At 65.0% G+C, this 53,931-nt stretch carries 58 protein-coding genes and 1 tRNA gene (2 of these 59 cut by a window edge); 28 read left to right on the top strand and 31 right to left on the bottom strand.

What is annotated here, in order from left to right; genetic code table 11:
- A protein-coding gene (locus XH81_RS15905) for an L-idonate 5-dehydrogenase (RefSeq protein ID WP_028140916.1) crosses the window boundary here: on the top strand, positions 1-223 show its final stretch. 809 nt of this gene lie to the left of the window's left edge; 223 of the gene's 1,032 nt are visible here — the last part of the coding sequence; the start codon falls outside the window, past its left edge; the stop codon is at positions 221-223.
- On the opposite strand, the gene XH81_RS15900 is transcribed toward XH81_RS15905, so the two are convergent.
- Entirely contained in the window at positions 213-1,127 is a 915-nt protein-coding gene (locus XH81_RS15900; RefSeq protein ID WP_049801992.1) for a DUF3280 domain-containing protein, read from the bottom strand. The two genes, XH81_RS15905 and XH81_RS15900, sit on opposite strands and share 11 nt — an antisense overlap.
- A gap of 191 nt (positions 1,128-1,318) precedes the next feature.
- Between XH81_RS15900 and XH81_RS15895 the strand changes: the two genes are divergently transcribed.
- Together XH81_RS15895 and XH81_RS15890 are read left to right on the top strand one after the other, a co-directional pair.
- Positions 1,319-2,701, top strand: coding sequence for a sensor histidine kinase (locus XH81_RS15895; RefSeq protein ID WP_028140918.1), 1,383 nt, complete (start codon positions 1,319-1,321; stop codon positions 2,699-2,701).
- Positions 2,698-3,360 carry a response regulator gene (locus XH81_RS15890; protein WP_028140919.1) on the top strand — a complete coding sequence of 221 codons (663 nt, stop codon included), beginning with the start codon at positions 2,698-2,700 and terminating at the stop codon, positions 3,358-3,360. Before XH81_RS15895 ends, XH81_RS15890 begins: the two co-directional genes overlap by 4 nt.
- Before the next feature lie 21 nt (positions 3,361-3,381).
- Here the strand turns inward: XH81_RS15890 and XH81_RS15885 are convergent, their stop codons facing one another.
- Positions 3,382-4,365: a VOC family protein gene (locus XH81_RS15885; protein ID WP_028140920.1), complete on the bottom strand. Its 984-nt coding sequence runs from the start codon at positions 4,363-4,365 to the stop codon at positions 3,382-3,384.
- 144 nt (positions 4,366-4,509) lie between these two features.
- Here XH81_RS15885 and XH81_RS15880 point away from each other — a divergent pair, with 144 nt between their 5' ends.
- The 4 genes from XH81_RS15880 (at position 4,510) to XH81_RS15865 (ending at position 9,026) form a co-directional block, all read left to right on the top strand.
- Entirely contained in the window at positions 4,510-5,301 is a 792-nt protein-coding gene (locus XH81_RS15880) for a DNA-binding transcriptional regulator (RefSeq protein ID WP_028140921.1), read from the top strand.
- A 76-nt stretch (positions 5,302-5,377) separates the two neighbouring features.
- On the top strand, positions 5,378-6,895 hold the full coding sequence (gene mhpA, locus XH81_RS15875) for a bifunctional 3-(3-hydroxy-phenyl)propionate/3-hydroxycinnamic acid hydroxylase MhpA (RefSeq protein ID WP_028140922.1): 1,518 nt from the start codon (positions 5,378-5,380) through the stop codon (positions 6,893-6,895).
- A 25-nt stretch (positions 6,896-6,920) separates the two neighbouring features.
- Entirely contained in the window at positions 6,921-7,772 is an 852-nt protein-coding gene (locus XH81_RS15870; protein ID WP_028140923.1) for a fumarylacetoacetate hydrolase family protein, read from the top strand.
- Positions 7,773-7,814: 42 nt separating this feature from the next.
- Positions 7,815-9,026 carry an ABC transporter substrate-binding protein gene (locus XH81_RS15865; protein ID WP_271594094.1) on the top strand — a complete coding sequence of 404 codons (1,212 nt, stop codon included), beginning with the start codon at positions 7,815-7,817 and terminating at the stop codon, positions 9,024-9,026.
- A gap of 228 nt (positions 9,027-9,254) precedes the next feature.
- Here XH81_RS15865 and XH81_RS15860 read toward each other — a convergent pair whose 3' ends face one another.
- On the bottom strand, positions 9,255-10,073 hold the full coding sequence (locus XH81_RS15860; protein ID WP_028140925.1) for an alpha/beta fold hydrolase: 819 nt from the start codon (positions 10,071-10,073) through the stop codon (positions 9,255-9,257).
- Positions 10,074-10,557: 484 nt separating this feature from the next.
- On the opposite strand from XH81_RS15860, the gene XH81_RS15855 reads away from it, so the two are divergent.
- A complete protein-coding gene (locus XH81_RS15855; protein ID WP_028140926.1) occupies positions 10,558-11,481 on the top strand; it encodes a LysR substrate-binding domain-containing protein in 924 nt (307 codons plus the stop codon).
- A gap of 38 nt (positions 11,482-11,519) precedes the next feature.
- Here XH81_RS15855 and XH81_RS15850 read toward each other — a convergent pair whose 3' ends face one another.
- Positions 11,520-12,362, bottom strand: coding sequence for a hypothetical protein (locus XH81_RS15850; RefSeq protein ID WP_095426257.1), 843 nt, complete (start codon positions 12,360-12,362; stop codon positions 11,520-11,522).
- 213 nt (positions 12,363-12,575) lie between these two features.
- On the opposite strand from XH81_RS15850, the gene XH81_RS15845 reads away from it, so the two are divergent.
- The 4 genes from XH81_RS15845 to XH81_RS15830 are packed head-to-tail and all read left to right on the top strand — an operon-like array spanning position 12,576 to position 16,924.
- Complete coding sequence (locus XH81_RS15845; RefSeq protein WP_095426256.1) at positions 12,576-13,460, top strand: IclR family transcriptional regulator; 885 nt, start codon at positions 12,576-12,578, stop codon at positions 13,458-13,460.
- 1 nt (position 13,461) lies between these two features.
- Complete coding sequence (locus tag XH81_RS15840) at positions 13,462-14,658, top strand: CaiB/BaiF CoA transferase family protein (RefSeq protein WP_271596272.1); 1,197 nt, start codon at positions 13,462-13,464, stop codon at positions 14,656-14,658.
- 39 nt (positions 14,659-14,697) lie between these two features.
- Entirely contained in the window at positions 14,698-15,684 is a 987-nt protein-coding gene (locus XH81_RS15835) for a Bug family tripartite tricarboxylate transporter substrate binding protein (protein WP_095426255.1), read from the top strand.
- 19 nt (positions 15,685-15,703) lie between these two features.
- The gene (locus XH81_RS15830) at positions 15,704-16,924 is read left to right on the top strand and encodes an ABC transporter substrate-binding protein (protein WP_271596271.1); all 1,221 of its coding nucleotides are present in this window, start codon (positions 15,704-15,706) and stop codon (positions 16,922-16,924) included.
- Positions 16,925-16,955: 31 nt separating this feature from the next.
- On the opposite strand, the gene XH81_RS15825 is transcribed toward XH81_RS15830, so the two are convergent.
- The 4 genes from XH81_RS15825 to XH81_RS15810 form a co-directional block, all read right to left on the bottom strand.
- Positions 16,956-17,222, bottom strand: a complete 267-nt coding sequence (locus XH81_RS15825; RefSeq protein ID WP_028140932.1) for a hypothetical protein — start codon at positions 17,220-17,222, stop codon at positions 16,956-16,958.
- Positions 17,223-17,596: 374 nt separating this feature from the next.
- Positions 17,597-17,779, bottom strand: coding sequence for a hypothetical protein (locus tag XH81_RS15820; RefSeq protein ID WP_028140933.1), 183 nt, complete (start codon positions 17,777-17,779; stop codon positions 17,597-17,599).
- 281 nt (positions 17,780-18,060) lie between these two features.
- The gene (locus XH81_RS15815; RefSeq protein WP_028140934.1) at positions 18,061-18,552 is read right to left on the bottom strand and encodes an SRPBCC family protein; all 492 of its coding nucleotides are present in this window, start codon (positions 18,550-18,552) and stop codon (positions 18,061-18,063) included.
- Complete coding sequence (locus tag XH81_RS15810; protein ID WP_028140935.1) at positions 18,552-18,941, bottom strand: ArsR/SmtB family transcription factor; 390 nt, start codon at positions 18,939-18,941, stop codon at positions 18,552-18,554. The genes XH81_RS15815 and XH81_RS15810 overlap by 1 nt, the downstream gene beginning before the upstream one ends.
- Before the next feature lie 283 nt (positions 18,942-19,224).
- Here XH81_RS15810 and XH81_RS15805 point away from each other — a divergent pair, with 283 nt between their 5' ends.
- Positions 19,225-20,286, top strand: coding sequence for a serine hydrolase (locus tag XH81_RS15805; protein WP_028140936.1), 1,062 nt, complete (start codon positions 19,225-19,227; stop codon positions 20,284-20,286).
- A gap of 80 nt (positions 20,287-20,366) precedes the next feature.
- Here XH81_RS15805 and XH81_RS15800 read toward each other — a convergent pair whose 3' ends face one another.
- Together XH81_RS15800 and XH81_RS15795 are read right to left on the bottom strand one after the other, a co-directional pair.
- A complete protein-coding gene (locus XH81_RS15800; protein ID WP_028140937.1) occupies positions 20,367-21,191 on the bottom strand; it encodes an outer membrane protein in 825 nt (274 codons plus the stop codon).
- 273 nt (positions 21,192-21,464) lie between these two features.
- Positions 21,465-22,169, bottom strand: coding sequence for an SDR family oxidoreductase (locus tag XH81_RS15795; protein WP_028140938.1), 705 nt, complete (start codon positions 22,167-22,169; stop codon positions 21,465-21,467).
- 115 nt (positions 22,170-22,284) lie between these two features.
- On the opposite strand from XH81_RS15795, the gene XH81_RS15790 reads away from it, so the two are divergent.
- Positions 22,285-23,127, top strand: coding sequence for a GNAT family N-acetyltransferase (locus XH81_RS15790; RefSeq protein ID WP_028140939.1), 843 nt, complete (start codon positions 22,285-22,287; stop codon positions 23,125-23,127).
- A gap of 3 nt (positions 23,128-23,130) precedes the next feature.
- Here the strand turns inward: XH81_RS15790 and XH81_RS15785 are convergent, their stop codons facing one another.
- Complete coding sequence (locus tag XH81_RS15785) at positions 23,131-23,577, bottom strand: hypothetical protein (protein WP_028140940.1); 447 nt, start codon at positions 23,575-23,577, stop codon at positions 23,131-23,133.
- 287 nt (positions 23,578-23,864) lie between these two features.
- Here XH81_RS15785 and XH81_RS15780 point away from each other — a divergent pair, with 287 nt between their 5' ends.
- Positions 23,865-24,146 (top strand): hypothetical protein, encoded by a 282-nt coding sequence (locus XH81_RS15780; RefSeq protein WP_028140941.1) that lies wholly within the window; start codon positions 23,865-23,867, stop codon positions 24,144-24,146.
- 53 nt (positions 24,147-24,199) lie between these two features.
- On the opposite strand, the gene XH81_RS15775 is transcribed toward XH81_RS15780, so the two are convergent.
- The 6 genes from XH81_RS15775 to XH81_RS15750 form a co-directional block, all read right to left on the bottom strand.
- Positions 24,200-24,493, bottom strand: a complete 294-nt coding sequence (locus XH81_RS15775) for a hypothetical protein (RefSeq protein WP_028140942.1) — start codon at positions 24,491-24,493, stop codon at positions 24,200-24,202.
- Between the two features lie 12 nt (positions 24,494-24,505).
- On the bottom strand, positions 24,506-24,937 hold the full coding sequence (locus XH81_RS15770; protein ID WP_271596274.1) for a curlin: 432 nt from the start codon (positions 24,935-24,937) through the stop codon (positions 24,506-24,508).
- A 72-nt stretch (positions 24,938-25,009) separates the two neighbouring features.
- On the bottom strand, positions 25,010-25,420 hold the full coding sequence (locus XH81_RS15765; protein ID WP_049801994.1) for a curlin: 411 nt from the start codon (positions 25,418-25,420) through the stop codon (positions 25,010-25,012).
- A 26-nt stretch (positions 25,421-25,446) separates the two neighbouring features.
- Entirely contained in the window at positions 25,447-25,839 is a 393-nt protein-coding gene (locus XH81_RS15760; RefSeq protein ID WP_028140945.1) for a curlin, read from the bottom strand.
- A gap of 122 nt (positions 25,840-25,961) precedes the next feature.
- A complete protein-coding gene (locus XH81_RS15755) occupies positions 25,962-26,363 on the bottom strand; it encodes a hypothetical protein (RefSeq protein ID WP_028140946.1) in 402 nt (133 codons plus the stop codon).
- Positions 26,364-26,541: 178 nt separating this feature from the next.
- Entirely contained in the window at positions 26,542-27,189 is a 648-nt protein-coding gene (locus XH81_RS15750; RefSeq protein ID WP_028140947.1) for a response regulator transcription factor, read from the bottom strand.
- 630 nt (positions 27,190-27,819) lie between these two features.
- Between XH81_RS15750 and XH81_RS15745 the strand changes: the two genes are divergently transcribed.
- From XH81_RS15745 to XH81_RS15725, 5 genes are all read left to right on the top strand, one after another.
- Entirely contained in the window at positions 27,820-29,247 is a 1,428-nt protein-coding gene (locus tag XH81_RS15745) for an efflux RND transporter periplasmic adaptor subunit (protein ID WP_097668597.1), read from the top strand.
- A complete protein-coding gene (locus XH81_RS15740) occupies positions 29,244-29,969 on the top strand; it encodes an ABC transporter ATP-binding protein (RefSeq protein ID WP_028140949.1) in 726 nt (241 codons plus the stop codon). The genes XH81_RS15745 and XH81_RS15740 overlap by 4 nt, the downstream gene beginning before the upstream one ends.
- Positions 29,966-31,189: an ABC transporter permease gene (locus XH81_RS15735; RefSeq protein ID WP_018320679.1), complete on the top strand. Its 1,224-nt coding sequence runs from the start codon at positions 29,966-29,968 to the stop codon at positions 31,187-31,189. Before XH81_RS15740 ends, XH81_RS15735 begins: the two co-directional genes overlap by 4 nt.
- A gap of 51 nt (positions 31,190-31,240) precedes the next feature.
- Complete coding sequence (locus XH81_RS15730) at positions 31,241-31,552, top strand: response regulator transcription factor (RefSeq protein WP_097668596.1); 312 nt, start codon at positions 31,241-31,243, stop codon at positions 31,550-31,552.
- Between the two features lie 962 nt (positions 31,553-32,514).
- The gene (locus tag XH81_RS15725) at positions 32,515-34,368 is read left to right on the top strand and encodes an alkaline phosphatase family protein (protein WP_028140951.1); all 1,854 of its coding nucleotides are present in this window, start codon (positions 32,515-32,517) and stop codon (positions 34,366-34,368) included.
- Between the two features lie 102 nt (positions 34,369-34,470).
- Here XH81_RS15725 and XH81_RS15720 read toward each other — a convergent pair whose 3' ends face one another.
- A complete protein-coding gene (locus XH81_RS15720; RefSeq protein ID WP_028140952.1) occupies positions 34,471-35,043 on the bottom strand; it encodes a hypothetical protein in 573 nt (190 codons plus the stop codon).
- 393 nt (positions 35,044-35,436) lie between these two features.
- On the opposite strand from XH81_RS15720, the gene XH81_RS15715 reads away from it, so the two are divergent.
- Positions 35,437-36,096 (top strand): peroxiredoxin, encoded by a 660-nt coding sequence (locus XH81_RS15715; RefSeq protein ID WP_028140953.1) that lies wholly within the window; start codon positions 35,437-35,439, stop codon positions 36,094-36,096.
- 71 nt (positions 36,097-36,167) lie between these two features.
- On the opposite strand, the gene XH81_RS15710 is transcribed toward XH81_RS15715, so the two are convergent.
- Positions 36,168-37,898 (bottom strand): methyl-accepting chemotaxis protein, encoded by a 1,731-nt coding sequence (locus tag XH81_RS15710; protein ID WP_028140954.1) that lies wholly within the window; start codon positions 37,896-37,898, stop codon positions 36,168-36,170.
- A 103-nt stretch (positions 37,899-38,001) separates the two neighbouring features.
- Between XH81_RS15710 and XH81_RS15705 the strand changes: the two genes are divergently transcribed.
- Together XH81_RS15705 and XH81_RS15700 are read left to right on the top strand one after the other, a co-directional pair.
- The gene (locus XH81_RS15705; protein ID WP_080670093.1) at positions 38,002-39,456 is read left to right on the top strand and encodes a cryptochrome/photolyase family protein; all 1,455 of its coding nucleotides are present in this window, start codon (positions 38,002-38,004) and stop codon (positions 39,454-39,456) included.
- A 66-nt stretch (positions 39,457-39,522) separates the two neighbouring features.
- Positions 39,523-39,840 carry a hypothetical protein gene (locus XH81_RS15700; RefSeq protein ID WP_049801995.1) on the top strand — a complete coding sequence of 106 codons (318 nt, stop codon included), beginning with the start codon at positions 39,523-39,525 and terminating at the stop codon, positions 39,838-39,840.
- Positions 39,841-39,900: 60 nt separating this feature from the next.
- Here the strand turns inward: XH81_RS15700 and XH81_RS15695 are convergent, their stop codons facing one another.
- The 3 genes from XH81_RS15695 to XH81_RS15685 form a co-directional block, all read right to left on the bottom strand.
- A complete protein-coding gene (locus XH81_RS15695; RefSeq protein ID WP_028140956.1) occupies positions 39,901-40,647 on the bottom strand; it encodes a hypothetical protein in 747 nt (248 codons plus the stop codon).
- 96 nt (positions 40,648-40,743) lie between these two features.
- The gene (locus XH81_RS15690; protein ID WP_028140957.1) at positions 40,744-41,616 is read right to left on the bottom strand and encodes a DMT family transporter; all 873 of its coding nucleotides are present in this window, start codon (positions 41,614-41,616) and stop codon (positions 40,744-40,746) included.
- Positions 41,617-41,713: 97 nt separating this feature from the next.
- Positions 41,714-42,160, bottom strand: a complete 447-nt coding sequence (locus XH81_RS15685) for a hypothetical protein (protein WP_028140958.1) — start codon at positions 42,158-42,160, stop codon at positions 41,714-41,716.
- 302 nt (positions 42,161-42,462) lie between these two features.
- Between XH81_RS15685 and XH81_RS15680 the strand changes: the two genes are divergently transcribed.
- A complete protein-coding gene (locus tag XH81_RS15680) occupies positions 42,463-42,726 on the top strand; it encodes a hypothetical protein (protein WP_028140959.1) in 264 nt (87 codons plus the stop codon).
- 30 nt (positions 42,727-42,756) lie between these two features.
- On the opposite strand, the gene XH81_RS15675 is transcribed toward XH81_RS15680, so the two are convergent.
- On the bottom strand, positions 42,757-43,218 hold the full coding sequence (locus tag XH81_RS15675; protein ID WP_028140960.1) for a host attachment protein: 462 nt from the start codon (positions 43,216-43,218) through the stop codon (positions 42,757-42,759).
- A 311-nt stretch (positions 43,219-43,529) separates the two neighbouring features.
- On the opposite strand from XH81_RS15675, the gene XH81_RS15670 reads away from it, so the two are divergent.
- A complete protein-coding gene (locus tag XH81_RS15670; RefSeq protein WP_028140961.1) occupies positions 43,530-43,820 on the top strand; it encodes a hypothetical protein in 291 nt (96 codons plus the stop codon).
- A gap of 451 nt (positions 43,821-44,271) precedes the next feature.
- Positions 44,272-45,237 (top strand): AraC family transcriptional regulator, encoded by a 966-nt coding sequence (locus tag XH81_RS15665; protein WP_028140962.1) that lies wholly within the window; start codon positions 44,272-44,274, stop codon positions 45,235-45,237.
- A 75-nt stretch (positions 45,238-45,312) separates the two neighbouring features.
- On the opposite strand, the gene XH81_RS15660 is transcribed toward XH81_RS15665, so the two are convergent.
- The 3 genes from XH81_RS15660 to XH81_RS15650 all read right to left on the bottom strand — a co-directional run bounded on the left by XH81_RS15660 (position 45,313) and on the right by XH81_RS15650 (position 46,767).
- Positions 45,313-45,389 (bottom strand) — tRNA-Arg (locus XH81_RS15660).
- A 155-nt stretch (positions 45,390-45,544) separates the two neighbouring features.
- The gene (locus XH81_RS15655) at positions 45,545-46,012 is read right to left on the bottom strand and encodes a hypothetical protein (protein ID WP_028140963.1); all 468 of its coding nucleotides are present in this window, start codon (positions 46,010-46,012) and stop codon (positions 45,545-45,547) included.
- Between the two features lie 170 nt (positions 46,013-46,182).
- Positions 46,183-46,767, bottom strand: a complete 585-nt coding sequence (locus XH81_RS15650; RefSeq protein WP_038974948.1) for a hypothetical protein — start codon at positions 46,765-46,767, stop codon at positions 46,183-46,185.
- A 179-nt stretch (positions 46,768-46,946) separates the two neighbouring features.
- Here XH81_RS15650 and XH81_RS15645 point away from each other — a divergent pair, with 179 nt between their 5' ends.
- Positions 46,947-47,330 (top strand): VOC family protein, encoded by a 384-nt coding sequence (locus XH81_RS15645; protein WP_028140965.1) that lies wholly within the window; start codon positions 46,947-46,949, stop codon positions 47,328-47,330.
- A gap of 263 nt (positions 47,331-47,593) precedes the next feature.
- Complete coding sequence (locus XH81_RS15640; protein ID WP_028140966.1) at positions 47,594-47,947, top strand: GrlR family regulatory protein; 354 nt, start codon at positions 47,594-47,596, stop codon at positions 47,945-47,947.
- A 9-nt stretch (positions 47,948-47,956) separates the two neighbouring features.
- Here the strand turns inward: XH81_RS15640 and XH81_RS15635 are convergent, their stop codons facing one another.
- From XH81_RS15635 to XH81_RS15615, 5 genes are all read right to left on the bottom strand, one after another.
- On the bottom strand, positions 47,957-50,644 hold the full coding sequence (locus XH81_RS15635) for a PAS domain S-box protein (protein ID WP_028140967.1): 2,688 nt from the start codon (positions 50,642-50,644) through the stop codon (positions 47,957-47,959).
- Between the two features lie 121 nt (positions 50,645-50,765).
- Positions 50,766-51,680 carry a DMT family transporter gene (locus tag XH81_RS15630; RefSeq protein ID WP_028140968.1) on the bottom strand — a complete coding sequence of 305 codons (915 nt, stop codon included), beginning with the start codon at positions 51,678-51,680 and terminating at the stop codon, positions 50,766-50,768.
- Between the two features lie 80 nt (positions 51,681-51,760).
- Positions 51,761-52,576 carry an NUDIX hydrolase gene (locus XH81_RS15625; RefSeq protein WP_028140969.1) on the bottom strand — a complete coding sequence of 272 codons (816 nt, stop codon included), beginning with the start codon at positions 52,574-52,576 and terminating at the stop codon, positions 51,761-51,763.
- Between the two features lie 4 nt (positions 52,577-52,580).
- Complete coding sequence (locus XH81_RS15620) at positions 52,581-53,534, bottom strand: dihydrodipicolinate synthase family protein (RefSeq protein ID WP_028140970.1); 954 nt, start codon at positions 53,532-53,534, stop codon at positions 52,581-52,583.
- A 123-nt stretch (positions 53,535-53,657) separates the two neighbouring features.
- Positions 53,658-53,931, bottom strand: the 3' end of a protein-coding gene (locus tag XH81_RS15615; RefSeq protein WP_028140971.1) for an SDR family oxidoreductase. 605 nt of this gene lie beyond the right edge of the window; the window shows 274 of its 879 coding nt (coding positions 606-879); its start codon lies beyond the right edge, outside the window; it ends in the stop codon at positions 53,658-53,660.

Here is a 53,931-nt window from a genome sequence, read left to right as displayed (position 1 = left end):
CGAGATGACGCTGCCGATCAATTCCATCGTCGCCAAGGAATTGCAGCTCCGCGGCACCTTCCGCTTCGATCCCGAGTTCGAGCTGGCGGTGCGGCTGATGGGCGAAGGCCTGATCGACGTGAAGCCGCTGATCACGGCCACCATGCCGTTCGAGAACGCGGTCGCCGCCTTCGAGCTTGCCAGCGACCGCTCACAGTCGATGAAGGTGCAGCTTACTTTCTAATTGCGCCCTCGGCCTGCTGGCTCTCGATCAGCCGGTCGCTGACCAGCCGCACGGCGCCCCGTTTCCACGAATAGTCCGCGCCGAGGCGCAGGCCGCTGTCGCCGCGCGCCAGCACCGCGCCGGTGCGGGCATCACGCAGCTGGAATCCGAGCGTGTATTCGGTGCGGCTGACCCGCCGCACCACGCCGATCAGCGATTGATCCGCGCCGAGCTCCTTCGCAATCGCGGCCTCGCAGCCGCCGCAGTCGCGTAAAGCGCGCGCCTTCGCCGCCTCGCCGCTCGCGCTGCCGATTTCGACGATGCGGTAGCGGCCGGACTGGCCGAGCACGTCACGCACGCCGCCGGTGGTCTCGGCGAGGTAGGATGTGTCTGAAGCGGCCAAGGCGCCCCCTGATGCGGCCGTCATGTCCTCGAGCTCGAAATCGAACACGGCGAGCGCGACCGGCGCGGGCGTGCCGAGCGCCGCGATGACCTCGCGGGCGAGGAACGCCTCGGCACGGTCCCAGGCTTCGTCGTTGTCGCCGCGGAACGTGTAGAGCTTCTCGAACAGGACCTTCTTGGCCGCGGTATCGATCACGGCGACCCGCGCCCATTGCACCAGCGTGCTCGTCTTCTGGACGCCGCCGACGACCTTGAATTTTGCATCGGCTTGCCCGGCGGGCGTGAGCTGATAGCGCTTGTCCGCCCCGACATCCCGTCGCAGCGCGACCATGAACGCGCCCAGCCGCTTCTCGTGGACGGCGGTCTGGTCGACCGGCTCGCCGGACGTATCCAGATACTGGAAATCCTCGATCGACACGCCGGCCGGTGCCGCGGCGGCCGCCTCGGTGCCCGCGCCGGCAGGCCGGACACCCACGAGGACAGCAAGGAGAAAAGCAGGGAGGATCAACCGGGAGAGGTACATGAGCGGAGCCTCGCAGATGGAGCGATCGGCAAATCTCGGCAGCAGCCCTACACCCTGCAACGGGGCCCGTCCCGGCGAGCGCCGGGAAAATTTCACGTCGTTGCACTGCGGTAACGCGTAGCGCTTTGCGCGGCTGGCGTTCTGCCGTTTAATGCGGCGGCGACAAACCTGTTCGCGCTAGGTGCTGCCCGATGTGGAACCGCCCGAGATTCGATCTCAAGGTCCGTCTGACGTTGCGCGTGGCCGCCATAACGGCCGCCTGCTTCGCCGCAATCTCCGCCTATTTCCTGATCGCGGCCGACCGCGCGGTGCACACGCGCATCGACGGCATCGCCGCGATCGTGGCGAAGTCGCTGGAGCTGCAGCAGGGCAAGATCCAGTGGGTGGCCGGCCCGCGCGACTTTCCGAACCTCGATCCCGTCGCCGCCTATGTGATGACGCCCGGCCTGTGTCTGGCATTCCGTGGCCCGAGCGGCGAGATGCTGCAGCGGTTCTGCAGCGGTGCGCCTGCCCCGGAGAGCCCGTCGCCGCAGGTCTTCGCGGCCTTCTATCGCAGCCTGTTCGACCCCGGCCGCGAAGCGGCACGGCCCGTGATCGTGCGCGGCGCCAAGCTCGGCGAGACCGTGGTCTCGGTCGATCCGGCCGTGCAGACGGCGGAGGCCTGGCACGAGGCCGGCCGCCTGATGATTGCGCTTGCGATCGCGCTGCCGCTGCTGTGCTTGCTGGTCTACGCCGCGCTGGCGCGCGCGCTGCGCCCGACCCGCCTGATCCGCAACGGCCTCGAGCGGATCGCCGCCAACGACCTCTCGGCGCGGCTGCCGCCGTTCGATCTGGCCGAACTCTCCGCGATCCGCGACGGCTTCAACCATCTCGCCGAAAGCCTCGACAATGCGCTCGCCGAGCGCAGCGAGCTGACGCGCAAGCTGATCGCGCTCCAGGACGACGAGCGCCGCCATCTGGCGCGTGAGCTGCACGACGAGTTCGGCCAGTCGCTGGCCGCCATCCGCGCGCTCGCCTCCTCCGCCCGCCAGACCGCCGCGCAGGACTGCCCCGCTTTGCTCGGCGAATGCGACGGTATCGCGCGGACCGCGACCAGCATGATGGAGACGCTGCGCGGCGCGCTGTTCCGGCTGCGCCCGCCCGACGTCGAGGAGCTCGGGCTGGTGGCGAGCCTGGAAGGCCTCGTCGCGGGCTGGAACGGACGCAGCCGCGGCGAGACGCGCTTTTCGATCCATTTCGACGGCGCGGTCGAGACCCTGCCCTCCGCGATCAGCGCCAACCTCTACCGCATCGTGCAGGAGGCGCTGACCAACGCCGCCAAGCACGCCGGGGCCACCAGGGTGGACCTGCATCTGACGATGGCGGCAGACGAGATCGCGCTTGCCATCGACGACGATGGCCGGCCGAACGATGCCTCCAGCAAATCCGGCATGGGCCTGCTCGGCATGCGCGAGCGCGTTGCGGCCTTGCGCGGCCGGATGAGCTTCGAAGTCGGCGCCAACGGCGGCTCGGCGCTGCGCGTCGTCATTCCGCTCACCGCCGCCGAGCGGCAGGCGCTGGAGCATGCGGCATGAGCGCGGCCGATGCCTCCATCCTGCTGGTCGACGACCATTCCGTGGTCCGCGAGGGCTATCGCTCCGTGCTCCAGAAGCAGCCGGGCCTGCGCGTCATCGCCGAAGCCGCTGACGGCGCGGAGGCCTACCGGCTGTACAAATCCGAGGCGCCCGACCTCGTCATCATGGATCTGAGCATGCCCGGCATCGGCGGCATCGAGGCCGTCAGGCGGATCAGGCAGTGGGACAAGGGCGCAAGGATCCTCATCTTCACCATGCACCAGAATGCGGGCTTCGCCGTGCAGGCGATCCGCGCCGGCGCCAGGGGTTACGTCACCAAGACCAGCCCGCCGGAAACGCTGGTACGGGCCGTGATGGACGTGCTCGCCGGCAAGATCGCCATCAGCCCCGACATCGACCACGAGCTGGCGCTGAGCCGGCTCGGCGGCGAAAGCTCGGCCGCCGACGTCCTCACCGCGCGCGAGTTCGAGGTGATGCGGCTGCTGCTCGCGGAGCGGACGACGGAGGAGATCGCCGAAACGCTGCATGTCAGCCCGAAGACGGTGGCGAACCTGCATTCCCTGATCAAGGACAAGCTTGGCGTCGGCTCCGACATCGAGCTGGTCCGCCTCGCCTTGCGCCAGGGACTGTTGACCGAGCCCGATCTCGGCGAAGCGTGATGGACCCCGAGAAGCGGTCGATTATTCGCGCGCGACCACCTGGTCCAGCCACGCACAGTTGAGCGGCGGCACGCGGGGATCAGCGACGCGAACGCCGCGCGCTGCCGCATCGAGCCGCATGTCGCGCAGGCGCTTGCGCTGCTCCTCCGGCATATGCAGCCGCTCGTGGCCCCACAGCGACGGGCCATCAAAGGTCTCGTGCGGCTGCCAGGTCTGGGGATCGATGATGCGCCCGCCCCAGCCATATTCGATGAAGAAGCCGGACGGCGTGTTCACATAGAACGACGTCATGTGGTCGTTGGTGTGCCGGCCCAGCGTATAGACGATACGGCCATCTTCGAGCTGCGCGAGGTCGTAGCCCTGACCGACATCGTCGAGGCTGCCGAGCTCGACCATGAAATGATGCATCGCCTTGCGCCCCGAGCCGACCATCGCAAAGCTGTGGTGGCGGCCGTTGACGTGGAAGAAATACAGCCCATAGGGCTTCAGCCCGAAATCCGAGACGTGGAAGCCGAGCAGGTCGCGGTAGAACGGCAAAAGCGGCTCGACATCCTCCACGTTGAGCACGACATGCCCCATGCCGAGCGCGCCGGTACGGAAGCCCGAGATCGGTCGGCTCGGCTTGAACGGCTCGCTCGCAAGCTCCGGCTTGCAGAAGGCCTCGAGCCGGTTGCCGGCGGGATCGACGAACGCGATCAGTTCGGCGACATGCCGCTCGTCGGCGAGCGCGCGCGAGCCGCGCGTCACCTTGACGCCGTGGGTTTCGAGCCGTCCCGCCAATTGATCCAGCTCTGCCATGGACGGAACTTCCCAGCCCATCACTGCAAGGCCGGCGTCGCTACTGCCGTCGACGATCAGCCGCTGCTTGCGATCGTCCATGCGGAACGCGCGCATCTTGCCGCCGCGATCGACCTGCTGCATGCCGAGCAGCCCCGTCGCCATCCGGCCCCACTGATCGAGCTGCGATGAGTTGATCCCGATATAACCGAGCGCGGTGATTTCCATCGAATTCCTCCCGAAGGCATCGCGTGTGCCGCAATGCGGCGAACTTGATACCGGCTGCGCACGATTCTACGGTGGCGTTCCGCAATCGCTTCGCGTTCGCGACGATAATCGCGGGACCGTGCGCCACAAGGGAGGAAATGCGAAGTGTCCAAGGAGCGGACGGGGACGGGCGCACCACGGCAGTCGGAAGGCGTCCGCGCCTTCAAGCGCGGACTTGACGTGCTGCGAGAGGTCAATCGCTCGGGCGGCATCCGTGCCGGCGACGTTGCTCGCGCGCTCGACCTGCCTCGCCCGACCGTCTATCGCCTGCTCGAAACCCTGGAGGAACTTGGCTATATCGCCCGCAGCGCCAGCGACGACCGTTTTCGCGTCACCCGGCGCGCGCTGAGCCTCGGCGATGGCTACGACCCCGGCGTGGTGATCTGCCAGGCGGCGGCGCCTTATCTTGCCGAACTCAGCAAGACCCTGGTCTGGCCCGTCGATCTCTCGACTTATGAGAACGCCGCGATGGTGGTGCAGGAAACCACCCATTCGCGCAGCCCGCTCTCGATCGACCGCGGCATGATCGGCAAGCGTCTGCCGATGCTGCGAACCTCTGCCGGGCGCGCGTATCTCGCCGCCTGCCCGGCGCGCGAGCGCGACCTCATCGTCAATCATCTGCGCCGGATCGACGAGGCCGACGACCGCCCCTTTCTCGACGAAGCCCGCCTCGACCGCATGATTGCCGAGACTGCCCGGCGCGGTTACGCGATCCGCAGCGAGGGCGAGTATAATCCCAAGACGGCTTCGATCGCCGTACCCATCGTCCGAGGCGGCGTCGTGTTCGGTTGCATCTCCATCATCTGGATTCGCTCGGCACTGGGGATCGAGGAGGCAATTGCGCAATTTGCAGCGCAGCTTCAGGAGACGGCCGCGGCCATCCCGGTCGAGGTCTAGACTCCGTCCGTCCGCTGGGCGGACACTTGGCGCGGCGGCGTTGATGCTGCGGCGCGGCTTGGGGAAGAGATAGCCCATGCAAGATAAATCCGCCCCCGAAGAATTTGATGTCGTGATCGTCGGCCGCGGGCCGGTTGGTGCGACACTTGCCAATCTGCTCGGCCTCCGCGGCGTGCGGACACTGGTGCTGGAGCGCGAGACGCAGACCTATCATCTGCCGCGCGCGGTGCATTTCGACGACGAATGCATGCGCGTATTCCAGACCGTCGGCCTTGCCGACGCGATCCTGCCGCATGTCATCCTGAGCCCCGGCATGCTCTTCCTCGACGCCAACGGCAAGATGTTGCTGGATTGGTCGCGCCCGCAGACGCTGACGCCGATGGGCTGGCATCTCAGCTACCGCTTTCACCAACCTGATCTTGAGGACGTGCTGATCGGCGGCCTCGCCCGCTGGCCGCACGTCACCTTGCGCAGCCGCTGCGACGTGTTCGCGCTGGACCAGGTCGAAGACGGCGTGCGCGTCCGCTACGAGGACCTCTCGAACGGGAAGCTCAGCGAGGTCCGCGCCGGCTATGTGATCGGCTGCGACGGCGCCCGCTCGCTGGTCCGCCGCTTCATCGGCTCCAGCATGGACGATCTCGGCTTCCACGAGCGCTGGTTGGTGATCGACGTGCTGCTCAAGCGCGCGCGCGACGATCTCGGCGACTACAGTCTCCAGCATTGCGATCCAAGGCGGCCGGCGACCTATGTGCGCGGCACCGGCACGCGGCGCCGCTGGGAGATCACGATCCTCCCGGACGAGGATTCTCAGGAGATCGCGCAACCGGCAAAGGTCTGGGACCTGCTGTCGCGCTGGATCACGCCTGATGATGCCGAGCTCGAACGCGCCGCGGTCTACACGTTTCATTCGGTCATCGCACGGCAATGGCGGAGCGGCCGTTTGTTTCTTGCGGGCGATTCCGCGCACCAGACCCCGCCCTTCCTCGGCCAGGGCATGTGCGCCGGCATCCGGGATGCCGCCAACCTCGCCTGGAAGCTCGCCGCAATCATCCAGGGCGGCGCCGCACCCGATCTGCTCGACACCTACCAGAGCGAGCGCCAGCCACATGTGCGCGAGTTCATCGAGCTCGCCATCCGTCTCGGCGGCGTGATCAACACCAAGGCGATCGAGGCCGGCCTTGCTGCCGGCGAAGCGCGCGAGAACGCGCCGGTCAAGCTGGACGTGAGGAAGCCCCTGCTCGGCCCCGGGCTCACGTTCAGCGACCTGCCGCTCGCCGGCCATCTCGCACCGCAATTCATGCTGCGCGACGGAGGCCGCAGCGACGACCGGACCGGCTATCATCATGTGCTGCTCGTCGAGGCCGCGGCCGTACTGCCGTCGCGCCTGGCGCAGGCCGGGATCGAGATCCTCGCCGGCGACGACGCCGAAGGCGTCCGAGACTGGCTGCGCAAGCACGGCATCATCGCCGCACTGGTTCGTCCCGACCGTTACATCCGCGGCACCGCCCGCGACGAGCCCGAGCTCGAGCGACTCGTCGCCGCCGCCATTCCTGCAACCCAGATTCCCTTAACCCAAGCGCCGTCCGCGGCCTGATCGAACCCACTTTCAAGGACATCTCATGAAGCTGCTTTCTTTCATCGCCGACGGCCGCGCCTCTTTCGGTGCCGTCAAGGACAACGGCGTCGTCGATCTCGGCGCGCGCATGGCGCCCTGCGCCACGCTGCGGCAGTTGCTCGAAGCCGGTCGCCTTGGCGAGGCGGCAAAGATCGTCGCGTCCGCTGCGCCCGATCATCCGCTCGACAAAGTCACCTTCGCACCGGTGATCCCCGATCCCGGCAAGATCATCTGCGTCGGCCTGAACTACCGCGACCACGTCGCCGAGACCGGGCGCACCGTCACCGAGAAGCCGGCGCTGTTCGTGCGCTTTCCCTGCAGCCAGGTCGGCCATCTCCAGCCGATCGTGAAGCCCAAAGTGAGCGACGATTTCGATTATGAAGGCGAGCTCGCGCTGGTGATCGGCAAGCAAGGCCGGCACATCCCGGCTGGCCACGCGCTCGATCACATCGCCGGTTATTCCTGCTACAATGAGGGCAGCATCCGCGACTGGCAGCGCCACACCAGCCAGTTCCTTTCCGGAAAGACCTTTGCGGAGAGCGGCAGCTTCGGTCCGTGGCTGGTGACGACGGACGAGATTCCAGATCCGTCGAAGCTCACCTTGCGGACGCGCCTGAACGGCGCCGTCGTGCAGGACACTACCACCGACCTCCTGATCACGGGCATTCCCGAGCTGATCGCCTACATCTCCACGATCTGCCCGCTCGTTCCCGGCGACGTCATCGTCACCGGCACGCCCGGCGGCGTCGGCGCCAAGCGCACGCCGCCGCTGTGGATGCGTCCCGGCGATACCGTCGAGGTCGAGATCTCGGGCATCGGAACCTTGCGCAACACGGTCGTCGCCGAACCGGTCTGACCACGCCTTCGAGCAATCAAGAACGACAAGTCAGGAAACGCCATGGCCAACCTCCGTACGACGTCCGCCTCCACCTTGCTCATCACGCTGGCGCTCGCAGGCCCGCCTGCGCGCGCCGAAATCAAGGCCGATGCCATCCGCATCGGCGTGCTCACCGACATGAACGGCGTGTTCGCGACCGCGATGGGCCCGGGCTCGGTCGAGGCGGCACGGATGGCCGCGGAGGAGTTCGCCGGCAAGATCAACGGCAAGCCGATCGAGATCCTGCAGGCCGATCACCAGAACAAGCCGGATCTGGCGGCATCGCTCGCCCGCAAATGGTTCAGCGAAGGCGTCCAGGCGGTCGCCGACGGCGGCAGCTCCGGCGCGGCCCTCGCCGTGCAGGAGCTGGTGCGCGGCAACGGCAAGATCTTCCTCGTCTCCGGCGCCGGTGCCAACCAGCTCACCGATGAGGCCTGCGCGCCGACCAGCGTGCAGTGGACCCAGGACGCCTATTCCACGGCGACCGCCGTGGTCTCCGGCATCATGCAGACCAGCAAGGAGCCATGGTTCTTCATCACCGGCGACTATGCCTTCGGGCATTCGATCGAAGCGACCGCGCGCGCCCGTATTGGGGAGCTCGGCGGCAAGGTCGCCGGCAGCGTCAAGGCGCAGCTCGGCACGCCCGATTTCAGCTCATTCCTGCTGCAGGCACAGTCGTCGGGCGCCAAGATCCTCGCCATCAACGTCGCCGGCGACAACGCCACCGCCATCAAGCAGGCCGAGGAGTTCGGCCTCGCCGACCAGGGCATCAAGATCGTGCCGATGTCGTTCCAGAACGTCGACATCGAGTCGGTCGGGCTGAAGGCAACCCGCGGCGACCTCATCGTCACCTCGTTCTTCGAGGACGTCTCGCCGGCCGCGCGAAAATTCTCCGACGCCTTCTATGCGCGACGCAAGGCCATGCCCTCGCAGATCCAGGCAGGCGTCTATTCCGCCGTGCGTCACTATCTGCAGGCGATCAAGGACACCGATACCGACGACAGCGCCGCCGTGATGGCGAAGATGAAAGCGACGCCGGTGTCGGATGCCTATACGCCCCACGGCCGCATCCGCGAGGACCAGCGCATGGTGCACGATCTCTATCTGGTGCAGGTCAAGACACCCGCAGAGTCCAAAGGCCCGTGGGATTTCGTCAAGCTGGTCGCGACGATCCCGCCCGACCAGGCCTTCCGTCCGCTCGACCGCAGCAAGTGCAGCCTGGTGGGAAAGTAGTGCCGAGGCGTGGACTCGTGACTCCAGATCACACGCATTCGATGTCCGCCATGCTGAGAGGTATGACGTTTGCTTCTGACAATAGCGGACAATTCGGCGGGCGCCGCGGTAGGTCTGCGATGGGCCAAAAAGCGACTGTCGCATACCGTCTCTTGAACTGGAAGGAGAGGCCGCCTTGCAAACGGCATCTCCTTCGTGCGGGAAGGCGATAATGGATGAGAGATGTCGTCAAGACTTGATGAACGAGAGCAGGTCGGGGTTGAGGACATCCGCATGCGTGGTTAGCATGCCATGGGGGTAGCCGGGATAGGTCTTCAGCGATCCGTTCTTAAGCAAGTCGACCGCACGCGGCACGGAACTTGCGAACGGGACGACTTGATCAGCCTCGCCATGCATCACCAGCACCGGCACGGTGATCTTCTTGAGGTCTTCGGTATAATCTTCGAGCCAAGAGTCGACAGTCGCGTAGTGAGCGAGAGCACCGCCGGCCATGCCTTGGCGCCACCAGTTCGCAATGATTGCCTCCGAAGGCTTGGCCCCATCGAGGTTGTACCCGTAGAACGGATTCTCAGGGACGAAACGGTAAAATTCCGCCCGGTTGCCCAGCACGCCTGCCCGGATCGCTTCGAACCACGCCGGGAGTTGGCCGGACGCGTTGTTCTCGCTTCTGTACATGTTCGGCGTCAGTGAAGCGACCAGAACCGCCTTCGCGACGCGCTTCTGGTGGCGAGCGACATAGCGAGCCACCTCACCGCCACCTGTCGAGTGCCCAATGTGGATTGCGTCGCGCAGGTTGAGGTGTTCAGTCAGGGCCGCGAGGTCGTCAACCCAATGGTCCATGTCGTTGCCGGTGCTGGGCTGGTCGGACCGGCCGTGGCCGCGCCGGTCGTGGGCGATCACACGATACCCGTGATGAAGGAAGAACATCATCTGGGCATCCCAGTCGTCCGCTGTCAGCGGCCAGCCGTGGCTGAACACGATCGGCTGACCTGATCCCCAATCCTTGTAGAAGATGCTTACGCCGTCTGTAGTCGTGATCGTCGACATCGAGTCGCTCCATCTGCGCTGTTAGATCTTTGTTGAAAAGTTTGCGGACGGGGGTCTGAAAAAGCAGGCAGGCCCAAGCTGATCAGGCCACAGATCGCGCCCTTTGGCTTCCTGAAAGACACGATGTTCAGCGGCCTCGCCGGCAAGCCCTTGCCGTGCCAACACCCGATCGCCGACGCGTTATCGCCGGATCCGGCGCGGCGCTATTCGTCGCTCCTGCGCATTCGCGCGCGCTTCCCGCTAAATGAGGGTCGCCACTCTCGATCGCGCTGCAGAATTGTCGAGGCCGCACTGAATTGCGATCACGCCGTTCCTGTCGGCCTTGAGTGCTGGGATCACTTTGCTGAAGACGATACTATGCTTCGGCGAAGACATTGTTCGTTGTCCTTTTTTGGTTGAAGACTGCGTGACGGTAAATCTCCCTTTTGCCGATGACTAAGACCTTGTACGCTTGGAGCTATGCCTCAGAGATATACGAGGAACCATGGAACTCCGGCATCTGCGCTATTTCGTTGCCGTCGCTGAAGAAGGCAGCCTGCTGACTGCCGCCCAGCGCCGGCTGAACACCTCGCAGCCATCGCTGAGCCGGCAGATCCGCGATCTCGAATCCGAAGTCGGCGTTCAGTTGTTGGAGCGCCAGCCGCGCGGCGTAACGCTGACCGCAGCCGGACGAGTGTTTCTTGATCACGCGAGGCTGGCGCTGCTGCAGGTTCAGGCGGCTACGGAGGGAGCCCGGCAGACGGCGCAACCGCAAAAGCCCACCCTCTCCATGGGATTTCTCGTCGGGTTGGAGGTCATGTGGCTCCCCCAGCTTCTGCGTATCCTCCGCGAGGAAGCCCCCGATCTCCAGGTGACGCTCAGCACGCAATCGTCACCGGAACTTGCGCTCGCATTGATGCAGGGGAAGTTGGACATCGCTTTCCTCCGTCCTGAGAAAGACAATGAGGGCGTCGTCTTCAAGCAGTTGGCGAAGGAGCCTTTGATCGCCGTGCTGCCGGCCGAACATCACCTGGCATCGCGCAAAAAGATTCGTCCCCAGGATCTCGCCCGCGAAATCTATGTCAGCTCGGCAAGAACGTCTCCGGTCTTGCAAGAGGTCATCCAGAACTACGCAGCTCGGGTCGGGATTACTCTGAACGCGAAGTACGAAGGCGAGAACATATCATCGGCCATGTCACTCGTGGCTTCCACGGGCGGAATCAGCCTCGTACCCCTCTATGCGCAGAACATGCTGGCACCAAACGTCGTCGCTAGAGCACTTGACGGCGGCACGCCAACAGTCGAGTTGGCCCTGGGATACAATCGGGAAAATCCGTCGCCCTTGCTGCGTCGGCTGCTATCCCGTGCGGATGAATTGGTCGCAAACGTGCAAAATCAGAGCATCATTCGCTATGTTGAAGCCCAATAGGTGGCGGCACGAAGCCTGATCCGGAAAAGTGCGCAACCCTACGCCAGATACTGCGCCAGATAGCCTTCCATCGCATACAGCGCGCAGAGCGCGAGGCTCGACCACACCGCGGCGCTGAAATACAGGAACATCCAGGTCAGCTCGCCCTTCCAATGCGCGATGTCGTGGGTCACCACCCAGCGCGTCGAGACGTCATGCAGGCCTTCGAGGAAGCCCAGGAACGTGTTGCCCTCGGCGTGCCCTGCGCGCCAGCGGCTGAGATACATCGGCACGTCGACGGTGACGAGGAAGGCGAGGAAGCAGGCGATACCGACGATGCCTGACATCAGCGCCCAGCGCACCACGCCCTGGAATTCCGGCATCAGGCGGCACAGCGCGATGCCGGCGAGGAAGAAGGTCACCGCCCACAGCGAGTTCTCGATCGCGTTGTAGAGGAAGTTGGTCGTCACCACCGCGTACCAGGAGAAACACTCCGCGATGATGATGATCGGCACGATGACGAGCGCGATGTTCACCGCGGTCTCGGCGCCCGTCATCTTGCCGAGCTGATGCAGGATGATGGCCCATTGCGCGACGAAGCAGAGCTCGGCCACGGTCGCGACCGTGCGGCCGACGACGACGCTCGACAGCCAGGTGTCGAACAGGCAGATGCGCTGCACGTCGGCGCGCGGCAGGAACGAGCGGAACGCGCAGCCGAACACGTAGCCGGCGCACAGCAGGAACATCAGCCCGATGTCCGAGCCGCCGCTGAGGCTGCCCGCAGGCGTCGGGTAGAATTCGCGGTACAGCATGAACCACACCAGGATGTTGGCGCCGCTCACGAGCGTGAGGGATCCCCACCACCACGCGAGGGGATTTGACCGCGCCTGCCACTGCAACATGAACCGCTCCGCAAATTATCGATCTGACATGTCGTCGTAATAATCCTGTCACAACACGACATGCAATCACGACAAAAATCTGTGTGTGCGGCCCGGTCCGGCGCGTCCTTCAACGAAAACGTCGACGCGATATCGGTGTCCACATATCGGACAATTTCGCCGATGTTGTCGAATTTATTGGACAGAAGTAATTTGACCGTCTGATATTCGTGGATGGCCCCGAGAGATTCATCCAAACCGCGACATCCGCTCTCCTCCGCCGCCGCAGTGCTGGCGGACAGTGTCGATGACGCCGCCTTCGCAACGACACTGGCAAAGGGACTCGTCGTGCTCGAGGCGTTCAAGGCCGGGAGCACGCTGCTGGGTAACATGGAGCTGTCGGCGTTGACGGGCATCCCGCGGCCGACGGTGGCGCGGCTGACGCACACGCTGGCCGAGCTCGGCTACCTCCGCTACGACGCCGAGCGCGCCAAGTACCGCGTCGCTGCGCGGGCACTGCGGATCGCGCATCCTCTGCTTGCCGGGATGCAATTCCGCCAGATGGCGCGGCCCATGATGCAGGAGCTGGCGCTCAGCGTCCGCGGCACGGTCTCGATCGGCCTGCTCGACGCCACCTCGATGATCTATGTCGAGACCGCGCGCTCCGGCGATGTCGGACCGCACGCGCCGGACATCGGCATGCCGATTCCCGTGGTGATGACCGCCATGGGACGCGCCGCGGCGGCGACCTTGCCGCCAGCCGATGCAGACCGGCTCGAGCGGAACATCGGTGCTGAAGACCCCGAGCTGTGGTCGGCCTTTCGCGACAAATACCGGGCCGGGATCGCGCAATGCAAAAGCCGCGGCTTCTGCACCTGCTGGGGCGAGTACATGGCCTCCATCCATGCCGTCGCCGCGCCGCTATTTCACGCGAGCGAATCGAAGCAGTCGTTCTCGATCAATTGCGGGATCCCCGCGTTCCGGCTCCAGCCGGGCCAGTTGGAGGGCGAGATCGGTCCGCGCATCGCGGCGCTCGCCGACAGCATCCGCGCCATCGTCGGGCAGGCAGAGTCCGCGCCGCCGCGCAAGACCAAGAAGATCACAAGCGCCGGAAAATGACATGGCTGGACCGCTCGAGGGACTGAAAGTTCTCGACATCGCGACGATCATTGCAGCGCCGTTCGCAGCAACGCTGCTGGCCGACTACGGCGCCGAGGTGCTCAAGATCGAGATGCCCGGAAACGGCGACGGCGTAAGGTCGTTTCCGCCGTTCAAGGACGGCAAGCCGCTGTGGTGGAAGGCCGCCAATCGCAACAAGAAGTTTGCCACGCTCGATCTGCGCACTGGGGAAGGACTTGCGCTGTTCAAGCAGCTGCTTCCGCGCTTCGACGTGCTGATCGAGAATTTCCGTCCCGGAACGCTCGATCGCTGGGGCTTGCCTAAGGAGGTGCTGTGGGCGATCCAGCCGCGCCTCGTGATCCTGCGCGCCACCGCCTTCGGGCAGGATGGGCCCTATCGTGAGCGGCCCGGCTTTGCCCGCATCTTCGAGGCCATGGGCGGGCTTACCTACATCACGGGGGAAAGCGACGGCGAACCGACCCATCCGGGATACCCGATCGGGGATTCGATCGGCGGCCTGTTCGGCGCCGTCGGCGTGCTCGCGGCGCTGTGGAAACGGGCGCGCGATCCCGATGCGCCCGGCGAGGAGATCGATCTTTCGCTGAGTGAGGCAACCTTCCGCCTGCTCGACGTCCTCGCCATCGAGCACGACCAGCTCGGCACTGTTCGCAGCCGGATCGGCAATTCCAACGGCTATTCGGCGCCGGCCGCCGTGTTTCGCACCAGCGACGATCACTGGGTGACGCTGGCAGGTTCGACCAACGCGCTGTTCGCCGCGAACTGCCGGGCAATCGAGCGCCCCGACCTGATCACTGATCCGCGCTTCGCCAGCAACGACCGGCGCGTCAAGCACGCCGCCGAGCTCAACGACATCTTCGCCGGCTGGTGCGCCGCCCATCCCCTCGAGGAGGTCCTCGCGCGATTCAATGCAGCGCAAGGCACCCTCGCCCCGATCTATTCGATCGACCAGATCGCCGACGACCCGCAAGTGAAGGCGCGCGAGGTGATCACCCGCGTTGCCGACAAGCATTTCGGCACCGTCGCCATGACCAATGTCGTTCCGCGTTTCACCAACGATCCCGCGCGATTGCGTCACGCCGCCGGCGACGTCGGCGAGGACAATGACGAGGTGTTTCGAAACTGGCTCGGCCTTTCGGACCAGGAGATCGAAAGGCTCACCGCGCGAAAGGTGATCTGAAACTAACAAGACCAACAATAAAAAGGGAGGAAGAAAACAGTGACATCATTCAAGGTCACACGCCGAACCCTGCTGGGCACGCTCGCGAGCGGGCTCGCCGCCGGCTCGTGCCTGACGGCCCAGGCCGAGGATGCCTGGCCCTCGCGCATGGTGCGGCTGATCTCGCCCTACGGGCCCGGTGGCTCCAACGACATCTCGTTGCGACTGCTCGCCGAAGAGTTCGGCCGCAGTCTCCGTCAGCAGTTCATCGTCGAGAACAAGCCCGGTGCCGGCACCCGCATCGCCAATGACATGGTCGCCCATGCATCGGGCGACGGCTACACCATTCTCTATGTCGCGGCTCCCTACGCAACCGCCGAGGCGCTGTTCGGCAAGCTGACTTATGACCGCGGGGATCTGCAGCCGGTGGCGATGGTCGTGGTCGCGCCGCTCTTCCTCATCATCAGCGCCGACGCGCCGTTCAAGACGCTCCCCGAACTGATCGCCTACGGCAAGTCGAAACCGGACGGGCTGACCTTCGCGTCTCCCGGCGCCGGCTCGCAGCCGCACCTTGCCGGAGAGCTCCTGTTTCGCGACGCCGGTGTCAAGGGTCTCAACATTCCGTTCCGGGGCGATGCCGCGTCCTACACCGAGCTGCTTGCCGGCCGCGTCGATGCCACGCTGACGGCGCTGCCGACCGCCCTGCCCTACATCCAGAGCGGCAAGTTCACCGTGCTCGGCGTCGCCTCGCCCGAGCGCAGCGCGCTCTACCCGCAGGCGCCTACACTGCGCGAGCAGGGTTTTCCCAACGTCGCTGCCGCCGGCTGGTACGGCTTCATGGCGCCCGCCACGACGCCGCGCGCGATCGTCGACAGGTTTCAGGCCGAAGTCCTGCGCGCGCTCGCCGAGCCCGCGATCAAGGACAAGCTGACCGCCCAGGGCCTCGAAGTGCGTGCCGGCACCGCGGCCGAGTTCGGCCAGTTCATCGACGCCGAGACGCAGAAATGGACCAAGCTGATCCGCGACGCCGGTCTCAAGGGCGAATAGCAATCGGGAAGGACCGGACATGACGAGCACTCTTCTCAAACAGATCGCGGCCTCCGCACTGCTTCTCGTGCTGTCGAGCGCGGCAGCGCAGGCGCAGAAGACATACGATTCCGGCGCGTCCGACACGGCGATCAAGGTCGGTCAGACCGTGCCGCTCAGCGGCCCGGCCTCCGCCTATGCCGTGATCGGCAAGACCCAGGCCGCCTACATGAAGATGATCAACGACCAGGGCGGCGTGAACGGCCGCAAGGTCGAGCTGATCCAGTATGACGATGCCTATTCGCCGCCGAAGACCGTGGAGCAGACCCGCAGGCTGGTCGAAAGCGACGAGGTGCTGCTGACGTTCCAGATCATCGGCACCGCGCCGAACGTCGCCGTGCAGAAATATCTCAACGCCAGGAAGATCCCGCAGCTGTTTGCCGCGACTGGCGCGGCGCGCTTCACCGATCCCAAGAACTTTCCCTGGACTATGGGATTCAACCCCTCCTACCTCGTCGAAGGCCGCATCTACGCGCAATATCTGCTGAAGAACCATCCGAACGCGAAGATCGGCGTGCTCTACCAGAACGACGACCTCGGCAAGGATTATCTCGCCGGACTCAAGGCCGGCCTCGGCGACAAGGCGAAGATGATCGTGGCCGAGACATCCTATGAGATCACCGAGCCGACGATCGACTCGCAGATCCTGCGGCTGAAGGATGCCGGCGCCGACGTGCTGTTCAGCGCCACCACGCCGAAACAGGCGGCGCAGGCCATCAAGAAGGTCGCCGAGATCGGCTGGAAGCCGTTGCACATCATCGACATCAACGCCTCCTCGCTCAGCGCCGTGCTGAAGCCGGCAGGTCTGCACAATTCCAAGGGTGTCGTCAGCGTCGGTTACGTCAAGGATGCCGCCGATCCAGAATGGAAGGACGATCCCGGCATGAAGCGCTACCTCGCCTTCATGGCGAAATACTATCCCGACGGCGACAAGGATTCGAACCTGAACGTCTATGGGTACATCACCGCCCAGCTGCTGGTTCAGGTGCTGAAGCAATGCGGCGACGACCTCACTCGCGACAACGTGATGCGGCAGGCCGCCAGCCTCAAGAACGTCGAGCTCGACCTGACGCTGCCGGGGATCTCGGTCACGACCACCCCGACCGACTATCGCGTCAACAAGCAGTTCCAGATGGTGCAGTTCGACGGCCAGCGCTGGCAGAAGCTCGGCGACATCGTGACAGACGAAGCGAAAGAGTGAGGCGGCGACAGGCGCAATTCCGCTGCGGCGCTCATTGCCCTCCAGCGAGGCGGCTGCCGCTGCGGATGACATCGTCGCGTTGGCCGACATGGCGCTGATATTCGGAGATCGCGCGGTTGGCCATCCGGATCCGGTTCATCTGCCCCTCCTCGACCATCATGGTGATGCGCTGTGCCAGGAACACGCAGGCCTCGAACTCGTCGCCGATGGCGCCCGTCCGCGTGAGAAAGTTCCAGGCGATATCATAGGCCTGCTCGGCGGCGGGGTTGCGGTAGTCGCTGAAGATAATGTGCGCCATCACCGGCAAAGCCGCAGGCGCGCGATCGTTCCTGTGGCGAGCGCACTGCCGAGCTGAGGCCATAGAAAAACCACCGGCCGCTCTGGCGTGCCGGTGGTCCATATCGGCAGGGATTGCGTGGGGCTACGCCGCCTGGCGCTGATGCGACAGGAACTCCATGGTCACCTTATCGACATTGGAGTCGATCCAGGCGGCCATGCACCGAAGTTGACCTGCGATAGCACCGCCAACACCTTCGCCGACGCAGCTCCTCCACATCGACGCGCGTAGGAACGGTTGGCCGCGCGCGTGATTGGTCCGCCGTAACCTCAGGGAGAAGCAACATGCGTAAGACAATTCTGACGATCTTCACAGCAGCCGTGCTGGCTGGTGCTTCAGTCGGCGCAGCGGTCGCACAAGGTGCCGGCGGTGGTGCAGGTGGTGCCGGTGGTGCGGGAGGTGCAGGCGCCGGTGGCGCGGGTGCCGGAGCGGGAGCAGGTGCTGGCGGCAGCGGCGCTGCCGGAGGAAGCGGAAGCGCTGGCGACGGCTCCGGCGGCGGCAGTGGCGGAAGCACTCATACGCAACGCGGCGGGCAAGGCGCCTCCAGCGCTCCAGGCATGCGCAACGAGACCACTCCGCCGTCGAGCGGCACCACACCGCGCCGCTAGAGCATGATCCGGAAAAGTATGCGGCGGTTTTCCGGAAGGATCATGCTCAAACGATAAGCTAAAGCGCGATGAGGATTCATCCTGCTCTCATCGCGCTTTAGTTGCCTCGTCGATCGCGCTCCTGGGAAACCGATCCTTCGAGATGTACGAAAGCGCTCCCGGCGAATCCTTCGCCGGGAGCGCTTCTGTCTTCACCGCTTCATGCCCGCCACATAGGCCGCGAGCTTGTCCAGCGTCTGATAGCCATATTCGACGGCGCCGAAGCCAATCATGCCATCGCGCTGCGCGGTGCTCGAGGCCAGCTGGCGCATCATCAGCACGGTCTTGCCATTGCTCTGCTCGGCAAAGGTGACTGTGAAGCGGAACATGCCGGGATCCTCGTCCTGGTCGACGCCGTGATCCATCTCCATCAGCTGCGGCCGCTCGATGCGGCGGAAACGCATGCGGTTCGGATAGACCGTGCCGTCGGGGCCGATCATGTTGAAGCGCCAGACGCCGCCGACGCGTACGTCGATCTCGAAGGTCTCGATCTTGAATCCCTTCGGCCCGAACCATTGCGGCAGATGCTTCGGGTCGGACCACGCCTCGAACACCAGATCGCGCGGCGCGTCGATCACGCGTGACATCACGATCTCACGGTCGAGCGACCATTGCGATAGAGCGGGATTGGCAGAATTCGTCATCACTCGGAACCTTTCCGTTTGGTTGTTCGGGACGGCCGCCTGGCGGCCGCCCTCTCCTTCTCTTTCTTGAGCTTCATCACGTAGGCTTCGAACCGGTCGAGCCGCGCCTCCCAGATCGCGCGCTGTTGCTGGAACCAGTCCTCCGCACCGAGCAGCGCATCCGGGCTGAGGCGGCAGGTGCGCACGCGGCCGGATTTCTCCGACAGCACGAGCCCGCTCGTCTCCAGCACATGGATGTGTTTCATGAAGCTCGGCAGCGCCATGGCGAAGGGATCGGCGAGCTCGCCGACGGAGGCCTCGCCGGCACACAGCCGCATCACGATCGCCCGTCTGGTGGGATCGGCGAGCGCTGCGAAGACCTGATCGAGGCGGGGCGATTGGTTAGCCATGAAGCTAACTATAGAGCCGCCGGGTCGGATGTCAATAATTGTTAGCTCATAGGCTAAGTAATTTGATCGCTGGCCGCGAAGCGGAACCTGAAACGCGCAATTGTGAATTGGGCCGCCGGGCGCTTCCCGCTAAATGAGACCGGGGGCACCATTGCATCGTTCGTCAGGGCACGTGCCGTCTGTTGTCACATCATCATCGTTCACCCGGCGGGCGCTCGCCCGGGCCGCGCTTGTTCCCCTCGCGATCGCGTTTCGCCCACGCCGCGCCTCCGCGGATTCCGACATGATCGCGCAGATGCGCGACATCGTCGCGAGCGAGCTGGCGCCGACCGTGACGCCGGGCCATGCGGGCGGCCTCGCCGTCGCCCTCTATGCCGGGCGCCATGCCGAATTCTTCAACTACGGTCTTGCCGATGACGCCGCCAAACGGAAGGTGACGCCGGACACGCTGTTCAACCTCGCGTCTCTAAGAAAACCGTTCGAAGCGACGCTGGTCGCACTCGGCACGCTGCGCGGCGAGCTGCGGCTCGACGACCGCGTCCCTAAATATCTTCCCGAGCTCGACGGCGATTACATCCGCCGCGTCAGCGTCGGCGAGCTGGTCACGCACACCTCGGGGCTGTTGCTGCCGACCGACCATCCGCCCTGGCCGAACGATCAGTTCACGCGCGAGCAGTTCATCGCCATGCTGAACGCCTTCGCGCCGGCGCCCGGCGTCGCACCCGGCCGGCAGCGCATCTACACCCATGCCGGCTACGTGCTGCTTCAGCTCGTGCTCGAGCGCTGCTACGGCATGCCGATCGGCGCGTTGATCCAGCACCGCATTCTGCGCCCCCTCGCCATGGACGCCAGCTTCATCCCCGAGCGCGGCGCGGACAATCGCGCCGTCATGGACGGGGCCTGGATGCGGCGCGTGGTCCAGGGCTATTCCGACCAGGGCGCGGCGGTCGGCCCAATCGGCGACCAGCAGAGCTATTTTGACTTTCCCGGCACCGGCCAGATGTTCTCCTCCGCCCGGGATCTTGCCACCTTCGCGGCGGCCTGCGTTGACGGCCGGGCGATCGATCCGAATCTGCGCGAGGCGCTGCGGATGACGCAGCGTGAGGTCTTCCGCGTCGACGACAAGTTCGGACAGGGCATGGCCTGGGAGACCGTGCGTCTGCCGGGCGTCACCGTCATCGACAAGCCCGGCGGCCTCAACAATGCGTCCGGCTATATCGGCCTCGTGCCGGCGCGGCGGATCGCCATCGTCCTGCTCGCCAACCGCGGCGAATATCCGCACGAGATCGCGCGCTACAAGATCCTGCCCGCGCTGGCGCATCTGCTGACATCGCACGCAGGCTGAGCTTCACAACAGAAAGCCTTTTCACAACAGAAAACCCCGGCCAGGCCGGGGCTTTCCACGTCAGGATCGGAACGGGATGCTCAGTATCTGGCGACGACCGGTCCGCCGAACTTGTAGTTCACGCCGACGCGCACGATGTTGGACTTGAGATCGACCGAATGGGTGAAGGTCTGGGCCGGCAACGCCACACCGACGTTGAAATTGTTGCTGGTCATGCTGCTGCGGCCAAGATCGACGTAAAGATATTCGGCCTTCAGCGACCAGCCGTTGCCCACGGCGTACTCACCGCCGACGCCTGCTGTCCAGCCGACGCGGGTGTCGCGGATCGCTCCGGACTCGGTCGCGCCAGCAAAGGTGTCGGTGAAGCTGAAGTTGCCCCTCACCTCGGCGATGGCGGCGCCGCCGGTGGCGTAAATCAGCCAGCTCGGCGTCGCGAGGAAGCCGATGCGGCCGCGAATGGTGGCGAGCCAATCGGCCGAGACCGACGAATTGACCGTGAAGGTGGTCGGCGCGCAGCAGGGATACACGGCCGTGCTGCTCGCGCTGCCCTTGAAGCCGAAATAGTTGATGTCACCCTCGAGGCCGAGCACGGCGTTGTTGACCTGCCAGTTGTAGCCGGCGGTGAAGCCGCCGGTCACACCGGAGCTGTTGATGTGTTGGGCGCCGACCGTCCCGATGGCGGTCACGCTCGAATCGGCGAAATAGGCGGCCACCGGAAACAGCGTGGTGGTGGCGGGGTTCGCGCTGCCCCACTGCCCGCCGACATTGCCGCCGACGTAGAAGCCGGTCCAGTTATAGACTGGCGCCATCACCGGCGCCTTGGTGTAATGCGCCGCGAGGTCGGCCGCCTGAACGGATGCGGTACCCAGGACAACCGAGGCGGCCGCCAGCAAAAACTTGTTCATTCCAGTCTCCTTGCCCCACGCGATTGACCTCGCGTTTCGAATGCGCGCGGGTAAGAGGCAACCGGCGCAGTTAGGGCATAGGGCGTGCGCCACTGCTCGTCTTGGGCTGCGGCGAAGTTCGCAAGGACTGTGACGTAGTGTGCGCCTCGGATCGTGCGAACGGATGACGGGTGTGGCCGAGGAGCCACGCATCAACCACGACCGCCGGCGCGCAGCACACGCCCGTGTCGCACCACGACAAGCTCGCCAGACCGCGATTCGAGACCGCGCGCTTCAGACCGAGCGCGTCAGCCCGCCGTCGACGCGGATGTTCTGGCCGGTGATGTAGGCAGCGCCGTCCGAGGCCAGGAACGAGACCGTCGCGGCGATCTCCTCGACCTTGCCGTAGCGCTTCATCGGCACGCTGTCGCGGCGCGCGTCCAGCTGCGGCAGGCTGTCGATCCAGCCCGGCAGGACGTTGTTCATGCGGATGTTGTCGGCGGCATGGGTGTCGGTGAAGATCTTGGTGAAGGCGGCAAGGCCGGCGCGGAACACCGCCGAGGTCGGGAACATCGCACTGGGCTCGAACGCCCAGGCGGTCGAGATGTTGATGATGGCGCCACCCTTTTGCGCCTGCATGATCGGCGTCACCAGCCGCGTCGGACGGATCACGTTGAGCAGATAGGTGTCGAGGCCGGTGTGCCACTGCTCGTCGGTAATCTCCGTGATGGGCGCACGCGGCCCGTGGCCGGCGCTGTTGACGAGCACGTCGATGCGTCCCCACTTCGCGATGGCGCCGTCGACGAGGCGCTTCAAATCGTCATTCTCCTTGTTGGAGCCGGTGACGCCGAGCCCGCCGAGCTCGGCCGCCAGCGCCTCGCCCTTGCCGGAGGACGACAGGATTGCGACGCGAAAACCGTCGGCCGCCAGCCGCCGCGCAGCCCCTGCCCCCATGCCGCTGCCGCCGGCGGTAACGAGCGCAACCTTCTCTGCTGCCATGACCGATCATCCCTTCAGTTGAGGCGAGCCGCAGGCTCGGCCTATCATGAGGCCTTCTACAGCCAGACCTGTCGGCAGGTCCATGGTCGAAGGCATCCGTCATGAGCAACCCGAGATGAGTGATTTGCTGATCCGCAATCTGCGCCCCGAAGAGATCTCCCTCGCCATCGACTGGGCCGCGGCCGAGGGCTGGAATCCGGGCCACGGCGATGCCGCCTGCTTCGCGGTTCCCGACGCGCAAGGTTTCTTCGTCGGCGAGATCGACGGCGAGCCGGTCGCGACCGTCTCCTGCGTCAACTACGATGATCGCTTCGCCTTCCTCGGCTTCTACATCGTGCGCGATAGTTTTCGCGGCGCGGGCCATGGCCTGCGCATCTGGAACGCGGCGATCGCCCATGCGGGCGCACGCGTCATCGGGCTCGACGGCGTCGTGGCGCAACAGGACAATTACAGGAAATCCGGCTTCCAGCTGGCCTATGCCAACATCCGCTATGGCGGCGGCGTCGCCGCGCGCTCGAGGCCGCCCACTGACGTCGTGGCGCTCGACACGATTCCGTTTGCGCTCGTGGAAGCCGACGACGCCACCGTCTTCCCCGCCCGGCGCAGCGCCTTCCTGCGCACCTGGATCGATACATCAGGCCATGTCGGCCGCGCCCTCGTGCGCGACGGCAAGCTCAAAGCATGGGGCGTGATCCGTCCCTGCCGGACCGGCTGCAAGATCGGCCCGCTCGTCGCCGACGACCGCGCGGCGGCGGAAGCGATCGTGCAGGCTTTGCTTGCGAGCGTCGATGTCGGCGAGATCTTCCTCGACGTCCCCGCCGTCAATCGCGAGGCGATCGCGCTCGCGGAAGCGCTTGGCCTCGAGCCGGTGTTCGAGACGGCGCGGATGTACACGGGAGCGATCCCGCCGCTGCGCGTCGACCGCGTCTTCGGCGTGACCAGCTTCGAGCTAGGCTAAAACTCAGTAGCAGCGCGTGATGTTGACGGTATGCTCGCTGCCGCCGCGGCCGGGCACCGTCACCTGCTCCGTCGGGCAGCTCGGCACATAAGGCCGGTCGGACGGCACCACGTTCGGCGGGAAGCGATGCGACCAGTCCCACGGAACATCATAGGTATAGGTGTAGCGCACGTCGGTGGAGACCGGTTGCCCGGCATCCACGAAGGGCTGGCTGTAGCCGGCGCCGTCGTAGAAGAACCCGCCGCCGCCCGGCCAGTACACGAAGGGGTTATTCCGCCGGTGGAACCGAGCTCCCGGCCCCATCGGCGCACGCGCCATCGCGCCGGAAGGCGCCGCGGTCACCCCATGCGGCGCGGCGCCGCCGGGTCTGGCAAAACTGTCAATGGGGCTAAGGAGCAGCGCGGCTGCGCTGAGCGAGGCGAATAGCGCCGCATGGGATCTGGACATCATGATACGCACCAACTCGTTTGGCTTAAGCGATAGCGGCTCCCCGCCGCTACGCTAGGCCGGGCCGTCGCCCACCCGCAAACCTATAATTAATTATTGGTTAAGACACCGGCTTAACCTGGGAACAGGTGCGGCAAGACGCCCGGGATTCCCAGCTCATTTCAAGCACTTCGTTCCGCGGTCCGCGCTTCATAACCAGTTGATCGGAGTTGATCGCTCCCGCCGGACGCATCCCGGAACGCTCCCGCAGTGCAACCGTTGGCCCCCGACACAATCAAGGAGCATCTCCAATGCAGAACAAGTCGAAACTCCTGTGCCTGATCACGGCATCACTCGTCGCCGGCACTGCGGCTGCCTCGGCGCAGGGCTATGATTGGAACGGACCGCGCCTGGGCTGGGACCGCACCGCGCCCGCCTACGAGCCGGTTCAGCCGCGCGCGTATTATCCTGATGTCGGGGGGCCCTATGGCGCGCTCAACGGCACCAACCATCCGACCCCGAGTTCGACACAGGGTGACGTCGGCCCTGACGGCAACAACAACGGCACGCTGACCGGCGGATATCGCTGGTAAGGCCCGCTCGCGGCGAGGCCCACCGTCCTTCGCGGACGGTGGGCCTTCGTGCGTCAACGGCCCTGCTGCTTGCGCAGCCAATCCAGCATGTCCTGTATGTTTTCCTGCGCGTTGCCGGTGCCCTGCGTCACGATCGCGGTGTTGCCGCCGCTGCGCCGGTAGACCGTCGTACGCCCGGGCTCCTTCTCGATTTTGACCTCGGCCTGCGCGGGATCGCCGCTCTGCGTAATCACCGAGGTGCCGTTCTCGTCCTGGACCACAGTGGTGTGACCGTCGGCAGCGCCGGCCGGCGCCGTCGCGACCACGCTCATGAGTCCTATTCCCGATGCGAGCAGGAGCAATCTCATGTCACACCTCCATCATCGGCTGAACTGAAAGATCGCCAGCCAGTTGAAACGCCCGAACTGCCTTACCGCTCCCGTATTCATGTCTCCGATCTGGAGCAGGAGCGCGTTGGTGGAATTGCCGATCTGGGTGATCTCGGCGGTGTTGCTCGCACCGGATTGACCGATGATCGCATTGGTGGTGCCGCCCACCTGGATCACATTGGCATAGTTGCGCGTGCCGCTCTGGATGATGGTCGCGTCCACCGTCCCGGTGCCGCCGATCTGGATCACCCGCGCGATATTGATGCGGCTGTTCTCTTCGATCGTCACGGGCTGAACGTTGTCGCCGAACTGCACGACCGTTTCGATGCTCACGTTCCGGTTGGTCACGCTGCGCTGGATCGACCCGGCGCTCGCCTGGGTTGCCGTGCCGATGGCGGCGAGCATCGCCGCCACGGCCAACACGTGCCTCAAGATCTGTCCGCATCGCATCGCGCTTCCCCGTTCGTTCCTGGCACCGGCGCGTTGGCTCGCGCCTTACGGGCCGGTCTGCACGATCGTCGAGGCGTTGATCGTGCCGAATTGCGCCACCGTGCCCGCATTCATCGTGCCGAGCTGCGATATCAGGCTCGTCGCCGACTGGCCGGTCTGACCGACGAAGGCGAGATTGTTCGTTCCGGCCTGCCCGATCGATGCGGAATTCGTTCCGCCGAATTGCAGGACGCCCGTGGCGTTGTTGGTGCCGTTCTGCGTCACTGTCGCGCTGGTGCTGCCGCCGATCATGAACACGCCCGCCATGTTGAGCTGACTGTTCTGGTTCAGCACCACGGGCGGCCCGCCGACAGAGACAATGGTCTTGATGTCGGCGGTCTGGGCACCGGCTGATCCGGTGCCCGCCGAGCACAGAGCGAGCAAGACGGCGCCCGCGCGTCCCAAATGATGTTTCATGACATGCCTCGTCAGTTCGGGTCGGCTCACGGAGCCTGCTGGATGATCGTCGAGCCGTTCAGGATTCCGAGCTGACCAACTCCGGCGGCATTGTTCGCTCCGATCTGGCCGATCAGGCTCGAATTGGAGCCGCCGACCTGGCCGGCCAGCGCGGTGTTGGACGCCGTCGCGGTCGTGCCGCCCTGCCCGATCACCGAATTGTTGACGGTCAGGAGCGAGCCCATCTGCAAGGTGGTCGCCGTATTGGTGGCGCCGAACTGCATCGTGGTCGCGTTGTTGCTGGTGCCGCCGCTCTGCGAAATGAACGAAGTGTTGGTCGTGCCGAATTGCAGCACGCTGGCGGTGTTGCCGGCGTTTGCGTCGGCGGCCGTCAGCGCACCGAGCGCCACGAAAGTTGCAATGAAATAGGTGATCCGCATGTCATTTCCTCCGCGACAATGGGCGGGCCATCGCAATTGATCGGCCGGCCGGATTGCGGTGCATTCGAGAATGGCGCGGACGCAACCGCAACTGGATGCGTCCGGCCAAACGGGGCTGTGTGTCAGTGCGCCGTCTGCGAGACGGTGCTGCCGTTGACGCCGAACACGCTGAGCTGGCCGACGGCGGCGGCGTTGTTCTGCAGCGCGGGAGGCCCGAACGAGTTCTGGGTGATCGCGCTGGTGTTGTTGCCGAACGCCACCTGGCCGGTGGTCGCCGAGTTCTGCACGCCGACCTGGTTCACCGTGCTGCCGTTGTTGAGCGAGGCAGCGCCGGTCCCCTGCATCGTGGACGCAGTGTTCACGATGCCGAGCTGGCTGGTCGACGAGCTGTCATTGGTGAGGCCGTTCTGCGTGACGGACGAGCCGTTCACGACGCCGACTTGCACCGTGGTCGAGGTGTTGGCGGCCTGCGCCGCGGAGGACAGGGCGAACAATGCAACGGAAGCAAAAAACAATTTACGCATGGAGTATCCCTTTCTGACCAAGTTGTCTGACTGAGTATGGATGCCGTCTTGGAAGAGGCCGACATCGTAGGGATACTGTGAACCGATCGTGGCCTGCGCGACAGACTGCAGTTCATGCTAATCGGTACGGACTAGACGTTGCGCGAGATGTCGGCACATCGAAGCGCAGAAACAGCTGCTATCCCGCGCCGGCGCGAATCGTCTCGGCTTCGCGCCCCATGCTGTCGATCAGCCGCACCACTTCGATCGGCGTACGCAGCTCCAGCTTTCGCATCATCCTGGCGCGATGGACCTTCGCCGTCACTTCGCTCACGCCGAGCCTGGCCGCGATCTGCTTGGCCACCAGCCCTTCGGCCATCAGCAGCATGATCTCGCGCTCTCTCGCCGTCAGCGTCTCGACGCGCTGGCGGGCTTCACGCACGATGTCCTCGCGTTCCAGCCGCCTGCGGTCGCGCTCGATGCCGTGCCTGATCGCATCGAGGATCTCCTGCTCGCGAAACGGTTTTGGCAGAAATTCGACCGCGCCGCGCTTCATGGCCTCGACCGAGACGCGGACGTCGGAATGGCCGCTGATGAAGACGATCGGGATCGGCACGCCCGTCTCGGCGAGCCGGCGCTGAAGCTCGAGGCCGGTCGGCGAGGTGCCGGGAAAGCGGACGTCGAGCACGAGGCACGACGGACTGCTGGAAAGATTCTCGGTGAGGAACTCTTCCGTCGAGGCGAACAACTTCACCCGGTGTCCGGTCTCCTCGCAGAGATTTCCGATCGCAGTTCGAATCTGAATCTCGTCGTCAACGACATAAACTATGGCTTGACCTGAAACCATTGCAACGGACTCCCCGGCTTGGGGCTCGATGAGCAGGCATCGAGCCATCCATTCTTCTTGCAAGCGCAGACAAGGTGCTTGGGTGAATTCGCGGGGTCCGGGCGAAGCGCATCGGTCCACCGGTTCGACGTCTTAGAGCCAACACCCGCTCGTGGCGAGTGAAGGCGTTCACATATCGGGCTTCGTGATCGGAGGGAATTGAGCGCGGCTCCGTCGGCATCGCGGCGGAGTGCGATATCGAGAATGCGGCAAGCCGGTGCCGTGGAGTCCGGTAGCGTGGAGTCCGGTCGCGTGATCGCGGTATTGCCAACTGCATCATGGCATCGCCACTCATGTGCCGAGTCGAACGCCGGGCGCCGGCCGCTTTCGGCCGGAGCAGACGGGACATTCAGTCAGCTAATCGAGTTCGATACCGCGCGCGTCATATCGATACGCTTCGTATGCATCTCCAGCAAATCACGAAAAGTCGCACCCCGCGCCTTTACTACTGGATCATCAGGCGCACCCGACCGACGCCCCGATGAGAACGACATACTGACGATAGATACTACCTTAGATGATTTACAACCATAGCGAGCTTGCCATTTTTTCCTGCCGCAACGAAGCCATTTCAACCAGGCGGGTTTTGATATGCGATTTGTGCCAGTTATTGCCTTGCTTGGAACTGCATGCAGCCTCGCCGCGGTCACCACCGTGGGGCCGGCCGTCATCACCGGCGCGGCCGGGAGGGCTACGGACAAGGCGGCGCACGCCTTGGAATCGACCAGGCGCCTGCTCGTCCCCACCGGACGCGAAGCTCCGACATTCGGGTCCGATTCGCCCGTGTTCCGCTACGCCTCGATCCAGCGCGGCAGCATCGAGCAGACCGTCACGGTCACCGGTGCCCTGCAGCCGGTCAAGACGATCGAGGTCGGTTCCCAGCTGTCCGGGCAGCTCGCCCGGGTCTATGTCGATTTCAACGACACCGTCAGCAAGGATCAGCCGCTCGCCTTGATCGATCCGCGCAGCTTTGCGGCCAAGGTCGACGAAGCCAGGGCCGCCCTTGCCGTCTCCAATTCGCTCGTCGACATCGCCAGGGCCAAGCTGGATCGCGCCCGGATCGACCTGCAAAACGCCAGAGGCAGCCGCGACGTGCTCGCCGCCAAGCTCGAAAGCGCTCAGGCGGTCAAGACCTCGGCGCAGAAGACCTTGCAACGGAAGCTGGCGCTGCAATCGCAGAACGTGGTGGCGACGACGACAGTCGACGACGCACAGACCGAGTTCACCGCACGCCTCGCCCAGGAGCGCGAGGCCGAGATCCTGATGTCCCTCAACTCCTATTCGGTGGAGGGGGCACAGGCCGACGTCCGCCGCATCGAGGCGGAGCTGCAACAGGCACGCATGGCGGTGCCGGAGAAGGCAGCCGTTCTCGCCGCAGCCCAGGCCGATCTCGACCGCACCGTGATCCGCTCGCCGATCGACGGCGTCGTCGTCGGCAGGTTCGTCAACGAGGGCCAGACGCTCGCGGTCGGACTGGAATCGCGCACCACCTTCGTGGTCGCCCACCGCCTGGAGGACATGGAGATTCACGCGCAGGTCGACGAAGCCGATATCGGCCGCATCGCCCCCGGCCAGCGCGCGCACTTCACGGTGGACGCCTACCCCGACCGCCGCTTCGAGGCGGTGGTGCGGCAGGTGCGCAAGGCGCCGCAGACCCAGCAGCACGTCGTCACCTACACCGTGGTCCTGGCGACCTCCAATCTCGACGGCGCGCTGCTCCCGGGCATGACCGCCCTGGTGAAGATCGTGATCGAGCGGCAGGATGGTGTTCTGAAAGTGCCGCTCGCCGCACTGCGCTTCCAGCCGTCCGGCACGCGGCAGGATCCTGCCGCTCGCAGCGGGGTGTGGGTACGCACCGCAAGCGGCTCGCTCCAGCGCATCGCCGTGACTGTCGGCGCGGCCGGCACCGAACAGGTCGCCCTCAAGAGCGGAGATCTCGACGAGGGCAGCCAGGTTGCCGTCGGCCAGGCCATCCGTCCGGCGGGCATGGAATTTCTCGGAATCAGGTTCGGATCATGACCGCCTCCCCGCCGCTCATCAGCCTCCAGTCGGTCGGCAGGACCTATCGCACCGACGGAGTCGCGGTCACCGCCGTCCGCAATGTCAGCTTCGACATCGCGCAAGGCGAAATCGTCGCCGTCATGGGTCCGTCCGGCTCCGGCAAGTCGACGCTGATGAACATGATCGGGCTGCTCGACCTGCCGAGCGAGGGCGCGGTCTATCTCGAAGGGGCCGATGTCGCCGATCTCTCGGAAGATCGCCGGTCGTCCTTGCGCGCCCGTAGCATCGGCTTCGTGTTCCAGTCCTACAATCTGCTCGCGCGTCACGATGCGATCGAGAACGTCGCGCTGCCGCTGGTCTATTGCGGTGTCGGCCGCAGGGAACGTTTGGCGCGCGCGGAAGCGAGCCTTCAGGCCGTCGGCATGTTGCACCGCGCCCATCATTTTCCGCGGCAGCTCTCCGGCGGCGAGCAGCAGCGCGTCGCGATCGCGCGCGCCCTGATCGCCTCCCCGCTGATCGTGCTCGCCGACGAGCCGACCGGCGCGCTCGACAGCCGTACCGGCGCCGAGATCCTGGCGCTGTTCGCCGCGCTCAACCGGACCGGCCAGACCATCGTGATGATCACGCACGATCCCGGCATCGCGGCGCAGTGCCGCCGCACGATCCACCTGCATGACGGCGAACTCGTCGCTGACGAGACGCCGGCTCCGGCCCTGCCGAAACGGAGCGCGGCGCCATGACGATGCTCCAGGGATTCCAGATCGCCCTGCACGCCCTCAGGCTCAATCCGCTGCGCAGCTTCCTCACCATGCTCGGCATCGTGATCGGGGTCGCCTCCATCGTGACGGTGTTTGCGATCGGTTCCGGCGCGCAGCTGCGCCTGCAGGAACAGATCCGCTCGATCGGCGCCAACGTGCTGATGATCACCCCCGGCGCGGTCTACCAGGGCGGCGTGCGTCTCAAGGACGGCAGCAAGCTGACGATGACGGAGAGTGACGTGCAGGCCATCCTCGAGCAGATTCCGGAAGTCCAGGCCGCGGCCGGCTCGATCGCCGGAACGGCGCAGGTCATCCACGAGGGCAAGAACTGGAATACGACGATCAACGGCACGACGACGGGGCACTTCATGGTACGCGACTGGCAGCTCGCGACCGGCCGCTATTTTTCCGGCACCGAGGAGGCCGGAGCCGGCAAGGTCGTGATCCTCGGCAGCACCGTTGCACGCGAGCTGTTCGCGCCGGGCGACGATCCCATCGGTGCGCAGATCCGGATCATGAAGGTCCCGCTCGAGGTGGTCGGCGTTCTCGATCGCAAGGGACCCGCACAGGACGACGTCGCCTTCGTGCCGCTCGCCACCGCCAAGCTGCGCTTCCTCGGCAGCGCCAGCAACATCAACCGGGATTCGGTTGCCTACATCATCGCCAAGGTCGCCGGGGACGGGCAGATGGCGGGGGCACGATCGGAGATCGAGAACCTGCTGCGGCAGCGCCACCGCGTGCCCGCCGGCCAGGAGGACGATTTCAAGGTCCAGGATCCGGCCGCCGCCATGGAAGCGCAGCAGGGAGCGATCCGCACCGTCGCGCTCCTGCTCGTCGCCATCGCCTCGGTCTCGCTGCTCGTCGGCGGCATCAGCATCATGAATGTCATGATCGTGTCGGTCACCGAGCGCACGCGGGAGATCGGCATCCGCCGCGCGCTGGGCGGGCGGATGCGGGACATCCGCCTGCAGTTCCTCTGCGAGGCGCTCGTGCTCTGCCTGCTCGGCGGAGCCATCGGCGTCGCCGGCGGCGTCACGCTCTCGATGACGGTCGCCCGCATGGCAGGATGGGTCACCTCGATCGACGGGCAGGCGATCGGCCTTGCCCTCGCCTTCTCGATCGCGACCGGCCTCATCTTCGGTTTCTATCCCGCGCACAAGGCATCCAAGCTCAGCCCGATCGAGGCGCTCAAGACGGAGTGACAGCATGCTGGGAGTGGCCACATCAACCCGCAGTCCAGGGAGCAACCAGCCATGAGCCGAGATCCGCAGGACTCGATTACACCGACGCCGCGCGAGCGCGAGCTGATGATGTTGATCGCACGGGGAATGCAGAACAAGAATATCGCCTACGAGCTCAAGATCTCGGAGAATACGGTGCGGGCGCATATCGGCAACATCATGCGCAAATACCGGCTTTCGAACCGAACGCAGATCGCGATCGTGTTCACCCTGCACGCAGCGCCATCCTCGCTACGCCGCGATCTCGCCAGGGTCGGCCATCCTCCGACGGCGACGAAGCCCGCGCAAGCCCCTGCACCACGGGTGCAGACCGCGACGGATTGAATGTCCCGGCCACAATCCCTTGCGTTGCCCGACGGGCAAAACACCCAAGGTATCGGTCAACGCGCGGCGGCGAAAATATTCCACTTTACCGAATTTCGGAAACGGCGTATGCATCGCTCAACCCGGCCCAAGGAAGAGGGGCGTATCGCGATCGTCACGAACGCGGGCCGGGCGGCGGTGGACGCAGGTGACATCGGCGCGAAGTGCTTTCGCAGGGCGGAGAGCCGTGAGCGAAAGTATCGCGCACACGACCGGTGTGATCGGCGTACGGCAAAATCGTGTGGTCCTGGCGCCCGGGGTCTGTGCGCCAAGTCTTGTGGTGATGGATGTCGTCCAACCGGACGCATCCGCCAGCCATCCGCAAGGCGACGGGGGCAATAGTGCAACGCTCCCCGGGGAGAGCACGACATAAGCCGTAAAGCCACTGCGCAGGGAAGGCCGGGATGCTCCGGTTGCCCTGTTACCCGCTGTGCATGAAGCATACGCAATCTGCTCTTGGCATGGCGGTCAATGGGAGCCAACCGGCTCCCGGCCTTCCCTGCGCCCTCTTTCAATTGAGGGTGAGGCGATGAAGCAAAGCTCGGGCGAAATGCGCTGCGAGGATGCGATCCCATGTCAGTCATTCAACAACGGTCTCGTGCCCCGGACGCAGCGCAGCGCTCTCCCGGCGATGCGAAGCATCGTCCGGTTCAGCGGTGCGCTGCAGAGCCGGGGCCCATGTAGCAGCACGTGCTGTGGCTTCCTGGGTCCCGGCTCTGCGCGGCAGCGTAGGAACGCTGCAGCGCGTCCGGGACGCGAGCTTGGCGGATGCTGTACTTCACACTCGCGTGGGGGCCGCTCCCCTCCCCAACCCTCTTGCATCGGCGACGGGCCTTGTAACAAGGCCGTCATGCAGCGAAACTAAACGAAGCTTGGGGGGCCGCGGATTGCGGCCATGCCGCCTCACCGCAGGGAGAGATTTGATGCGCCGTTCACTGGTGTTGCTGTCCGCCGGACTGACAGTGCTATCCACCGGATTTGCGTCCGCCCAGAACAACACGCCCCGCAATCTGATCCTGTTCATTCCGGACGGTCTGCGCGCGCTGAAGGTCAACCCCGACACGGCACCTGCCATGGCCGAAATCCGCGACAAGGGCGTCAATTTCAAGAATTCGCACTCGCTGTTCCCGACCTTCACCATGGCCAATGGCTCGGCGATGTCGACCGGCCATTATCTCGGCGATACCGGCGTGTTCTCCAACACGATCTGGACCAACTACACCTCCGTCCCCGCCGGCGACACCGTGGTCCCCTTCATCGAGAACGACGCCGTGCTCGGCGACATCGACGAGCATTTTAGGGGCAACTACCTCAACGAGGACACCATCCTGAAGCTGGCCCGCGACAAGGGTTACAGCACCGCAGCGCTAGGCAAGCACGGTCCGACCTATCAGTTCGATCACACCGACAAGCCTGAAAAAGCCGGCCTGCATTCGATCGTGTTCGACGACGCCACCGGCGGCAAGAACGGCGTGGCGCTGTCGGACGAGGTAAAGGACGCCCTGACCAAGGCCGGCCTGCCCACCACCACACCGCCACGCGGCGACAATTCCAAGGCGGGCGATGCCAAGACGCCGGGCACGACCGCCGCCAACGTCGCGCAACAGGCCTATTTCGCCAACGTCGCCGCCAAGGTGGTGCTGCCGATGTTCAAGGCGCGCAACAAGCCGTTCGTGCTGGTGTTCTGGTCGCGCGACCCCGATGGCAGCCAGCACAACACCGGCGACAGCCTCAACCAGATCATGCCCGGCATCAACGGTCCGACCTCGATGGCCGGCATCAAGAACGCCGACACCAACCTCGCCCAGCTCCGCAAGGCGCTGGACGAGCTCGGGCTTGCGGCCTCGACCAACATCATCGTCTCGGCCGACCACGGCTTCTCGACCATCTCCAAGGAAAGCAAGACCAGCCCCTCGGCCAAGGTCAGCTATGACGACACGCCGAAAGACTTCCTGCCGATGGGCTTCCTGGCGCTCGACCTCGCCAAGGCGCTCGACCTGCCGCTGTTCGACCCCAACGACAAGAACGCGAAGATCGAGGGCAACAAGCATCCCAAGGCCGGCAACGGCGTGCTCGGCAAGGATCCGGAAAAGCCCGACCTCGTCGTCGCCACCAATGGCGGCTCGGACCTCGTCTATCTCCCGAACAAGGACAAGAAGCTGGCGGCCAAGACCATCAAGGCGCTGCTGGCGCAGGACTACGTCTCCGGCCTGTTCGTCGAGGACTCGCTCGGCCGCTTCCCCGGCACCCTGCCGCTGTCGAGCATCAATCTGCGCGGCAGGGCAGCGACGCCGACGCCGTCGATCGTCGTCAACTTTCGCTCCTATGCCAGCGATTGCGGCGAGGCGCCGACCAACTGCTCGGTGCAGGTCGCCGACACCGTGCTGCGCCAGGGCCAGGGCATGCATGGCAGCTTCAGCCGCGGCGACACCATGAACTTCATGGCGGCGATCGGCCCGGACTTCAAAGCCGGCTTCGTCGACGAGCTGCCGGTCAGCAATGCCGACGTCGGCATGACGGCCGCCCGGCTGATGGGCCTAAGCGCGACACAGAAAGGAGACCTGGCCGGCCGCGTGATGTCGGAAGCCATGCCCAACGGCGCCGTGCCGAAGGCTCATGCCGGCACAATGAAATCCAGGCCCGCGGAGGGCGGCCTGACCACCGTGCTGAACTTCCAGCGCGTCGGCAGTCAGCGCTATTTCGACGCCGCCGGCTTCCCGGGCCGCACGCTCGGCCTCGAGCCGGACGGCGGCAAACAAAAAACGGCGGGGAAATAACCCCGCCGCTTTCGCTCGCGCCCCGCACGTGGGCGCGAGAACATCTCGGTTGTTACATGCCCAGATCTTTTACATGCCCAGGTCTTTTACATGCCCAGGTCTTTACATGCCGATGTCGAACACGTTCGGCAATTGGCCAGCCAGGGGCAGCGCGGTGGCGCCGAGGAAGGTCGCCACCATCGCCATCAGGCGGCGGTTGTTGTGGCGCTTGCCGCGCATCTGGCCGGCGATCCACTCCAGCATCTCGCTGTTGACCTTGGAGGCATAGGACGGCGCCCAGCTCTCGATCTCGGTGTCGGCCGACAGCGCGACGCTGCGCGGCGGCACTTTCAGGCCCGAGGCGCTTGCGGCATAGTGGGCTACCGCCTTGGCGAGCAAATCATCGAAGCGGCCGCCATCGGTGCGTTCGGTCGCGGCCTCGTTGATCTCGAACAGGATCTCGGCCTCAGCGCGGCTGACCGGCTGGTCGTTGACGGCGGTGGCGGTGAGGATGCGCGTGCACCAGGCGGTGTCGTCGGCATCGAGCGAGCGGGAGAAATGGACCCGGCCCTTGGTGGTCGGGCCTTCGCCCGTGATCACGCCGTCGCGCACGATGGAGAGTGCATGGGCCGCGGTATCGCGGCAGGACGGTTCAAGGGACGACGAGTCAGCAGATTTAGGCGCAGCGGCAGACATAGTTCACTTCCAGATTTCTTCTGATCGGCCAGCATTTTCATGCCGGCGTAAAGGGGTGGTTAACGATTCGATACGGGGATCGCGACTTTTCTAGATGGTTGCCAATTGGTCGCTGTCAGGACCATTTTGGTTCTAGGACGCGCCGGGCGAGCGTGATGGAAGTCATAAAAGGCATTATCGGGGCGAGCGAGACCGTGTGACCCCGGGTGGAGCTGTTTCGCCGCAGGTGCCGGTGTAACAATAAGTTGCTAGAAAATCGGCCCTTCAAGGAAGGAATTCACATTTTACTTTAACCGGTTCAGTTGGCGTTCACTTGGCGTTGTAAGACCCCTATAATGAGGGGGACGGCCAGAGACAAATTCTCCAGTATATTCAATGTGATGAGGTAGGACCATGACACTTCCGATCGGCACCACCGCACCCGACTTCGAAGCCGAGACCACCGAAGGGAAGATCAAGTTCCACGACTGGATCGGCAACAGCTGGGCGCTGTTGTTCTCGCACCCCAAGGACTTCACGCCGGTTTGCACGACCGAGCTCGGCGCGCTCGCCAAGCTGAAGCCGGAATTCGACAAGCGCGGCGTCAAGCTGATGGGCCTCTCGGTCGATCCGGTCGACCGCCATGCCAAATGGTCGGAAGACATCAAGGAGACGCAAGGCGCGGCCCCGAACTATCCGATGATCGGCGACACCGATTACAACGTCTCGAAGCTGTACGGCATGTTGCCGGCCGCGATCTCGGGCGATCCCCTCACCCGCACCGCCGCCGACAACCAGACGGTCCGCAACGTCTTCATCATCGGGCCGGACAAGAAGATCAAGCTGGTGCTGGTCTATCCGATGACGACGGGTCGGAACTTCCAGGAGATCCTGCGCGTGATCGACTCGCTGCAGCTCACCGCCAAGCATCGCGTCGCGACGCCGGCCGACTGGAACCAGGGCGAGGACGTGATCATCGCAGGCTCGGTCTCCAACGACGAGGCCAAGACGATCTACCCGCAGGGCTGGAAAGAGCCGAAGCCCTACATCCGCATCGTGCCGCAGCCGAAATAACAACGAACTGTCATTCCGGGGCGGTGCGAGGCACCGAACCCGGAATGACGCTGTGAATTTCGAGCCCTGCTTTACGCCGCCCGCACGCGATCCAGAAAACCGTCGACCTCGGCCTTCAGATGCAGGCTCTCGCCCGACAGCGCCTGGGCTGAGGCAAACATCCGGCTCGAGGTCTCGCCGGTCTCGCTGGCGCCCTTGGCGGCGTGGCGGACATTGACGGCGACGTCGGCCGTGCCCGAGACCGCCGCGCGAACGCTTGCGACGATGTTGTGGGTCGCGCTTTTCTGCTGCTCGACCGCAGCCGAGATCGAGCCGGCGATGCCGCTGATGCGCTCGATGGTCTGGCCGATCGCCTTGATGGCGACGACCGATTCCTCGGTCGCAAGCTGCATGCTGGCGATCTGGTTCGAGATTTCGTCGGTCGCCTTGGCGGTCTGGCCGGCCAGCGTCTTGACCTCCTGGGCCACCACCGCGAAGCCGCGACCGGCATCGCCCGCACGCGCGGCCTCGATGGTGGCGTTCAGCGCCAACAGGTTGGTCTGCTCGGCGATCGAGGTGATCAGCTTGACGACGTCGCCGATGCGCGCGCCCGCTTCGGAGAGCTGTGCGATGCGCTGATCGGTCGCCTCGGCCTGCTGCACCGCCTCGGCTGAAATCTGGTTGGATTCCTGCACGCGCCGGGCGATCTCGGAGATCGATTGAGACAGCTCGTCCGAGGCCGACGCCGCCGAACGCACGTGCTCGGAGGCGTTTTCGGACGCGCCCGCCGACTGCGCCGACAGATCTGCGGTGGAGCGCGCGACGTCGGTCAGCTGCCGCGCCGCACGCTCGAACTCGCCTGACGAGGCCAGCACCTTGTCGAGGATGCCGCCGACGCTGCCGCGGAACTCCTCGACGAAGCTGCGCAGGTCGGATTTGCGCTGCTCGGCCGCCGCGGCCGTGGCTGCCGCCTGCTCGCTGCGCATGCGCGCCCGTTCCAGCGAATTGCTCTTGAACACGGCGACCGTGCGGGCGATCTCGCCGATCTCGTCGGCGCGATCCTCGCATTCGATCGCGACGTCGCTCTGGCCGTTGGCAAGCGCTGTGAGCGAGCGCGTGACCGAGGTGAGCGGCCGGGTGATGCGGCGGACGACCAGCAGGGTCAGGACCAGCACCAGAAGCGCGGCGAGGCCCGCGGCCGCCGCCATGCTCTCGATCGCCTGGGCCAGCATGCTCTCGTACTGGATCATGGGGATACCGACATAGAGGATGCCGACGACCTTGCCGGCCGCATCCGCGATCGGGAAATAGGCCGTCATGAACGATTTGCCGAACAGCGTGGCCGGCCCCTTATAGGCCACGCCACGGCGCAGCGGCGCCTGCCCCGGATGATCGGCGGCAAGTTGGGTGCCGACGGCGCGGTCGCCGTTTTCCTTTTTCACATTGGTGGAGCGTCGCACGAACTGCCCGCTCGCATCGTCGAACACGAACAGGGTCGCATTGCCGCCGACATAGGACACCGCGCGATCGACGATGGCGTGATCCCCGAAGTCAGGCATCTTGGGGATCTCGGCGCGCGCCACCGTGCCATCCTTCATCGTGATCTTGGCGGCCGGAACGGTCTCCGTGAAGGCCAGTGCCAGCGTGCGCAGATTGACCTCGATGTCGCGCAAGGCGCGATCGTTGAAGGCGGACGTCAGCGACCAATAGCCGGCGCCGACCACAAGCGCGGTGTTCATGGCGATCAGCAGCACGGCGCACAGGACCGCCTTGGTGCCGAGCTTGAATTGCGGCAGGAGTTTTGCCGTCGAAAGATTGGACATGGATGGAACTACCCCCGTAATTCCTGCATATTCGTGCAGTCGGCTTACGGCCGCATTAACGACAGTTCACATCGCCGCGCGCGGCATGGTTTCCAAATCGTAAATGAGGACGCCCCTGACCACGCCGAGCGCGCCTGTCATCGTCTGGTTTCGCGATGACCTTCGTCTGTCCGACCATCCCGCCCTCCATGCTGCCGTGAAAGCCGGTGCGCCGGTGGTCTGCCTCTATGTGCTCGACGAGGCCGCCGGGCGCCCGCCGGGCAGCGCAGCGCGCTGGTGGCTGGCGCAATCGTTGCGGGCGCTTGGCGCCGAGATTGCCACGCGCGGTGGATCGCTCGTCCTGCGCAGGGGACCGGCGGCCAAGGTCGTCGCCGAATTGGCCCGCGAAAGCGGTGCCCGCGCCGTCCACTGGAATGGAATTGCGCAGGCGCCGCATCAGGCAGTTGAGAGGCAGCTCGAAGCCGCACTGGCAAAGCTCGGCATCGACTCGCAAAGCTTCCCCGGCGACCTCCTCGTCCAGCCCTCGGCGATCCGCAACAAGGAAGGCCGGGGCTTGCGCGTATTCACGCCGTTCTGGCGGCGGGTGCTGTCGCTCGTCGATCCGCCAAAGCCCTTGCCCGCGCCGAAGCAGCTGCGCCCTGGTCCAAAGATCGCCAGCGATCGACTTGAAAGCTGGAAGCTCGAGCCGACCAGGCCCGATTGGGCGGGCGGCCTGCGCAAGACATGGACCCCGGGCGAAGCCTCCGCGCGGACACGCCTGCGCGACTTCCTCAAGCACACCGCGCGCCGCTATGTCGGCGATCGCGACCGCCCGGATCGAGAGGGCACCTCAAGCCTGTCGCCGCATCTGCGCTTCGGCGAGCTCAGCCCGCGCCAGGTCTGGCATGCCGCACGGTTTGCCGCGGACGAAGATCCGGTACTCGGGCCCGGCATCGAAAAGTTCCTGAGCGAGCTCGGCTGGCGCGAATTCTGCCGTCACCTGCTCCACGACCATCCCGACCTCGGCACCGACAACCTGCAAACGAGCTTCGACGGCTTCCCCTGGAAGGGCGACAAGAAGGCGCTTGCGGCCTGGCAGCGCGGGCACACCGGGTACCCCATCGTCGACGCCGGCCTCCGCGAGCTCTGGCACACCGGCGTGATGCACAACCGGGTGCGGATGGTGGTGGCGTCGTTCCTGGTCAAGCACCTCTTGATCGACTGGCGCGAGGGCGAAGCCTGGTTCTGGGACACGCTGGTCGACGCGGATGCCGGCAGCAATCCCGCCAACTGGCAATGGGTCGCCGGCTGCGGCGCCGACGCCGCGCCCTATTTCCGCGTGTTCAACCCGCAGCTCCAGGGCGAGAAGTTCGATCCGGATGGAACCTACGTTCGGCGCTGGGTACCGGAGTTGAAGGACATGCCAACCAAGCTGATCCATCGGCCCTGGCAGGCCACGCCGATCGAGCTTGCGAGCGCGGGCATCACGCTCGGCAAGACCTATCCGCAGCCGATCGTCGATCATGCCAAAGGGCGCGAGCGTGCACTCGCCGCCTACGCAAAGATCCGCAGAAGTTGAGCGCCGCTTTGACACAATTTCGAAACCCGCTATCGTCATCGCGCCAATCAAACCGCGGGGGACGATATGGACGACGATAAGCCGATCACCGAACAGGCGATGGAGACGATCACCACAGCCGTGGAAGCGACCAAGGACGCGGCGGTCATCGCCGTCAAGAAGGTCAGGAAAGCCGCCAAGAAGGTCGCGAAGAAAGTAGCGCCGAAGAAGGCTTCCAAGAAGAAGGCCAAGAAAGCCTCGAAGAAGAGTTCGAAGAAGGCTGCAAAGAAGTCGTCGAAGAAAGCGGTCAAGAAAGCGACCAAGAAAACTGCAAAGAAGGCCGCCAAGAAAGCGGCCAAGAAAACCGCCAAGTCGAAAAAGAAGGCTCGGAAGGCCAAGCGCTGATCGGGGCGCTCGAGCAGGTCTCCGGGTGCGGGCGCGCCCGGAGACAGCAGCTGGGATACCCTACCCTCGCGGCTTGGATGCGCGCCGGCCAGGGTGATGCTCTCCCTTCGGATCACGGAATTCGCTGCGATGACCGCGGCGGTCCTCGGCCTTGAAGCGCCGCCGCTTTTCCGGTGAGCCGAACTGCTTGATCATCCGCCTGCCGTTGACCTTCTTGATGACGTAGCCACCCTCGGTCATCGAGAACGGCGCCTTGAGCGATCCCATGTGGTCGAATTTGGTGCCGCGGGGATGCTCGAAGGGCTCGAACCAGGACGGATAGACAAAGTTCGACATCGGGAAGCCGTTGACGAGGAAAGAGTCCTCCTCCACGGCGTCGCAGACCTCGTAGGCATATTGGGTGTGGCGGGTCCTGTCGGCCCACAGATTGGCCATGGGGTCCAGCACCATCTCGAACAGCTCGTGCGATGCCGCCAGGCTGACGGGATCGTCCTCACCCAGCGCCTTCAGGAATATCTTCGAGATCGGCTGTCCCCGATGCGTCAGCTCGTGCCGTCCGAGGAAGTTCTTGTGGCTGGCGTCGTCGAAATAGACGAGCTGCCAGTCCGTCGGCTTCGGCTTGCGGGTGACGTCGAGATCGACCGGGTAGCCCCAGACGGGGAGGAAATGCTCGTCGTAGCATTTCTGGAGCGCGGCTGTGAGCTTGGCCATCATCCGGTCGCTCATCATCTCCTCCGCGTAGTTGATGCAGGCAATCCGGACCGGCTTCAACGATCTGCCGAGCAGCGCGCGCCTCGCCTTCTTCATGGAAATCACCGTGTGAATGTGAAACTGAAATGCGTTCAGCCTAACACGGACCTGCCGCGCACGTCAGGGATGTATCCCGTCGCCCGCTCCATCCGCCTAGAAGCGCCTGTTGACGACGAACACGGCGGCCGCGCACATCCCCATGCCGGCAATCGCCAGCGCGTCGAGCTTCTCTCCGAACAGCAGATAAGCCATCAGCGCGGTCACGGCGGGCACCAGATAGAACAGGCTCGCGACCGAGGTCGCCGCAGCGTGGCGGATCAGCCAGTACAATAGCCCGATCGATCCGATCGAGAGCGCGACCGCGAGCCAGCCGAGCGCGAGCATGAACTCCCGCGTCCAGTGCACCACGCGGTCTTCGAACAGGAAGGCCCCGATCGCGAAGAAGATGGTGACGGACACATATTGCACGAGATTGCCTGAGCGCCAGTCGATCTGGTTGCAGTAGCGGCGCTGATAGAGCGTGCCGAGCGTGATGCTGATCAGGGAGACGACCGAGGCAAGCCAGCCGAGACCGGCTTCACCGGTCATGGGACGGTTGTGCAGGATCATCACCACGCCGCCGAGGCCGAGCACGAACCCGGCCCATTGCACCGGCGTCACCTTCTCGCCGAGCCAGCGGTTGGCGATGGTCGAGGTCAGGATCGGCTGCAGGCCCGGAATCAGCGCGGAGAGCCCGGCCGGAATCGAATGCGCGATCGCGATCGCGGTGCCGCCGAGATAGAAGCCGTGGACGAGAATGCCGGCGACCGCGCTGTGCGCGATGCCGGTGCTGTCAGGCCATTTCGGCCGCGCGATCGCCGCGATGATCGCCATCAGGCCGACCACGATCGCCATGCGGATGGCGAGATAGGTCAAGGGATCGGCATTGTTGACGACGTATTTGGTGCCGATGAATCCGGTGCTCCAGAGCAGGACGAACAGGATCGGCGCGGTGCGGGCGGTCAGGGCTTCTTGATTATGGTTCATTGCCGCCCTCATTGCCCCACCGGGGGCTATGCGGCAATGCGAATTTCGTGCGGACGATGCTGCGCTGCGACGGACGATGGCGGCTCAGTTCAGCCGCTCACCATTCTTCCGGACAGGGGTCGATGATCTTCCAGAGCTCGACGCCGTTCTTGATCTTCTTCATGTCGGTGGTGAGCCCGCCATTGCGGCGGATCCAGTCCTTCACCTTGTCGGGGTAGTAGGACATCAGGTCGGACGTGCCCTCGGAGCTGGTGACCTTGATGCCGAAGGTGAAGGCCTTGTCGTAATAGGCCTGGTGGAAGCCGAGGCTTGCCCGCGGCGTCACGCAGATCTTGTTCATCGGCACCATACCGAGCACCAGCGTGCAGGCCGAGTTGCAGATGCCGTCGATGATGACGCGCTCGCCCTTCTCGCGGACGCGCTTGTACTTGGTCTTGTATTCCTCGACATAGCCGCCGTGGTCGCGGGTGATATGCAGTTCGGCCCGCGCCGGCGTGGCGGCGGCGATGGAGAGCAACAGCAGGCTCAGAAGCGTGATGCGCATGGCGGCGTGACGGCGAAAGCCTTCAGGAATGAACCGGCTTCGAAGGACCCGCGAAATGAGCCCCTAGGCCGGCAACAGGATTCTTAACCGAATAGTCTTTGGTCATACTTGTGTGGGGAATTCGTTAAGCATCCCGAAAAGGCCAAAAATGGGCAGCCTTCGACCGCATGTCGGGCAATTCTGTCACACCCACCCGGGAATCTGAGGGATTAGCCCCGATTTCCGGGCGCCGGACGGGTGCCCTGGAGGTGCGAAGTGGCTATAGATGGCTGACCACTTCGTGCGGGTTCCGGAGAATCGAGATGAGCAAGTTGACGCTTGTAGCCGCGGTTGCTGCCCTGTCGGCCGCAATCCTAGCCCCTGGCCTCGCGGAGGCGCGGGGACATCACCGGCACCACCGCCATTACGCCAATCCGCTGCCCTACCCGATCAGCTATCTGCACAATTACGGCCCCGGCATCACCCCCGGTACCTTCGCCTTTTACGACGGCCCGTCGACCAATCATTGCTACCAGAGCGCGGCCGCCTATGTCGGCCAGGACCGCCGCCGGCACCCCTGCTACTGAGGGGCGCTGGCGCGGCCTCTGCGGGCGCCTCTATTTGGCGGCGCCCGACAGCAGCAATTGCTTCTCGATCTCGTAGACCGGCAGCTTGACGAGGTCCTTGCCGACCTCGCCCCGCAGCGCCTTGCGCATGACGTCCGAATAATCGGCGCGGATCATCCCGAGCGCGCGCGGTGAGGCCACCATGGTCAGGGCCGTGGTCTCGCCGGAGCTGACGGCGGCATCGAGCCGGCCGGCAAGGCTGCGCAGGAAGGCGCGCTCGGCCTCATCGTGCCAATCGGTCTGCTCGGCCGAGCTGCGCAGGCCGCCGGCAGCGGCATGCAGGCGACCCGGCGCGTCGCTCCCTTGCGCGCTGGTCATGGGATTGGGCTGCTCGTGCACCTCCCTGGTGTGAAGGTTCGGAAACATCTCGTCGCCGAGGTTTTCCAGAATGAGCGCCTTGCGCCCATCGCACACGACCAGCCAGCCGCCCTTGTCTAATCTCATCTTGTCCATTGCACAGCTCCAAGCAACCTGTGAGCCGGCTCTCCGAATTGGTCGAAGGACTGGCCACGCGACAAGACTACGAACGAAGCCCCGACGGCGAATTGCGCAGGATCAAGAACCGCATCGATGTCCTGCGGGGCCATCGCAGCGCGGGCCGCAGCATTGGTCACTCGCGCGAACCTGGGATAGTCTGGCGGGGTCGAGGTCAGGCCTGCGGCGGACCGGCTGAAGATTTGTTCATCAGCATTACATTTCGGTTCCGCCACAATTTGATCAGAACAACTTCGATATCCTGGATCGCGTCAGCGGAGGAAGACATCATGAATCTCAAGATCGGCCTCGTCGCCGCAGCCCTGTTCGGCGCCATGTTTGGCGCTTTGGCGACATCGCCGGCGGCGTCTGCCATGCCCATCGCGCCCGCGCCTGCGACGCCGCGGGCCTCCGGCATCGAGCAGGTCCGCATGGTCTGCGACGCCTGGGGGCGCTGCTTCTGGCGTCCGAACTACTATGGGTATTACGGGCCCCGGCCGTATTACGGCCCCCGGTATTATGGGCCGCGCTATTACGGTTACGGTCCACGCTATTATGGCCCACGCTATCGCCGCTGGTGACATCTGAAGGGGCCCTCGGGGCCCCTTCGCTTTTGCGAGATCATTCCTTGCGCGGTCATCACCAGCCTGGATCGATTCCAAAACTGATCTAGATCAAGGATGAAATCGGCACGCACCGTCATTCTACGGTGATGGCGGACTTGATCGTTTTTCGATGCCCCCAGACGGGCATGAACGTACAGACGGATCTTGAGAAGCAGCTGAGGCAGGAGAGACGGAGCTTTGCATCCTTCGCCTGTCCCGCCTGCACGCGGCTGCATTTCATCGACCTCGCCTCCGGCCAGCCGATGAGCCGGGAACGTTGACGGCCACATCGATCTGGACGGACGTCATGGCATGATGTCCGCAATACTACGGCCTGAAATTCGGTTTACTGAAACGCGATGTTTCGCCATTGATGGCGGTGTATCGACGTTCATTTGATTGTCACATTTCAGCAGCCGGCCAGACCATGTTGTTCGACGCCCTCGCTCCGTCCTCCGCTCTTCAACTGATCGGCTTTGCCGACGTCGATGCGTTTCGGCCGATCGAGACGATGGAGGACGCCAGAAGCATTCCGCTCGACATTCCGAACTTCGCCGCGGCCCGCGCCGTCGTCTCCCTGCCGGCGTGCCGCATCATCCTGATGAGATCGTTCGCGCGCATCCTCGACACCGCCTATCGGATGCCGGGCGGGATGGTGATCCTGTCCATGACCGACGACCTCCAGGTCAACTTCAAGGGCCTGGATCTCGACGCGCGCTTCTTCGTGACGCTCCGCGGCAACGATGAATGCCACTTCGTCGAGCCTCAGACCAATCATCATGCAATGATCATCTTCTCCCCCGAGCTCAAAGACCGGGGCTGGTTCGATCACGCCGACGATTTGCGGGCTCATGCCGCGAACCGGCCCGCCCTGCTCCACACGCGGCAACTCCTGCTCGACATCCTGCGAACCGCGTCAATGCAGCCGCTCCTGTTCGAGACCACCGAGGCGGCGGCCCATCTGCAGGAGGGCCTGCTGCTCGCACTCGACGATCTGTTTCGGATCGATTCGATGTCGGATCGGAGCGCCTCGGTCCAGGGCGAGCGTTCGATCAAGCTCGTGCAGCGCATCGACGATTACGTCGCAGCCCATCCGACCGTGCCGATCTATACCGCCGATCTCGCCGGTGAGTTCGGCGTCTCGATCCGCACCCTCGGCGGCGCAGTCAGCAAGGTGCGTGGCATGAGCCTGCATCAGTACATTCGCCTCAAGCGGCTGTGGGCGACCCGCGCCCGTCTGCTCAAGGGCGGCGGCGCCACCGTCGCCACGTGTGCGCGCGCGCAGGGCTTCCATCATCTCGGTGAATTTGCCGCAGCATACCGCGCGACGTTCCACGAGGCCCCGTCCGACACGCTGGCACGCGGCCGGCACAGCCGTACCCCGCCAGCCTGACCGACGCAGCAAGCCCTTGCGACGGTGCGCGGCATCAGCGCCGTTCTGGAACATATCTGGAACGCCAAGGAGGAGTGGCGCGCTCGGAGAGATTCGAACTCCCGACCCTCGGAATCGAAATCCGATGCTCTATCCAGCTGAGCTACGAGCGCCCTGGCCCGGAGGTACCGGACCACAAACCGAGACTTGCCGGACCGGCGGCTGACGAGCCAGCACATCGGACGGCGGTTCGGATGGGTTCGAATTAGCAGAGAGGCCGACCAATAAAAAGCCCCCGCCTCGTTTCGAGACGGATCGAAGGCGGCTGTCACCAGGTCGTGTTGAAGAGCCCGAAATGCGGCTGCTGGGCAACCAGCATCACCGGTCGTCCCTGCTGCGGCGCCGGATGGGCCCTGGCGACCTTGCGCTTGGGCTGAACCGGAGCCTTGGCGGCAGTATCGGTCTTCGCGGCCGGCGTGAACTGGGCGAAGGTCTCGCGCACCCGCGCCTTGGCTGACAGCTCGGCCAAGGCCGCCGACTGGGCCTCCTGCACGGGCGGCTGGGGAGCCACAACCGCGGCGGTCTTCACCGCGGGTGCAGCAATCGTCGGCTGACTGGTGTCGAGGACGACGCGCTCAGGCAGGTGCCGATCGGACCGGATTCGGATCAGGGGCTGATCGTTGCTCGCGGTCGCAACGGCTTGTGCCACAGGCGCCACCGGGAAAGCGAAATTCACCGCGAACAGCAGAGCGAGCAAAGCTCCACCGACAAAGACGAAATACCGAAAGATGGGCATTGGCCGCGCTCCGCCCCCCGCATCCCCGCGTGGGCTCTCCGCCTCAACAGGCGATCTCTTATTTGGTTCCTGGCCCAGCCGTTCGGTTCAAATGGCGATGCGAGGTTTTTTCGCCAAGGGCCAGCAAGGACCAAGGAGGGTAACTTTTCCGCTACCGGAACATGCCGCCGTTAAGCACGGCGTGCTGCAACCAGCGAGCATTTCGCCTGATCGGCATTCACGTTGATGAAGCCGACCGGGATATGCGCAAAGGTCTTGCGGCTCTTCATGCTGACCGGATCCGCCAGCACGCGACTGCGGTTGGTGAGATGACTGCCGTCGCGCCGCGTAAAGGCGCAGACGATCTCGACATCCTTTACGGCATAGTCATTGTCGTTTCGCAGCGTGAACGTCACCAGGGCTCTCGAGCCAAGGCCGCCGCGGCGCCAGGTCTGCGATGAAATCCTGAGACGATCGAGTTCTGCCGCGGCAGGTGACTTGGCCGGTGCCTGGGCTTCCGAGACCGGCGACGCCGCCACGGCCGTATCGCCCGGAGGAGCCGGCTCGACGACCGCCAGCTCCGCCTTCAACGGCTCAGCACTATTGCCCTTGGACGGAGGCAGCAGCATCCAGACGCCGCAGCCGACAATGATGGCCGCCAGCAGCCACAGAAGGCTCCGACCAAATGAGACGCTCGCGATCGTCACGGCCCGCGCCACTCGTTCGCCGGTCCCGGCGAAGCGCCCCAATCCGATCCGGTCGAGCCTGGCGTTCATGGTTGCATCACCGATCGCGGCCAATGCCCATGCAACGACGGACCGGCCACTGCTTACCTTAATCCGGAAGAGGAACTAAGGTTCCCGCGCAGTTGCGAATCGGCAGGGACGGTGGCGATCACCGCCCACGGCCGCTAACATGCGCAGCAACATCGCGAAGGCCCGTTGGGAGAATTGAAATGCCAGTCGTCACTTGGGATCACGTCCATCTGCGCAGCCCCGATCCGGAGGCCACGGCGGCCTGGCTGCGGGACATCCTCGGTGGCGAGATCGTGCATGCGCCGGGACGGATCGACGTGAACCTTGGCGGCGCCAGGATCTTCATCGCACCGCTCGAGGGCGACAACGCCGTCAACCCGCCGCCTCCGCACCCGCATCAGGGTCTCGACCATTTTGGCCTGACGGTGAAGGACATCGATGCCGTTGCAGCCGAGATCAAGGCCAAGGGCGTCACGTTCACGCGCGAGCCGACCACGATCCGGCCCGGCGTGCGCATCTGCTTCATCCGCGGCCCCGAAGGCATCTCCATCGAGCTGCTTGAGCGCGACAAGAAATATACCTGATCCGGCGCAAGCTCCAGCACTCCGCGTCCAGTGCAACGTTTGTCATGCATTTCGCGGGCCAACCCTGATTCGCAGGCGGCCGGCCTCGCCCCGTCATCAGACCGTCATGACGGCGTCACTCACAAGCCGGAACAACTACGGCTCGCGGCGGCAACTTCCCGTGGCCGGCCGGCAAACTGCCGCGTTGCGCGAGAGAATGCGCTTTGGCATAAAAGCGGGACCGGTTACGCCATTGGGCGATGGCGGCCGGCCTGCGGGACGTTATGAAAAACGGTCTCTATTCGATTCACGTGACCCTGCTCGATGGTCGAGCCGGCAAGGGCAGCGGCGTGATCCTTTTTCGCGACGGCAAGATCCTTGGCGGCGATGCCTACCTCTATTACACCGGCAGCTACGTGGTGAAGGACAACAACACCTTCAAAGGCGAAGTGCTGGTGCAACGACACACCTCGCCGCGGGGCGACGACAATCCGCTGTTCGGCGGCCCTGCCCCCGTCGGAATCGGCCTCAGCGGCACCTTCACGGACACGCGCGCGGAGATGACGGGCACGGCTCTCGTCGGCAAGGCCAGCCAGATCTTTGGCGCGACGCTGCACAAGCTCGCCGACTTCGACTAGACGCACGAGCTATTCCGCAGCCTGCTCCAGCGGCGCCGTGCGCGGCAGGATGATCTGGATGCGGGTGCCACTGCCCGGTTCGGAATCGAGATCGAGCCGCCCGCCGAGCCGGTTGGTGACGATGCTGTAGACGATGTGCAATCCAAGACCGGTGCCGCCCTGGTCGCGCCGCGTCGTGAAGAACGGATCGAAGGCACGGCGTCGGACGTCGAGTGACATGCCGCAACCATTGTCCGAGAAGATGATCTCGACATTGTCCTTGCCGGACTCGCGGACCTGGATGTCGATGGTTCCCGGCCGGCCGTCCGGGAAGGCGTGCGCCACCGAATTGAGAAACAGATTGGTCAGCACCTGGCCGTACGGGCCCGGATAGCTATTCATGGTGAGATCGGGCTGGCACTCGACATTGAGCGTCAGATTGTGCTTGCGCAGGCCCGGCCTCAGACTCATCACCACCTGCTCGGTGAGGTCGCCGAGATCGAAGCTGCGCTGATCCGAATAGTTGCGATCGGCGGCGACCTGCTTGAACGACTGGATCAGCTCGGCGGCGCGATTGAGATTGGAGACGAGCTGCGAGGATGCATCGCGGCTGGTGTTGAGGAAGTCGTTGAGCGTGGAGCGGCGCAACTCGCCGCGCTCGACCTCGGAGGTGAACATCGCGGTCTTGCGCTCCAGCGCGGAGGCGACCGTGAGGCTGATGCCGACGGGATTGTTGACCTCGTGGGCGACGCCGGCGACGAGGCGTCCGAGCGCGGCGAGCTTCTCCGCCTCGATCAGCGAGGCCTGGGTCTCGCGCAGATTGCGCAGCGCGGTCTCGGCGGACTCCTTGGCCTTGCGCATCTCCTGCTCACCGCGCTTGCGCTCGCCGATGTCGAGCGCGACGGTGACGATCCGCTCGATCTCGCCCTCGGCATCGAGCAGCGGCAGCTTGTTGACCAGCCATTGCCGCATGTTGCCGGCGGAGTCCTTGTACTCCTCCTCATAGAAGCCGAGCCCCTTGCGGATGCTGAGCACGCGCTTGTCGTTCTCGTCGGTCTTGGCCGCGCCGTAGCGCGACATCAGGTCGGCCGTGGTGCGGCCGAGCGCGTCGCCGGGTTCGATGCCGAAGATGCCGGCCATATAGCGGTTCATCAGCACATAGCGCAGGTCGCGGTCCTTGACGTTGATCACCGCCGGCACGGTGTCGATGACCTGCTGGAGCAGGCGCCGGCCTTCGGCGATGGCGTCTTCCGCCCGCTTCTGGTCGGTGATGTCGCGCAGCGTGCCCTCGTAACGGACGATGTTGCCCGCTTCGTCCCGCACGCCGGTGGCGCTGTCCGAGAGCCACAGGATGTCGCCGCTGCGCTGGCGCACCTGGTACTCGAACTCACGCACCATGCCGTCGCGTGCCATCAGCCGCTGGTATTCGACGCGTGCCTCGGGATGGACGTAGATGGTGTGGGCGATGTCGTTGATGCTGTCGATGAGGTGCTGCGGGCTGTCATAGCCCATCATCCGCGCCAGCGCCGGATTGGCGTTGAGCAGATCGCCGGCCGGCGTCGTCACATAGATGCCGTCGACCGAGCCCTCGAACAGCTTCCGGTAGCTCTCTTCGGCGAGGCGCTGCTCGGTGAGCGCGCGCACCGCTGCCTCGCGCGCCGTGTCGGCCTCCTCCAGCGCGCGGCGGAACACTTCGGCTGCACGCGCGATGTCGCCGATCTCGTTGTCGAGGTCGGCCGACGGGATCGAGGCGTCTTTCCGGCCCGCCGCAAGCGCGCGGATGGAGCGGGCGATCTGGGCGAGCGGACGCACCGTCCTGCGCACCACGAACAAGGCAGCGCCGATGCCGATCAGCACGCCGATGGTGCCGAGCACGATGCTCTGCCATCGCGCTTCCGTCAGCGTCCGAGCGAAGTCGCGCGACAGCACGTGGCCGCGCCGATCACTGACCTCGCGCAGCAATTCGGTAACGCGGCCGATCAGCCGGCCCTCGGTTCCCAGCACCTCGCGGTCGATGTCGGCGATCTGCCGCTCGCGAACGGCCACGGCCATGATGGCCTCGGCATAATCGTTCACCGCCGATTTCAGCCGGGCATCGGCAATGTTCAGGGCCCGCATGTTCTGTGCGGCCTGCTCGGCCGCGGACGGGTTGCGCGCGAGCAGCCCGAGCGCGATCCGGCTCTGCGCCTCCGACAGGCGCGATGCCAGATCACGGTCGGCCGCACCGGAGACAGCCACATCGAACTGTTCGCGCAGCGGCGGCAGGCCGGCGAGCAGCTGGGCGCGGCGATCGATCAGGGTCGATATCCGCTCGAGGCCGTTGCGATAAGTCGCGAGCCGCTCGGTGACCCCGTCGATCATGTCCTGCTGCTCGGGCGCGAGCTCGATGCGGGTCTTCTTCAGGATGTCGCTGAGCGTCGAGGCCGCCTCGCCGACCTGCTTGAACTGGATGCCGGCGCCGGGATCGGTGACGAAGTCGCGCGCGGCAAGCCGCAACTCGTTCATGCGGCGATCGATGTCCTCGGCGAGGTCACCGACGCTCTGGAGCCTCTGCAGCTCGGCGAAGGTGGTGTCGATGTGTCGGATCGCGATCACGCTCGCGGTCGACGTGACGATGATCACCGCCAGCACCAACAGGAAGCTGCCGAAAGTGAGCTGGCCGATGGAGAGCGAGAATGTTCGCTTTTTCTCAGGGGTCGGCGTCAATTCGGCGGACATTGGGCTTTGAGGGACCGGGATATTGGAGGCCCAATATACGACGTATTGCGGCCCCGGGGAAACATGCCTCGGGCCGCCGATTATCCTTAATATTGTGGGCCGCGGAGCCCCCTTCCCCGATCTATGACGGTTTGACGCTTGCCTGCCGCCGGGCCGGGATCGTCATGGCGGCGACGCCGAGGACCACGCAGGCAAGCCCGATCCAGGCAGTCCGGCTCAGGCTCTCACCGAGGAAGGCGACGCTGATGGCGACCCCGATCGGCACCCGCAGATAGGCCTGCGCGGTGGTGCCGACCGAGCCCAGGGTCTGGATCAGGCGGAAATAGATCGCAAACGCCGCGGCCGTCGAGAACACGGCGAGCGCGAGCAGTGCCAGCACCGAGCTCGGCGACGGCGACAGCGTCCAGGGCTGCTCGACCACGAGCGAGGCCGGAATCAGGACCGCCGCCCCCGCCAGCAGCGAGCCGGCAGCGGGTGCCATGGGGTCGAGGCCCTTGAAGCTGCGGCCGAAGATCGCGGCGCAGGCGTAGCAGATGGTGGCGGCGACGATGGCCGCCTCCGCGAGGAGACCGCTGCCGATGTCGTGGAAGGCATCGACGCCGACGATCAGCAGGATGCCGGCCATGCCCGCGATCACGCCGAACAGCTTTCGCGGGCTTGTCGCCTCGTGGCGGGTGACGACCGCCGTGAGCAGGAAGGTGAAGATCGGTCCGGCCGAGTTGAGGATGGTGGCGAGCGCGGCATCGACAAGGCGCTCGCCCCAGGCGATCAGCGTCCAGGGAATGACGCTGTTGAGCACGGCCTGGAAGGCGAAGCGCTGCCAAGCCGCTGCGTCCATCGGCATCCTGATGCCGCGCGCCCACATCACGACGAGCAGCAGGAGGCCCGCGATCGTGGTCCGCGCCGCGATCAAGGTAATTGGGGGAATGGTGGCGACGCCAAGCTTGATGAAGGTGTAGGAGCCGCCCCAGAGCGTCGCGAGCGCGACCAGGAGCGCCAGCTCGACGGCGATGTTGGTGTCCTGCCGGCTGTCCATTTCGCGCGCTCCGTCCCGTTGTCAGGGACGGAACCTAGCGCGTCTGCGGTCGCAGATAGTTCGTTACGTGTCGAAGTGTATTAGCCCACCGCCCCGACCTCGAACACCTCACCGTCATAGCCGGCTTCGCGGGGGATACGGAGCTGGCGGCCGGTTTCGGTCTTGGTCATCACGGGCATCACCGTGACGATCGACATGCCCTTGGCATGGTCGAGCGCGTCTTTCACGCTGCGCTGCTTCGCCAGCCGGATCAGATTGCGCGTGGTCGGAAACGGCAGCTTGAAGCGGCCACTCTCGCCGCCCTCCACCGCCTCGCGCGGCGAGACCCAGATCGAATCGGTCGACTCCCTTCCGTCATGGGCGCCGAGCTGGTCGGGTGGCGCCGCGGCAAGGAAGAACCATGTGTCGAAGCGCTTGGGCATGCCCTCCGGCGTGATCCAGTGCGCGTAAGGCACGAGCGTGTCGAGTGCGAGCTGAAGGTCGTTGTCGACCAGGATGCTCAGGAAGCTGACCTTGTGCTCGTTGAGCGCGACGCGGTGCTTGTCGGCGATCTCGCCGGCACGCCTGGCATCGACAGGCGCGCCCGTCCCCTTTGACCGCGCCAGCAGGATGCCGCTCTCTTCGAAGGTCTCGCGGATCGCGGCGATGCGAAAACCGCGATCCGCCTCGCTGAGGCCTTCACCGCCCGAATACAGGTCGGAGCGGGCAACGATCTCGTTGTCGCCGGCATCGACGCTGCCGCCGGGAAACACCAGCGCGCCCGAGTTGAACTCGATCTGATGATGGCGGACCATCATGAAGACCTCGATTTCGCCGCGGCTCTTGCCGTCGACCGTGGGGCCGTCGCGCAGCAGGAGGATCGTCGACGCCGGGCGTGATGCTGATGTTTCGGCCATCCAACTAACCTGCCGCGCTGGATTGCGGGCCGAGATTGGCGCGCTTGTCGACGCGGGCGACGCGCGACAGCAGATATTCGACCTCCGCCTTCGCCATCGCCGTGATGGTCGCGCCGGGCTTGCGTTGGGCGCTGGAGGCGATGATGCCGCGCTTCTGCAGCACGTATTTGCGGATGGTCAGGCCGACGCCGGGCTGCTGCTCGTAGCGGATCAGCGGCAGATGCGCGTCGAACAGATCATGCGCGGCATCGCGCTTGCCGGCCTTGGAGAGGTTCACGACGTCGATCAGAAGCTCCGGGAAGGCGTAACCGGTCATGGCGCCGTCGGCACCGCGCTCCATCTCGAAGTCCAGGAACGTGCCGCCATTGCCGCAGAGGATCGAGAGCGGACGGAGCGAGCCGTCCTTCTGGAAGCCGCGCAGGGTCGTGATCTTCTCCAGCCCCGGCCAGTCCTCGTGCTTGAGCATCACGCAGTTCGGATTGTCCATGACGATCTTGCGGATCACGGCGGGGGTGAACACCACCGACAGGGTCAGCGGATAATCCTGGAGCACCCAGGGCACATCCGGCCCGATCGCCTCGGCCGCCTGCTTGAAATAGCCGACGATCTGGTCGTCGGTACGCAGGCTCGGCGGCGGCGCGATCATGACGCCGGCCGCGCCGGCGTCCATCGAGGCCTTGGCCAGCGAGCGCATGGTGGCAAAGCCGGGCGCGGAGACGCCAACGATCACCTGCATCTTCCTGGCACGCTTGACGAAGCGCACCGCCACCTGCTCGGCCTCGGCGGCGTCGAGCTTGGGGGCCTCACCGAGGATGCCCAGCACCGTGACGCCGTCGCAGCCGACCTCCTCGTAGAAATCGGTCAGGCGATCGATCGAGCGCTCGTCGATCCGGCCGTCGTCGTGGAACGGCGTCGGCGCGATTGCGAAAGTGCCCTTGGCGTCGGCGGTCAGTTTCATCTAGTCCTCGTCTCTCTCTGTTGTCATTCCGGGGCGCGACGCAGTCGCGAGCCCGGAATCCATAACCACGATCCGGAGTATGGATCCCGGGCTCACGCTTCGCGTGCCCCGGGATGACGGCTCCTAAAACCGCCGCGCGCCCATCTTGATCTGCTCCTCGGAGAAGAAGATCTCCTTGGCGTGATCGGCGATGTCCTGGGCCTTCCAGCCCGTGTGCGGCGGTTTCCAGCCTTCCATTTCCATCATCCGCATCTCGCGCACGCCGCGGGGCCCGGACACGCCCAGCACCTTGCCGGTCTGGTCGCCCGACAAGTCACTGACCATGTATAGCACGGCCGGCGCGATGCCGTCCGGCCCCAGCGCCGCCCCCGGGTTCTCCTTATAGCGGGGCAGGTCT

The sequence above is a fragment of the Bradyrhizobium sp. CCBAU 25360 genome, from assembly GCF_028128695.1.
GTDB lineage: Bacteria > Pseudomonadota > Alphaproteobacteria > Rhizobiales > Xanthobacteraceae > Bradyrhizobium > Bradyrhizobium ottawaense.
Note: the sequence above shows the minus strand (reverse complement) of the source record. Positions and strands in the feature narration are given on the sequence as shown.

What these genes read in the sequence shown, in the direction of transcription:
- XH81_RS15815 (WP_028140934.1), bottom strand. Translation starts at nt 18,552, where the DNA reads ATGACGAATTCTGCCAATCCCGCTCTATCGCAATGGTCGCTCGACCGT.
- XH81_RS15700 (WP_049801995.1), top strand. Translation starts at nt 39,523, where the DNA reads ATGGACGACGATAAGCCGATCACCGAACAGGCGATGGAGACGATCACC.
- XH81_RS15865 (WP_271594094.1), top strand. Translation starts at nt 7,815, where the DNA reads ATGGCCAACCTCCGTACGACGTCCGCCTCCACCTTGCTCATCACGCTG.
- XH81_RS15895 (WP_028140918.1), top strand. Translation starts at nt 1,319, where the DNA reads ATGTGGAACCGCCCGAGATTCGATCTCAAGGTCCGTCTGACGTTGCGC.
- XH81_RS15645 (WP_028140965.1), top strand. Translation starts at nt 46,947, where the DNA reads ATGCCAGTCGTCACTTGGGATCACGTCCATCTGCGCAGCCCCGATCCG.
- XH81_RS15735 (WP_018320679.1), top strand. Translation starts at nt 29,966, where the DNA reads ATGACGATGCTCCAGGGATTCCAGATCGCCCTGCACGCCCTCAGGCTC.
- XH81_RS15670 (WP_028140961.1), top strand. Translation starts at nt 43,530, where the DNA reads ATGAATCTCAAGATCGGCCTCGTCGCCGCAGCCCTGTTCGGCGCCATG.
- XH81_RS15900 (WP_049801992.1), bottom strand. Translation starts at nt 1,127, where the DNA reads ATGTACCTCTCCCGGTTGATCCTCCCTGCTTTTCTCCTTGCTGTCCTC.
- XH81_RS15625 (WP_028140969.1), bottom strand. Translation starts at nt 52,576, where the DNA reads ATGGCCGAAACATCAGCATCACGCCCGGCGTCGACGATCCTCCTGCTG.
- XH81_RS15720 (WP_028140952.1), bottom strand. Translation starts at nt 35,043, where the DNA reads ATGTCTGCCGCTGCGCCTAAATCTGCTGACTCGTCGTCCCTTGAACCG.
- XH81_RS15840 (WP_271596272.1), top strand. Translation starts at nt 13,462, where the DNA reads ATGGCTGGACCGCTCGAGGGACTGAAAGTTCTCGACATCGCGACGATC.
- XH81_RS15675 (WP_028140960.1), bottom strand. Translation starts at nt 43,218, where the DNA reads ATGGACAAGATGAGATTAGACAAGGGCGGCTGGCTGGTCGTGTGCGAT.
- XH81_RS15785 (WP_028140940.1), bottom strand. Translation starts at nt 23,577, where the DNA reads ATGATGTCCAGATCCCATGCGGCGCTATTCGCCTCGCTCAGCGCAGCC.
- XH81_RS15740 (WP_028140949.1), top strand. Translation starts at nt 29,244, where the DNA reads ATGACCGCCTCCCCGCCGCTCATCAGCCTCCAGTCGGTCGGCAGGACC.
- XH81_RS15885 (WP_028140920.1), bottom strand. Translation starts at nt 4,365, where the DNA reads ATGGAAATCACCGCGCTCGGTTATATCGGGATCAACTCATCGCAGCTC.
- XH81_RS15640 (WP_028140966.1), top strand. Translation starts at nt 47,594, where the DNA reads ATGAAAAACGGTCTCTATTCGATTCACGTGACCCTGCTCGATGGTCGA.
- XH81_RS15680 (WP_028140959.1), top strand. Translation starts at nt 42,463, where the DNA reads ATGAGCAAGTTGACGCTTGTAGCCGCGGTTGCTGCCCTGTCGGCCGCA.
- XH81_RS15890 (WP_028140919.1), top strand. Translation starts at nt 2,698, where the DNA reads ATGAGCGCGGCCGATGCCTCCATCCTGCTGGTCGACGACCATTCCGTG.
- XH81_RS15765 (WP_049801994.1), bottom strand. Translation starts at nt 25,420, where the DNA reads ATGAAACATCATTTGGGACGCGCGGGCGCCGTCTTGCTCGCTCTGTGC.
- XH81_RS15845 (WP_095426256.1), top strand. Translation starts at nt 12,576, where the DNA reads ATGGCCCCGAGAGATTCATCCAAACCGCGACATCCGCTCTCCTCCGCC.
- XH81_RS15715 (WP_028140953.1), top strand. Translation starts at nt 35,437, where the DNA reads ATGACACTTCCGATCGGCACCACCGCACCCGACTTCGAAGCCGAGACC.
- XH81_RS15855 (WP_028140926.1), top strand. Translation starts at nt 10,558, where the DNA reads ATGGAACTCCGGCATCTGCGCTATTTCGTTGCCGTCGCTGAAGAAGGC.
- XH81_RS15710 (WP_028140954.1), bottom strand. Translation starts at nt 37,898, where the DNA reads ATGTCCAATCTTTCGACGGCAAAACTCCTGCCGCAATTCAAGCTCGGC.
- XH81_RS15690 (WP_028140957.1), bottom strand. Translation starts at nt 41,616, where the DNA reads ATGAACCATAATCAAGAAGCCCTGACCGCCCGCACCGCGCCGATCCTG.
- XH81_RS15725 (WP_028140951.1), top strand. Translation starts at nt 32,515, where the DNA reads ATGCGCCGTTCACTGGTGTTGCTGTCCGCCGGACTGACAGTGCTATCC.
- XH81_RS15795 (WP_028140938.1), bottom strand. Translation starts at nt 22,169, where the DNA reads ATGGCAGCAGAGAAGGTTGCGCTCGTTACCGCCGGCGGCAGCGGCATG.
- XH81_RS15650 (WP_038974948.1), bottom strand. Translation starts at nt 46,767, where the DNA reads ATGAACGCCAGGCTCGACCGGATCGGATTGGGGCGCTTCGCCGGGACC.
- XH81_RS15665 (WP_028140962.1), top strand. Translation starts at nt 44,272, where the DNA reads ATGTTGTTCGACGCCCTCGCTCCGTCCTCCGCTCTTCAACTGATCGGC.
- XH81_RS15685 (WP_028140958.1), bottom strand. Translation starts at nt 42,160, where the DNA reads ATGCGCATCACGCTTCTGAGCCTGCTGTTGCTCTCCATCGCCGCCGCC.
- XH81_RS15620 (WP_028140970.1), bottom strand. Translation starts at nt 53,534, where the DNA reads ATGAAACTGACCGCCGACGCCAAGGGCACTTTCGCAATCGCGCCGACG.
- XH81_RS15730 (WP_097668596.1), top strand. Translation starts at nt 31,241, where the DNA reads ATGAGCCGAGATCCGCAGGACTCGATTACACCGACGCCGCGCGAGCGC.
- XH81_RS15860 (WP_028140925.1), bottom strand. Translation starts at nt 10,073, where the DNA reads ATGTCGACGATCACGACTACAGACGGCGTAAGCATCTTCTACAAGGAT.
- XH81_RS15760 (WP_028140945.1), bottom strand. Translation starts at nt 25,839, where the DNA reads ATGCGGATCACCTATTTCATTGCAACTTTCGTGGCGCTCGGTGCGCTG.
- XH81_RS15810 (WP_028140935.1), bottom strand. Translation starts at nt 18,941, where the DNA reads ATGGCTAACCAATCGCCCCGCCTCGATCAGGTCTTCGCAGCGCTCGCC.
- XH81_RS15830 (WP_271596271.1), top strand. Translation starts at nt 15,704, where the DNA reads ATGACGAGCACTCTTCTCAAACAGATCGCGGCCTCCGCACTGCTTCTC.
- XH81_RS15870 (WP_028140923.1), top strand. Translation starts at nt 6,921, where the DNA reads ATGAAGCTGCTTTCTTTCATCGCCGACGGCCGCGCCTCTTTCGGTGCC.
- XH81_RS15755 (WP_028140946.1), bottom strand. Translation starts at nt 26,363, where the DNA reads ATGCGTAAATTGTTTTTTGCTTCCGTTGCATTGTTCGCCCTGTCCTCC.
- XH81_RS15850 (WP_095426257.1), bottom strand. Translation starts at nt 12,362, where the DNA reads ATGTTGCAGTGGCAGGCGCGGTCAAATCCCCTCGCGTGGTGGTGGGGA.
- XH81_RS15630 (WP_028140968.1), bottom strand. Translation starts at nt 51,680, where the DNA reads ATGGACAGCCGGCAGGACACCAACATCGCCGTCGAGCTGGCGCTCCTG.
- XH81_RS15695 (WP_028140956.1), bottom strand. Translation starts at nt 40,647, where the DNA reads ATGAAGAAGGCGAGGCGCGCGCTGCTCGGCAGATCGTTGAAGCCGGTC.
- mhpA (WP_028140922.1), top strand. Translation starts at nt 5,378, where the DNA reads ATGCAAGATAAATCCGCCCCCGAAGAATTTGATGTCGTGATCGTCGGC.
- XH81_RS15750 (WP_028140947.1), bottom strand. Translation starts at nt 27,189, where the DNA reads ATGGTTTCAGGTCAAGCCATAGTTTATGTCGTTGACGACGAGATTCAG.
- XH81_RS15780 (WP_028140941.1), top strand. Translation starts at nt 23,865, where the DNA reads ATGCAGAACAAGTCGAAACTCCTGTGCCTGATCACGGCATCACTCGTC.
- XH81_RS15825 (WP_028140932.1), bottom strand. Translation starts at nt 17,222, where the DNA reads ATGGCGCACATTATCTTCAGCGACTACCGCAACCCCGCCGCCGAGCAG.
- XH81_RS15775 (WP_028140942.1), bottom strand. Translation starts at nt 24,493, where the DNA reads ATGAGATTGCTCCTGCTCGCATCGGGAATAGGACTCATGAGCGTGGTC.
- XH81_RS15820 (WP_028140933.1), bottom strand. Translation starts at nt 17,779, where the DNA reads ATGAGTGCTTCCGCCACTGCCGCCGCCGGAGCCGTCGCCAGCGCTTCC.
- XH81_RS15705 (WP_080670093.1), top strand. Translation starts at nt 38,002, where the DNA reads ATGAGGACGCCCCTGACCACGCCGAGCGCGCCTGTCATCGTCTGGTTT.
- XH81_RS15745 (WP_097668597.1), top strand. Translation starts at nt 27,820, where the DNA reads ATGCGATTTGTGCCAGTTATTGCCTTGCTTGGAACTGCATGCAGCCTC.
- XH81_RS15800 (WP_028140937.1), bottom strand. Translation starts at nt 21,191, where the DNA reads ATGAACAAGTTTTTGCTGGCGGCCGCCTCGGTTGTCCTGGGTACCGCA.
- XH81_RS15790 (WP_028140939.1), top strand. Translation starts at nt 22,285, where the DNA reads ATGAGTGATTTGCTGATCCGCAATCTGCGCCCCGAAGAGATCTCCCTC.
- XH81_RS15635 (WP_028140967.1), bottom strand. Translation starts at nt 50,644, where the DNA reads ATGTCCGCCGAATTGACGCCGACCCCTGAGAAAAAGCGAACATTCTCG.
- XH81_RS15655 (WP_028140963.1), bottom strand. Translation starts at nt 46,012, where the DNA reads ATGCCCATCTTTCGGTATTTCGTCTTTGTCGGTGGAGCTTTGCTCGCT.
- XH81_RS15805 (WP_028140936.1), top strand. Translation starts at nt 19,225, where the DNA reads ATGATCGCGCAGATGCGCGACATCGTCGCGAGCGAGCTGGCGCCGACC.